Origin of the sequence: Wohlfahrtiimonas sp. G9077 (genome assembly GCF_002252155.1) — a bacterium.
Classification (GTDB): domain Bacteria; phylum Pseudomonadota; class Gammaproteobacteria; order Cardiobacteriales; family Wohlfahrtiimonadaceae; genus Wohlfahrtiimonas.
Map to the genome: position 1 here is coordinate 1 of NZ_NEFD01000005.1, position 57,671 is coordinate 57,671.

Genomic DNA, 57,671 nt, shown 5'->3' on the forward strand with positions numbered 1-57,671 from the left:
CTTCAAACTCACCGCTTTTCAGCAGCGCCTCGTTCAGAAGAGGTGCTCATTATAGATAAATTCAGAGATGTGTCAACACCCTTTTTCAATTAATTTTAAACTATTTCACAAAAATGATATTTAACAATAAGATAAAGCATAAAAATAATTGAAATTAATTGTATCAAAGCACGCTGCCCTGCCATTCACCCCTTTATTTGATGCAATTTTATGGTGAGGAAGCGCGAGTTCTAGCAGGTTCCCCATCATCATTTACGATAATTCTTAACACTTTTTATCCATTTATAACAATCATACTTACTTTATTAAACAAATAACCTGCTATGATTCTTCGCCATTGATTATAAGAATCAATGATCTACATATGTAGTCAATTGATTACAGTTGTAGACATGTGGTTACACTTGTAGTCACACGGCATTCATCATTATTTTTTTGGATATGGTTCAATATGAAACAAACACTATTATATACGGCGGTGGCCACACTTCTTTTACAAGGCGCCTACGCACAAGAGACACAACAAACAGAGGCCGTGCAAACACTCGATGACATTCAAGTGATCGCAAAAATCTCTGACCAACCAAATGTGCAAGTGATCAACCCAAAAGAAGCCATTCAGCCCGTGCCTGCCCAAGATGGTGCTGAATTATTAAAACTCATTCCAAACATGAGCATTGCCAGAAAAGGTGGCGGTGGTGGCGAACCTGTGTTTCGTGGCTTAGGTGGCTCACGTCTTCGCATTTTAAGCAATGATCACATGATCCTTGGCGGCTGCGGTGGTCGTATGGATCCGCCTACAGCTTATATTTATCCAGAATCCTATGATGAAGTGATTTTCATTAAAGGACCACAAACCGTTTTATATGGCCCAGGCAACATTGCCGGCGTGGCACGCTTTGTGCGCAATGATCGTAAATTTGATGAATTGACCACACAATTTAGTGGCTCACTCTTAGGTGGATCATTTGACCGCATCGAGTCTTATGCCGATGCCATCATTGGCACAACATGGGGCTGGGTGCATGCCAATGCCACTTATAATAAATCAAACAACTATAAAGATGGCGCAGGCAATAAAGTTCACTCTAAATATAAAAGAGAGAGCCAAACACTAGAATTGGGCTTAACACCCACGGAAAATACATTGATTGAATTGGGCTATGATCGCAGCCGCGGCCACACTTATTATGCGGATCGCAGGATGGATGGCGTCAAATTTGATCGCGACAGCTGGAGAGTGAAGGTCAAACAAGAAAACCTCACCGAATGGCTCACAAAAGTACAGTTTGAATACAGTCACAATAAAATTGACCATGTGATGGACAACTACTCCTTCCGTGAAGTGATTGGCAAAGGCAAACACAACATGAAAATGTATGCCGTCAGCAATCCTGCTCGCACCACGCAAACGGCAAAACTCTTTGCAGAATTGGCGTTCGGTGATACACACACCGTTGTGGGCATGGATTGGTTTGCCGATCGTCATAAATTACGCACGACTGACATGAAGCCTGCCTTGGGCATGGTGCAAAATTACGAGAACATGCCATATCAATTGAATCAAAAGTTCAAAAACATTGGTGTATTTGCTGAAACCACTTGGTACATCAATGATGACAATAAATTGGTGGCCGGTTACCGTCATGATCGCAATGATGCAAAATACAATCCCAATTTTGGTATGGGCGCCAAACTCCCTGCAAATTTACACAATCAGCGTTACAACTTAGATTCGGCATTCATTCGCTATGAACACGCCATCAATGACTGGACATTGCACGCAGGTTACGGCATGGCACAGCGCGCGCCGGATTTCTGGGAACGCAGCCGCGGCAATGGTGCACTGTTATCTAAAGAAACGAACCATGAATTGGATTTTGGCGTGTTGTATCAAACCGATGAACTAGCCTTCACAACCACCGCATTCATCAGCCACATCAGCGATTATATTTTGATTGATCAAGGCAATGCACGCAACATCAGCGCAGATCGCTACGGCGCAGAAGCCCAAGTTCAATGGAACTTTGCACCAAACTGGACATTAAGCAGCAGCCTTGCTTATACCCACGGTAAAAACAAAACCGATGGCAAAGCCCTGGCACAAATTGCCCCATTAGAATGGACCACAGGTTTAAATTGGAGCAATGATCAATTCAGCGCAGGTGCCGTGTGGCGCGTAGTGGATTCACAAAACCGCTTTGCCAAAAATCAAGGCAATATCTTTGGTGAAGACTCAGGGCCAAGTGCAGGATTTGGCGTGGTCTCTTTAAACGCAGGTTGGAAAATCCGCAAAGAGGTGACTTTATTGGCAGGTGTTGATAACGTCTTTAATAAAAACTACTCAGAGTTTGTGAGTCGCAGCGCACAAGACACATTAACGTATCAAACACAAAATTTCCGCGTCAATGAACCAGGGCGCCGCGCTTGGTTGCGTTTGAATGTGAATTTCTAATTTGCAATGAAATGGTTAGATGTTGCAGTGCTTGCCATCGTGGCGGGGGGACATTATTTTGTGATTCAGCATTGGTTCAATGCCAAGGATCATGTCTCCTCATCTGTGCCACTTGCGGGCACTGCACTTGAAGTTGCTTGGTTTACGCTGCCAGAAGCCTCCGCGCCTGATTTATCTGTTGATAATACAGCCCTCCCCCAGGACAACAGTCAGGCACCGGAACTTCTGGCAGTGCAAAGCTCGCTAGATGATACCTTTACTGTCGAACAAAAGCCACAAAAGTTAAAAGAAATTCAACAAATTGACGCACCAAAACCCGAGATCTCCACGCCATTATCGCAAGCAATGCCCGCAGAAAATGTACGATCTACAAAAAAACCAACCGTCAAAAAACCCAATGCAAAACCGATGGGTAAACCCACCGGCACAGGCACGCGCAATACACAAACAGTCAATGGTGGCGGCAATGGTACACAGTTTTCGCCGCCCTCTCATCAAGGCGCTGCCCTTGGCAATCGCCGCCCAAAATATCCGGAGCAATCCCTACGCAGAAAAGAGCAAGGCCGCGTCACATTGATTGCCCACGTTCTGCCTTCTGGCAAAGCAAGTCATGTTTCCATCAAACACAGTAGCGGATTTACGCGCCTAGACAATGCAGCGCAAAAAGCGGCGGAAAAATACAATTATCGCCCGGCAATGCAACATGGCCAACCGATTGCCTATGATTACATCTTTACCATCACATTTTCCATTCAACAAAAATGATTCGGTGAAAATGCAGGACATAAAAAAACCTCATCATGGATGAGGTTTTTCATTTATTTCTCGTCTTTTTGTGCCCGCTGGGCTTTTTGCTCTTCCACCGTCAGTGCGATGTTGTTACGCAAATAACTCGGTGAGATTTGATCTGCATGTAATCCCATGCCATTTTCTAAATCTTCAATGGCCAGCAGCGCCACTTCGCCGGCGCGTGGGTAAACATTTTTCTCAATCAACTCAGGGGATAATGCTTCCACCCAATTTGGTGCCACATCCCAGCCATTCCCTGCGCCAATGATGTTGCCTAAACCCACAATACCACTGAAGTTTGGAATGTCTGTAATTGGCGTCACCGCTTCAGGCAGCACCGTCACCACTTGTTTATTCTCTAAACGGTAAACACCCCAATACACTTCCTTCATTTTGGCATCTAGCATCACAAGCACGGTGCGATCAGGATGCGTATCGAGCACTTGCTGCGCCATGGCCATCAATGAAGAAACCGGCACGATCGGTAAATCCAGCGCCGCACCAATGCCTTGCATAAAGGCACAAGCCACACGCAATCCCGCAAAGCTGCCAGGACCCGCCCCAAAGGCAAGTCCCGTCAACTCTTTGATGTCAACTTCTGCTTCTTTCATCACCTCATCCACCATGGGTTTTAACAACTCAATGTGTTTACGAGGTGCCACTAAGTAGCGCTCAATCAATTCACCTTCAACGTAAAGCGCAGCAGAACAAGCTTCTGTGGAGGTATCAATGGCTAAAACTTTCACTGTTCATCATCCATCGTATAGACGTCGCCACAATATGGACAACTGACAGAACCATCCGCATTCAAAGCCAAATAAACGCGCGGATGTAAATTCCACACATCTACATTCTCTGGCGGACAACAGACAATCACTTCTCTATTCTCTACATGATGAGTCTCAGGATGAGCTTTCATTCGATATCTCCCTTAGATTAGCTGGATTAATTAACGAGAAATTGGTTTATATTTCAAACGATGAGGTTGATCCGCATCCATGCCTAAGCGACGTTTACGATCCACTTCATAATCTGCATAGTTCCCTTGGAACCATTCAACGTGTGAGTTACCTTCAAACGCCAAGATGTGTGACGCCACGCGATCTAGGAACCAACGGTCATGCGAGATCACCACAACACAGCCTGCAAAGGCTAAGATGGCATCTTCAAGGGCACGCAATGTTTCAACGTCTAAGTCATTCGTCGGTTCATCGAGGAGAATGACGTTGCCGCCAGAGCGCAATACTTTGGCTAAATGCACACGGTTGCGTTCACCACCAGATAAATCCTTGATGAATTTTTGTTGATCAGAACCTTTGAAATTAAAACGACCACAATATGCGCGAGATGGGATTTCATATGTACCCACACGAATGATGTCTTGGCCTTCTGAGATCTCTTCCCATACAGTTTTGCTGCCATCTAACGTATCACGGCTTTGATCCACGTACGCCAATTTAACAGTATCACCCACGCGGAATGTACCTTCATCTGGTTGCAATTGACCGGTCATTAATTTAAAGAGTGTGGATTTACCCGCACCATTTGGACCAATCACGCCCACGATGCCACCGCGTGGCAAGTTAAAACTTAAGTTTTCATACAACAATTTATCACCAAAGGCTTTGGCAACATCTGTGGCTTCGATCACCAATTCACCCAAACGAGGACCGGCTGGAATATAAATTTCCATCGTCTCATTACGTTTTTGGAACTCTTGGCTTTCAAGCTCTTCAAAGCGCTGAATACGTGCTTTAGATTTCGCTTGACGACCTTTGGCATTTTGACGAACCCATTCAAGCTCTTGCTTCAACGTTTTTGCAAAAGCTTCTTCTTGTTTTTGTTCCGTCTCTAAACGTTTATTCTTTTGCTCTAACCAGTTAGAGTAGTTGCCTTCCCATGGAATACCATGTCCGCGGTCAAGCTCTAAAATCCAGCCAGCAACGTTGTCTAAGAAGTAACGGTCATGCGTCACCGCCACAACAGTACCCGGATAATCGTGCAAGAAACGCTCTAACCATGCCACAGATTCCGCATCTAAGTGGTTCGTTGGTTCATCGAGCAATAACATGTCAGGCTTTGACAATAATAATTTACACAAAGCCACACGGCGTTTTTCACCACCGGATAAAACCGTCACATCGGCATCCATTGGTGGCAAGCGAAGGGCATCGGCAGCAATTTCTAATTGGCGTTCTAACGCATGGCCATCCACCGTGCTTAAAAAAGATTCCAACTCTGCTTGTTTAGAAGCCAATGCATCAAAATCCGCATCGGGTTCAGCATATGCAGCATACACTTGATCTAACGCAGCCAAGGCTTCTTTGATGGGACCAAGGGCTTGCTCTAAGTTACCGCGAACGTCTGTGGTTTCATCTAATTGTGGTTCTTGGGCCAAATAACCAATTTTAATGCCCGTTTGTGGACGCGCTTCACCTTGGAACTCTTTATCCACACCTGCCATGATCTTCAATAATGTGGATTTACCTGCACCATTGAGACCTAAAATACCGATTTTTGCACCCGGGAAGAAAGATAAAGAAATATTTTTTAAAATTTCTCTCTTCGGTGGGACAATTTTGCTTACACGATTCATCGTATAGATAAACTGCGCCATATGATTTGCTTTCCTTACTTAAAATAAAACAGTCCACATTTTACCCTATTCATTCTAAAAACGCTTGTTTTCCATCCGATCGCGTCAATTGCAGCGCCCATGCATAGATTTTAATGGTCAATCATGGCTATTTTGCGCAAAAAATGATACGTTTATAGTGTTAAAGATTCAAAAATTATCATATAAAAATCAATACACACGGAGGCGTTTTATGCGTTCATCTTTTAGTCCTAAAGCCATCTTTGGCATCATTGTTGCAATCGTGATTCTCGCGGCAACATATTGGTATTTTTCTCGCGATGATTTAGAAGGCATTGTGGTCAGCAATGGGCGCATTGAAGTGACGCCGCTCGACATCTCTACAAAATTACCAGGCCGCATCGCCACCATTTTAGCTGATGAAGGCGATTATGTAGAAAAAGGCGAAGTCGTTGCCATCATGCAGCTAGATTCATTAGAAGCACAGCTCAATGAAGCCAAAGCCCATCATCAACAAGCGATTCATCAATCAAACAGCGCTAAAGCCATCATTGCGGCAAGAGAGAGCGACAAAGCGGCTGCACAAGCGGCTGTTTCTGCCAAACAAAGCCAATTGTATGCTGCTGAACGCAAATTAAAACGCATCAAAACCTTGACGGCCAAAGGCGCCACAACGGAGCAAGATTTAGACGATCAAGAAGCGTACACCAAAGTTTTACAATCAGAAATTGACACCGCAGATGCCAAAGTACAAGCGGCTCAATCTGCCATTGAAGCGGCCAAAGCACAATATGTGGCCACAGAATCGCAAATCAAAGCGGCGCAAGCCACCATTGATCGCATTGAAGCGGACATTAAAGATGCCAAATTAATCGCCCCTGTGTTTGGGCGCATTCAATATCGCATTGCAGAACCGGGTGAAGTTTTACCGGCAGGCGGCAAAGTGCTCAATTTATTGGACCTTTCTAAAGTGAACATGACCTTCTTTTTACCCACCAAAGCCATCATGCCACTTGTGGCCGGTGATCAAGATGGGACAGAAGTGCGCATTGTGTTAGATTCTGTGCCTGAATATGTCTTACCTGCACACATCACCTTTATTTCTGCAGAAGCCCAATTTACCCCAAAAACGGTTCAAACCGATGATGAGCGCGAAAAACTCATGTACCGCGTGAAAGCCACTTTTGATCCTGAATTATTGCAAAAATATCAAAAATACATCAAAACCGGTGTGACAGGTAAAGCGTACATCAAGTTAAATGATGATCAACCTTGGCCTGAAGCCTTGAACATCCATCTATTCTAAACTTGATAAGGAGACAACATGGCTCATCCATCTGTGGTTTCGGTGAGTGATCTCACACTCAAATATGGACAAATTGTCGCCCTTGACCATTTATCCATAGAGATTCCAAGCAACATCATCATTGGGCTCATTGGCCCAGATGGCGTCGGCAAATCGAGCTTGTTGTCTCTGATTTCTGGTGCGCGTACCATTCAAACGGGCGAAGTGATGGTTTTAGGCGGCAACATGCGTGATAAAACCGTGCGCGATGAGATTGGCCCGCGCATTGCTTACATGCCGCAAGGCTTGGGGAAAAATCTTTATCCCACATTGTCTGTGGAAGAGAATCTACAATTCTTTGGCCGTCTCTTTGGGCACAATGCCAAAGAGCGCCGTGAACGCATTGATGATTTGACCAAAAGCACCGGCTTATATCCCTTCTTAACGCGCCCTGCCGGTAAGCTCTCAGGCGGGATGAAGCAAAAACTTGGCTTATGTTGCGCACTGATTCATGATCCTGATCTACTCATTTTAGATGAACCCACAACAGGCGTTGATCCTTTGGCCCGCGCACAATTTTGGGATTTGATCGATCGCATCCGTTTAGAGCGCCCACAGATGAGCGTCATTGTCGCCACCGCATACATGGATGAAGCCCAGCGCTTTGATTGGCTGATTGCCATGGATGATGGCAAAATTTTAGATACTGGTTCACCCACAGAGCTACTCACAAAAACCAACAGCGATGATCTTGAAACTGCCTTCATTCAGCTATTGCCAGAAGCAAAACGCGAAAACTATGAAGCCGTTGTGGTGCCGCCTCTGAAGATTGATGAAAGTGCGCCCGTTGCCATCAAAGCCAAAGATTTAACCATGCGCTTTGGGGATTTTACGGCGGTGGATCATGTGAATTTTGAGATCCACAAAGGGGAGATTTTTGGCTTTTTAGGCTCCAATGGTTGCGGTAAATCCACCACCATGAAAATGCTGACAGGTTTACTACCCGCCACAGAAGGCAAAGCTTGGCTCTTTGGCAAAGAAGTGGACCCTGAAGATTTAGACACCCGAAGACGCGTCGGTTACATGTCCCAAGCCTTCTCTTTATACAGCGAGTTGACGGTGCTGCAAAACTTAGAGCTGCATGCCCGCCTCTTTCATGTGCCAGAAGCTGAGATTCCCGCGCGCGTTGAGGCGATGGTCAAACGCTTTGATCTTGAATCTGTGCGCCATGCGCTTCCCGATGACATTCCCCTTGGCATGCGCCAGCGCTTATCTTTAGCCGTTGCCATGGTGCATCAACCGGAATTGCTCATTTTAGATGAACCCACTTCCGGCGTTGATCCCGTGGCGCGTGATAATTTCTGGCGCCTACTCATTGATCTATCCCGCAATGATGGCGTCACCATTTTCATCTCCACCCATTTTATGAATGAAGCATTGCGCTGTGATCGCATGTCCATGATGCATGCGGGCAAAGTGCTTGACAGCGACACACCCAAAAATCTCATTAAAAAACAAGGCACCCAAACATTGGAAGAAGCCTTCATTAAATATCTGATTGATGCAGGCGCAGGTACTGATAACAGCGAATCCAATAAACCCCTTGTGCAAGACGAGAACTTACCTGCTGAACCTCAAAAACGTTTTAGCATTCAACGCATGCTCAGTTACACATGGCGAGAAGCATTAGAGCTCAAACGCGATCCGATCCGTGCAACCCTTGCCCTGCTTGGCTCCATGATTTTGATGATCGCCATTGGCTTTGGCATCACGCTCGATGTGGAAAATCTCCCGTATGCTGTGTTTGACCGCGATCAAACCACTTTGAGCAACAATTACATCAGCAACATCGAAGGTTCGCGCTACTTTACAGAAAAAGCACCCATTCACAGCTATGAAGAATTGGATGCGCGCATGCAAAGCGGCGACATAGCTTTAGCCATCGAAATTCCCGGTAACTTTGCCCGCGATGTGGCCAAAGGCTTGCCCGTATCCATTGGCATTTGGGTCGATGGCGCGATGCCAAAACGCGCGGAAACCATCCGCGGTTATGTGCAAGGCCTACATCAAGGTTGGCTCATCAATACTGCGAAATATGAATATGGCATCGACATTCAGCCCGATTTTAATGTGGAGATGCGTTATCGCTATAATCCAGACATCAAGAGCATTCAAGCGATTGTTCCTGCCGTGATTCCGATTTTACTGCTGCTCATTCCCTCAATGCTCACAGCCCTTTCTGTGGTGCGTGAAAAAGAGATGGGCTCGATCATTAATCTCTATGTGACGCCTGTCACCAAGCTTGAATTTTTATTGGGTAAACAGCTACCGTACATTGCCATTTCCATGCTCAACTATTGTCTGATGGTGATTTTGGCCATCTATTTCTTTGGTGTGCCGCTCAAAGGCAGTTTGCTGGCCCTTACCTTTGTGACCTTTTTATTCTGCATCTTTTCCACAGGTTTTGGGCTGTTTGCCTCAACCCTTACGAAAAGTCAGATTGGCGCCATTTTCTTTACAGTGATTGGCACATTGATTCCGGCGATTCAATTCTCAGGGCTCATTAATCCTGTGTCATCGTTGAGCACTTTTGGCAATATCATGGGCAACATCTATCCGACGGCGCACATGCTCACCGCAACTCGCGGCGTGTTCAGTAAAGCACTGCACATCAATGCGCTTGGCCATGAGTTGATGGTGCTCGTCATTGCCGCTCCGGTCATCATTCTCGCGAGCGTGTTGCTGCTTAAAAAACAGGAGCGTTGATATGATTGCACGAAAAATTTCCAACATTTATCGTTTAGGCGTCAAAGAATTGTGGAGCCTCATTCGTGATCCGATCTTATTAATTTTGATCGCATTTACCTTTACGGTTTCCGTGTATACCGCCGCAACTGCAATGCCTGATGGCCTTAAAAATGCCACCATTGTGTTTGTGGATGAGGATCGCTCCACGTTATCAAACCGCATCAAAACGGCATTTTATCCACCGCAATTCATCACGCCTTACAACATCTCTTTAAGTGAGATGGATCGCGGGCTAGATAAAGGCGATTACACCTTTGTGGTGAACATTCCACCCTATTTTCAGCGCGATGTGCTCGCTGGCAAACAGCCTTCTATTCAGCTCAATATTGATGCCACACGCATGTCCCAAGCCTTTACGGGCAATATGATCGTCAATCAAATCATCAATGGTGAAGTGACAGAATATTTAGACCGCGTACGTCAGCCGGCAGAATATCCCGTGATGATTGAAGAGCGCATGCGCTTTAACCCAAATTTGACTGCATCATGGTTTGGGGCGCTGATTGAGATCATTAACCTCATCACTTTGCTTGCCATCATTTTAACGGGTGCTGCCCTCATTCGTGAGCGCGAAAAAGGTACGGTTGAACATCTCTTGGTCATGCCGCTGACGCCTTTTGAGATCATGCTCTCGAAAATTTGGTCAATGGGCATGGTGGTCCTGATTTCTGCAACCTTATCCCTCATTTTCATCGTGCAAGGGGTGCTCAATGTGCCCATCATTGGATCGATTCCGCTCTTTTTATTGGGTTCTGTGCTCCATCTTTTTGCCATGAGCGCCATTGGCATTTATTTAGCCACAGTCGCACGCAACATGCCACAATTTGGTATGCTCATGCTCCTTGTGTTGGTGCCGCTGCAAATGCTCTCTGGCGGAATGACGCCGCGCGAAAGCATGCCAGAAGCCATTCAAAACATTATGGTGATTGCACCGACCACACATTTTATTGAATTGAGCAAAGCCATCTTATTTAAAGATGCTTCGATGGCGATTGTCTGGCCACAATTTTTAATGCTATTGCTGATTGGCAGTGTGTTCTTTTATTTCGCCCACCAACGATTCAGAGCCACCATCAGTCGCATGGCCTAACATCATCAAGGAAAATCAAATGATTAAGATCGACCACCAACCGTATATTATTGGTTCGCCCTTAGATTTAGTGCGCATCATCCAACAAATTGTCAAAGATGATGATCACGCCCTCTATTATTTGGGCTTAAGTAGCCCAAGTGATGTGGAAAACTGTGCTGATCTTGCCGCCCTTGACATTGCCCGCAATCCTCTCATTGCGCTCTACTTTGCGTGCATTGATTATGGCCCAAATGATGGTGAAATTTTGGTGTACCATGTGCCGCATCATGCCGTGACCAAAGGCGATATCCATGCTGATTCCGCCTTGCAATTAACTGCACGTGGCACCTTTGTCTTTGTCAATGATCAGCAAAACAATGCCGATCGCCTTGCCCATGACAGTTTGACTAATGCCCCCATTGAAATCATTGTGGATCAAGCGGCCAAGCCTCACATCATCCGCGAGCTTGATAAGCTTGGCATATCAACACAAACCCTCTTTCCTGAGATGCTGTAATGTAAAAAGGGCTTTAATGCCCTTTTTTATTGTATTGTTGTTTGAGCGCCCAATCGATGTGTTCACGCACAAATGCTTCATCCGATTCCAATGCCTCAAGTGCCGCTACAATCCTTGGATCATAATTGGCATTGCCAAGGGCAACGGTAATGTTACGAATGAATCGAGCGTGCCCGATGCGGCGAATGGGCATCCCTTCTGTTTTCTTTAAAAAGGTGTTTTCACTCCAACGCAATAAATCAAGGAGCGCAATGTCATTGAGCGAATGGCGAGGTTTAAAGTCATCGACAATTTCATGATTGGCAAAGCGATTCCATGGGCAAAAGAGCTGGCAATCATCACAGCCAAAGATGCGATTGCCCATCATTGGGCGAAGCTCTTCATCAATCGCCCCAAAGTGCTCAATGGTCAAATAAGAGATGCAGCGGCGCGCATCCACTTCATAAGGGGAAACAATGGCGCCCGTCGGGCACTTTTGAATGCATTTGGTGCAGCGCCCGCAATGCTTATCCACAACGGTGCTTGGAATCACGATGGGCAGCGAAATAAACAGCTCACCCAAGAAAAAGTATGAGCCTTTCTCGCGATCAATGATCAACGTATTTTTACCACTAAAACCAAGGCCGGAGCGCTCAGCAAGCTCACGCTCTAAAATAGGGGCGCTGTCCGTAAAAGCACGAAATGTAACCGTTTCATCGGGAAATTGCTCTGCAATCCATTGCCCAAGTTGGGTTAATCGTTTACGAATCACATTGTGATAATCTCGCCCTAATGCATAACGGGCAATGTAGGCGCGTTGATCCTCTTTGAGGGTTGCCATCGCTTCATCATTGTTATGATAATACGGCAAACGTACCGTTAAAATGCTTTTTGTATGCTCCATCAACGCCATCGGATTAAAGCGCAAATCCCCATGTTTGGATAAATAATCCATGCCGCCATGATAACCTTTGGCCAGCCATGCCTCATAATACGCTTTGACTTCCGTTAAGGGCTTAGGTGTTTGACTGCTGATGTGCGTAAAACCAAGGGCTTCGGCCTTTTCTTTCAACGCTTGTATGAAAGCGAGATCATCACACGTCATTCGGACCCACGCAATTTACGATGCAATTCTGCTTCTACTAATGGATGGATAAAGTCACTCACTTCGCCTTTTAAGCGATAAGCCTCTTTGATCATGGTAGAAGAGATGAAAGAGTATTTTTCTGATGGCGTTAAAAACAGTGTTTCCACTTCAGGGCGCAAGCAGCGATTTAAGCTCGCCATTTGAAATTCATATTCAAAATCTGACACGGCACGTAAACCACGAATGATCACATCGGCCTTCACAGCCTGCATATAATGAACCAGTAATGAATGAAAGCCTTGCACCTCTATGTTCGGACAATCTTCAAAGATTTGACGCGCCATCTCAATGCGCTCTTCCACTGAAAACAGCGGACGCTTAGAAGGTGAAACCTCGCTCGCCACGGCCACAATCACTTTGTCAAAAATACGCGCAGCGCGTTTGGCAATGTCGATGTGCCCATTGGTGATGGGATCAAAGGTTCCCGGATAAACCGCGATTGTTTGTGTCATAATAAGCCTTTTATTTCCACAGATATAGGGTGTTATTATATCGTATGTCCGTTTCAATTCCTCGTGCATTATTGCACAAAAATCCTGACTGCTTAGCTGAGCACCTCTTTTTGCACCATGAAATTGCAGAGCGCATGCTCTCATATTTGGCAGAAAACCCAAATTTTAAACCCACGCAAATTCTTGAAATGGGGCACATCGACGATGCTCTTAAAAATTGTTGTCAGGCAACTTATCAAGATGCTGCATTTGATGTGCTCGATTATGGCGCACAATTGCCCCTTCGCGCGGATCTTGTGATCAGCAATCTATTTTTACAAGATGCCCCAAACATCGAAACGGCGATTGCGACAATGAAGGATCATTTAAATCCCAATGGTAAAATCTTCATGAGCACCGCGGGGCTTGAGAGCTTTGCAAACTGCATTATGCCAGATGGCCCTGAATTTAATGATTATCCTGACATCAAGCGCCTTGGGGATTATCTGCATTCACAAGGGTTCATTGATGTGATTGTGCATGTGGAGAAAATCACGCTGCAATACAATCGGCTCGATGCGATGCTCAAAGACCTACGCGTTGCGGGTGGCCGCGTTGCCAATCCGTTGATGAAAGGCCTACGCACGCGCGCTTGGTATGAAGCTTGGGCAAAACATATGGACAAAGCAAAAACTGATGGCATTTATGACATTGAGATCGAAATTCTCTATGCCCATGCGCAAATGCCGCCATTACGCGCCGCAAGCTTAAACAAAGACAACGAAGCCCACTTTGACATAAAGCATTTAAAACATCGTAAGCGCTTTGAGTAACATCTCATTTGCACTCCCCTTTAAAAGTACTAAAATGATACGGATTAGCGAGTGCTATACTTCAATCAGTCATTATCAGGAGTTCTCTATGTTTTCAGTCACAGATTCAGCATTTAAACAATTAGACGCGCAATTAGCCGCCGCAGCGGAAAAGTACATCAACATTGCCATCCGCAAATCTGGCTGTTCGGGCTATCGCTATTTCATTGAATTGTGTGATGATATTGAAGGCAAACTCATCATTACAGAAACCCCTGTCACCATCGTGACGGATCAAGCGAATGAACCTTACATTCAAAATGTTACGCTTGATTATGTACAAGAAGGGCTCAATCGCAGTTTTAAATTCAGCAACCCTGATGCGAAAAGCGAATGTGGTTGTGGCGAAAGCTTCATGTTTTAAGGAGAATATTCTATGTGCGGAATTGCAGGCATTTTAAGCTTCACCCATCAACGACCTGAAGCGGCGCTTCTTGAAAAAATGAGCGAGCCGTTGCGCCGCCGTGGTCCCGATGGCGGACACATTATATGTGAAGGTCCATTAGGCTTTGCCCATCGTCGCCTTGGCATCATCGATGTGAAAGCTCGCGCGGATCAACCTTTGAAAGATGCAACCACCGGCTGCATCATTGTGTTTAACGGCACCATCTATAATTATCGTGAATTGCGCAGTGTTTTAAAAGACAAAGGCCACACATTCACCACAGAAAGCGATACAGAAGTGTTGTTAAAATCCTACATCGAATGGGGCGAGCAATGTTTAACCCATTTGGTGGGCATGTTTGCCTTTGCCATTTGGGATGCGCGCATTCAAAAGCTCTTTGTGGCACGCGATCGCATTGGCATCAAACCTTTGTATTTCTCGCATGATCAAAAGAACTTCCTTTTTGCCTCTAACACACAAAGCTTATTGGCCTCTCAATTGGTGGATACAGACATCAACCCGATTGCGTTGCAATACATGTACACATTGCATGCGGTGGTTCCGGCGCCTTACACCATTTTTAAAGGCATTCATAAACTAAAACCAGCGCATTATTTATGGGTGGATTTAACCGGCAAAATTGAAGAGTTTCAATATTGGTCACTCAATGCAGAGAATCAGCACAAAGATTGGGATGATCGCGATTGGAAAGATGCCATTGAAGAAAAACTTCGCACTGCTGTGCGCCGCCGTTTGTTGGCAGCAGATGTGGATGTGGGCGTTTTATTGTCAGGCGGTTTAGATTCCTCGTTAATCGTTGCCCTTGCCCATGAAGAAGGCGTGAAAAATTTACCCACCTTCTCCATCGGCTTTGAAGATCAGCCAGAAGAGAAAGGTTCTGAATTTGAATTCTCTGATCAAGTGGTGGCACGCTATCAAACAGATCACTACAAATATTTGATCGAAAATGGCCAAGCCTTAACGCGCTTACCGGAAGCTGTGGCGCAGATGTCCGAGCCGCTCTTTGGGCAAGATGCCATTGGCTTTTATTTGTTGTCTGAAAAAGTGTCGCAACATGTGCGCGTGGTGCAAAGCGGCCAAGGTGCCGATGAAGTCTTTGGTGGTTATTTCTGGTATCCACAAATGGCACACAGCGAAGAGCGCGATCCATTGTTGCGCTTTAGCCAATTCTATTTTGACCGCGATTATCCTGAGCTTTGCAACACTTTTGCCCCGAAATTCCAAATGGATGACATCGTGGGTGAATATGTGCGCGATCAATTGACCAAGCCATTTGCTTCCAGTTATTTAGATCAAGTGTTCCGCTTTGACACCACAACGCTCATCGTGGATGATCCTGTTAAACGCGTCGATAACATGACCATGGCACATGGTTTAGAAGCGCGCGTACCATTTTTAGATCATGAATTGGTGGAATTGGCCGCTAGCATGCCAGATCATTACAAATTGATGCAAGGCGGCAAGGGCATTTTAAAAGAGATTGCCCGCGGTAAAGTGCCAGACAGCATCATTGATCGCCCAAAAGCCTATTTCCCAATGCCGGCGCTTAAATATGTGCGCGGCGAATTTTATGACATGATGCGCGATGCTTTGACAAGCTCAGCGGCGATTGAGCGCGGCATTTTCAATCCTGAATATGTTCAGCGTTTATTAGATCATCCTGAGGCGAAAGAGAACTTTACGCGCATTCAAGGCTCTAAATTGTGGCATTGTGCGTTACTTGAAATCTGGTTACAAAAAGTTTTACCGTAATCATGTTTGATGCGGCGGCATTTTTAAAAACTGTTCCCACAAAGCCTGGCATCTACATCATGCGAGATGCCAGCGATGTGATCATCTATGTGGGTAAAGCCAAAAATTTAAAAAACCGCTTATCCAGTTACTTTCGAGCGTCCGGCTTGTCCACAAAGACCCTAGCGCTCGTCAGTCACATTGCGAGCATCGAAGTCACCATCACCAACAGTGAAAATGATGCGCTGCGCTTAGAAAGTAACCTCATCAAAAAGCATCGCCCACGGTATAACGTGAGCCTGATTGATGATAAAAGTTACCCTTATATTTATCTCTCCCTTGGACAATATCCGCGCTTAGCCTATTACCGTGGCAGCAAAAAACATAAAGGGTGCTATTTTGGTCCTTATCCTTCCTCTTCTGTGGTGCGCGACACATTAGATTTAATGAAAAAACTCTTTTTGATTCGCCAATGTGAGGATTCTGTCTTTAAACACAGAACGCGCCCGTGCCTGCAATATCAAATCAAACGATGCAGCGCGCCATGCGTCAATAAAATCACACCCGAGCAATATCAAAAAGATGTGCACAATGCCGTGCTCTTTTTAGAGGGCAACGCCCAAACATTAATCAGCGAATTGGTCAGCCGCATGCAACAATGCGTGGCAGATTTAAAATTTGAAGCCGCTGCCGTGATTCGTGATCAAATCAAAGCACTGCAAGCGGTGCAATCCACCAATGACATTGAGCAAGGCAGCGCGTCTCTCGATTTGATTGCCCACGCAGACAAAGGCGGGCTTCATGCAGTGGAAGTGCTCACCATTCGTGATGGGCGCGTGTTGGGCGCGCGGGCTTATTTTCCTAAAGTGCCGAGCAATACAGAAGCGGTTGAGATTTTACAAAGTTTTATTGAACAATATTATGATGCCGCACGTTTACCGCCAAGCCACATCATCCTCAATCATGCATTGGCGCCCGAGCACAGCGCATGGCTTGAAAGCCATTTGAGTGAATTGAGCGGCCGTAAAATTATCATTGCCCACAACGTCAAAGGACAGCGCGCCCGCTGGCTCGATCTGGCCCATAAAAATGCCGTACAAGCCATTGAGATTAAATTAGCGGGTGCAAGTAACATTCACCATCGTTTACAAGAATTGGCCGATTTACTGCATTTGCCAGAGATTGAGCGCATCGAATGCTTTGACATATCCCACAGTTTTGGTGAAAAAACCGTCGCCTCAGATGTTGTGTACACCAAAGAGGGAGTGACGAAAAAATTCTATCGCCGTTTTAACATTGAAGGCATCACAGGGGGCGATGATTACGCTGCGATGCGCCAAGCCATCACGCGCCGCTTTAGCCACACTGAGGACAATCCATTGCCAGACATTTTGCTCATCGATGGCGGTAAAAACCAACTGCAAGTGGGCATTGATGTGATGCGTGAGCTTGGCATTGATTCGGTACTTTTAATTGGCGTTGCCAAAGGTGAAGGCAGAAAGGTTGGCTTAGAAACACTGTGGAAAGCTGGTGATGACACGCCCATTGACATTGAAAGCACCAGTGCTGCCTTTCATCTTATTACTCAAATTCGTGATGAAGCGCATCGCTTTGCCATTGAAGGGCATCGCTCACAGCGCGATAAACTGCGCCGGCGTTCTGTCCTAGAAGACATTAAGGGCATTGGCCCGCAGCGACGCGCCACGTTGCTCAGCCATTTTGGCGGGCTCTCTGCCCTAAAAAATGCCACAATTGAGGACATTGCTACAGTGCCGGGGATCAGCAATCATTTAGCCAAAGTGATTTATGAGGCGCTGCATGAAACGTAATTCACTATTGTCAGCGCACACATCCACGCCGACGCAAAAAGTTCGCCAGCATTAAGTGACCATAATCCGTCAAAATGGATTCAGGGTGAAATTGCACGCCTTCGACATCATAAAGTTTATGGCGAACGCCCATGATTTCACGCTTGTCCTGTGCCGTTGTGTAAGATGCACTCACCTCTAAACAATCGGGCAATGCGGCATCATCCACAATCAATGAGTGATAACGCGCCACTTTAATGGGATTGGGCACGCCGCTGAAAACGCCCATGCCATCGTGATCAATCAATGATGTTTTGCCATGCATCACACGCTCAGCATGCACAATCTTGCCGCCATAGACTTCGGCAATGCACTCGTGACCAAGGCAAATGCCTAAAATTGGGATGCGTCCTGCAAATTGGCGAATCAATTCAAGTGTAATGCCTGAATCCTGCGGCGTTCCCGGACCTGGAGATAAAATAAACGCATCGATTGGCAATTGTTCTAATTGCTCAATGGTGATCTGATCATTTTTATAAACAATCGGCGGATGCCCCAATTGCTGCAAATACGCCACAATGTTGTACGTGAAAGAGTCATAATTATCGATTAAACAGATCATGCCAATGCCTTTAATCTCACATCCACACAGCCGCGCACAGAGTTCGTTAGCACAATGCGATCTGCCATTTGAATGTCTTGGGGATACAGCAGTTTTTCCGTGCATACATTGCCCAGTGTCTGAAGCCATGCTTGACGCATCACGCCATTGACAATGCCAGTGGTTAAAGGCGGCGTATACCAATGTCCATTTTTTTCAATGAAGACATTATGAAACGAGCCTTCGGTGATTTCCCCGCGCTCATTGAGCAATAATGCATCATAGCAATCATGCTGCTTCGCGGCTTCATATGCTTTGTGATATAAAGTACGTTCTGTGGTTTTATGGGGGAAAAGCGGATGCTTTGAATCCACTTTGACATCACTGATGATGATTTCAAGCGGCGATGAATGATGGATGATGGGAGCATGTGTCAATTCAAAATTGCCTTGTTGATCCACCACCAAACGAATTTTCTGATCTTCTGTAAAGGGCTGCGTTACCAATTCATCAAGCGCGGCTTGAATGCTAGCAAGTTGAGCCTTAAATCCAAGCGCTGCCATTGAATGGGTTAAGCGCATTAAATGCGCATCTAACCGCGCAATACTTGCTGTTTGATGCATCAAGCGCATGGACTCAATGAGCTGAACATTTGCCGTCATGCCCGTTAAAAAGCGCGCCTTTAATAAACACTCTTGATACTCTTCCGTGCACACTGAATCAGCAATGATGCCACCGCCGACACCTAAGCGGGCTTGCCCATCTTCATTGATCACACATGTGCGAATGGGCACATTAAAACACATGTCATTGTCCGGCGTCATATAACCAATCGCGCCCGTATATACGCCGCGCAGTGCATCTTCAATCTGTTCGATGATCTCCATCGTGCGGATTTTCGGTGCACCTGTAATGGAGCCACAGGGGAATAAATTGGTGAAAATCTCCCTCATGCTGATGTCGGTGGGCACGCGCCCTGTCACCGTGGAAATCATTTGATGCACAGTTTCATAACTTTGAATCTCAAACAAACGATTGACGGAAACTGTCCCCGGCACTGTAATGCGGCTCATGTCATTGCGAATCAGATCCACGATCATCACATTTTCTGACAATGTTTTTTCATCCGCTCGCATGTGCTGCAAAATGGCTTGATCTTCCGCCTCATTCTGCCCGCGGGCAAACGTGCCTTTCATGGGCTTTGATTCAATCCATTGCCCTTTTTTACGGAAAAAAAGCTCAGGCGAAATGGATAAAATCGTCGATTCTGGGAATTTAAGGAGCGCGCCATATTCAACTTTTTGGCGCTGACGCAACGCTTGATACAGGGCAAATGGATGACCTTTAAGCAAAAAATCATAATGCGTCGTAAAATTGATTTGATACGTATTGCCATCGGTAATGTTTTGCTGGATCACATCAAATTTTTGGGCATATTCATCTTCACTCAATGCAAAAGTCAGCCCTTCAACTTCTGCTGAACCACATTCGAGCGCATCAAAATAACGTTGCACCTGATCTTGCGAAATGCGTTCTGCCGTTTTAAAGGCATACATGTGCAGCAAAATATCATCGTTGCGAGCGGTGCAATGATCAAATGTTTGGCGATCCACCGTATAGTAACCGGCTTCATAACTCACATAACCGGCCACATAATGGCCACTTTGACGAAGCGCATCAAGGGTTTGAAATGCCTCAGATAATTGATGACCATCGCGGCAAATCACTTCTGCTGCCGGTGAATGAAACAGCCATGCATCTTCGCCGGCTGTTTTGGTGTTTTCCAATAGGATAAAACAATCTTGATCAAGCAAATTCATAATGACTAAAACGTTTCAGTGATGTCAAAATCCGTGATTTCATAAATGAGCTCATAGAGCATCTCTTCGCCGACATCTTCATAGGATTCATCCACAAACGGGAAGCCTAAACGCTGCTCTTCGGGCAAATAATGGCCCATGTTGCCGGCCACTTGTTGCTCTGCCTCGATCCATTGGCGCGTCAGCTCCCCATTGTCATAATGCTCAAACCATAAACCTTCGGCCTCATCATTGACGGCAAAAAAGTAGAGTTTGTGCCCTGTTGATAATTTTTTTAATCTGCGGGCAAAATTCTCCTCAAAGCAGTGATCAACGGGCATACAGACAAAGGTCCATTCACCATGCGTCATGCTCACCGCTTGATTTTGCAACACAGTATCATATAGATCATGCTGCTGCGCCACCGCAGAGAAATGGTTGGCTAACTCCGAAAACTTCGGCGCGAAAACAATGGCGATGTCCATATACAATCCTATCCACAGAAAATGAAGCAAGGGCGATATTGTAGTACAACCAGCCATGAATTGCTCTGAGGAAACACGAATTTATTTCACCCATAAAAAATGCTTCCCGAAGGAAGCATTCATCTTTGCAAAATCGCCTATTTTTTCTTTGGGCGAAATGCCTGACACTGTGCAGGATCTGTCTCCATAAAAGGTGCGCCGATCAAATCTAAACAGTAAGGAATCGCTGAGAAAATCCCATGGACGATCACTTCATTGTTTTCACCGCGCACGCCGCCTAATGTTTCAGCAATCGCTTTTGGGCGACCTGGCAAATTGACAATCAAACTTTGCCCACGAATCACCGCCACTTGGCGCGATAAAATCGCCGTTGGCACATAATACAGGCTGATTTGACGCATCTGCTCACCAAAACCTGGCATCTCTTTATCAGCAACTGCTAAGGTTGCCTCAGGCGTCACATCACGAATGGCAGGACCGGTGCCGCCTGTGGTCAACACAAGCGAACACCCTTCATCATCCACCAAACGCTTTAATGTGGCTTCAATCTCTGCTTGTGTATCGGCGATCAATGCCTCCACAAACGTCATTGGCGTCGTCACCGCTTTTTCTAACCACGCTTTTAAAGCTGGCAATCCCTCATCTTGATAGATGCCGGCACTTGCGCGATCACTGACAGAAACTAAACCAATTTTCATCATACTTTTTCCTTAAATCAATAATGTGGGAACAAATCCCAACAATACTAACAAGAAAACGTTGGCAGAGAAAATCACTTGTGAGCCATAGCAAGGCGTAATGGTGATGTTTGCATTGTCATCGGCTTGGTCAAAGAACATCACTTTAATGACGCGTAAGTAGTAGAACAAGCCCACCACAGATGCCAATAAACCGATGATCACTAAGAAACCATAACCGGATTGATAGGCATTTTCTAACACAAAGAACTTCGCCACAAAGCCCACAAATGGCGGAATGCCACCCATGGATAACATGATCAATGCCATGAGGACACCTAAGTAACCATGCTGACGTCCAAAACCTTTTAAGTCAGAGATTTCAGAGATCGATTGCCCATTTTTATTGACCAATAAAATGAAACCAAATGCAGCAATTGTGGTGAAGGCATATGTGATGGCATAGAAATAACCGGTGGCAGGAATGTTCAAATCATTGCCCGCATACAAGCCTAACAACATAAAACCTGCATGTGATACGGCTGAATAACCCAACATGCGGCGAAGGTTCGTTTGACGAAGTGCCACAAAGTTACCGATCACAAAGGATAGGATGATCACAATCGCAAGCATTTGTTGCCATTGTTCCGTCACTTGATAACCGGCCACCATCAACATGGAATAACCCATCGCCATCGCAGCAATTTTAGGCGCAGCACCGATAAACATTGCAACAGGCGCAGGTGCACCTTCGTACACATCGGGCACCCATGCATGAAATGGTGCCACACCAAGTTTAAAGGCAATGCCCACAACGATGAAGACCAATGAGAAGGTCAAGAGCATGATGTTTTGATCAAAGTTTTGGCTCGCAATTGAAGAGATTGCTTGACCAATCACTTGTAGATTCAAGGATTGACCGACGCCATATAACAATGCCATACCAAAGAGTAAAATGGCAGACGCCATTGCACCCATGACAAAATATTTCATGGCCGCTTCTGTGGCTTTACCATCTTTACGATTAAAGGCCACCAATGCGTACATTGGTAAAGACATCAACTCTAATCCTAAATACACCATCAATAATGTATTGGCAGACACCAACACCAACATCCCGATGGTGGATAAGAGAATCAATACGTAATATTCAGCGTGATCTAAATTGGTTTCAGACAATTTAGGGAAGCTGTAAATTAAGCCAAGCAATACCACAAGCAACATTGCGCTTTTAAGTTGGCCATTGATGCCTGTGAGCACAATTTCACTGTTCCAGAAATACAAAGGCTCTGTGCCTGCTGGCACCACTGTCAACAACACAACGAATGCCGCTAAAATCGCAACCATACTCACAAGATGGATCGTCATGATGCGACTTTGCTTGCTGATGCACTCAAGTAAGAGAATGCCCACCACTGCAACTGTCAGAATGATCTCTGGCAAGATTGCAATAAAGTCCATTGAAGTTAATACGCTCATAATGATTTAATCCTTTCTATGGCTGTCCATTGATCATTGGAAGACTGGTTAACAGGTGATCGATGGATGCCTGCATCACATTTGCAAGTGGCGCTGGCCACACACCTAAGACAATAATGAAGATTGCCAACATGGCGAGTAAGAAGTATTCACGACCATTGAGATCCTTCAACTCTTTAACATGTTGATGCACCGCTTCCCCTAAAATCACTCGTTTGGTGAGCCATAAGTTATAGCCCGCACTTAAGATCAAGGATGTTGCCACCGCGATTGTGATGTAAATGCCATAATGGAAGCTTGCCAATAACACCCAGAATTCACCAATAAAGCCTGATGTGCCCGGTAAACCTGAATTCGCCATCGCAAAGAAGATGAAAAATGCCCCAAAGATTGGCATGGAATTGATCACGCCGCCGTAGTCAGCAATTTCACGAGAATGCACGCGGTCATACAACACACCGATGGATAAGAACATCGCTGCAGAGACAAAACCGTGAGAGATCATCTGCATCATGCCGCCTTGGATCGCCATCTGATTGGCCGCCATTGGCGCATCTAAAAACGCCACCGGCAAAACAAAGCCTAACGTCACAAAGCCCATGTGTGCAATCGATGAATAGGCGATCAATTTTTTCATGTCTTTTTGCGCAAGTGCCACAAAAGAGATGTAAATGATGGCGATGATGCTCATGGCGATGATCATTGGCGCAAAAAAGGCAATCCCTTCTGGCACGATCGGCAACATGAAACGCAAGAAGCCATAACCACCAATTTTAAGTGTAATGGCCGCTAAGATCACAGAACCGCCTGTTGGCGCTTCAACGTGCGCAGATGGCAACCATGTGTGCACAGGCCACATTGGCACTTTAACGGCAAAACCTGCTAAGAATGCCAATAACAACCATTTTTGTTGACTCAATGAGAGATCTAAGTCTGCAAAGTTGGCAATCGAAAAGGTTGTGTTGTTCGACTGCATGTATAAGTAGATGATGCCCACTAACAAGAAGATCGAACCTAAGAAGGTGTATAAGAAGAATTTCAATGCCGCTTGAACACGATTTGGGCCGCCCCAAATACCGATGATTAAGAACATCGGGATCAACATCGCTTCAAAGAAGACATAGAACAAGATGGAATCCATCGCTGCGAACACACCGTTCATTAAGCCTGCCATGATGAGGAAGGCACCCAAATATTGGTGGCGCTTATAGGTGATCACATCCCAACCGGCAATCACAACCACAACAGTCATGAAGCTCGTTAAAAGGATAAATGGCATGGATAAACCATCTACGCCTAAATGGTAGTTGATCCCTAATGTTGGAATCCATTGTTTTAATTCTACAAACTGCATGGCTGCGGTCTCTGAGTTAAAGAGACCGTAAAGCGGCAATGAAAGCACTAATGTGACAAGACTCGCAAGGAGTGCGAACATTCGCACTCGACACGCATTTTTATCACCCATCAATAGTGTCACGATGCCCGTGATAATGGGCACCCAAATCACTAAACTTAACCAAGGCATATTTTCGATACTCATCATTATGTCCTTATTTAAAAATGATTACCCAAGTCATCAATACCACCAAACCAAATGCCATTAAGTAGGCGGAATGGAAGAGATAACCGGTTTGAAGTTTTCTAAATACGCCACCTAATTTAGACATTAACGTAGCAGAACCATATACAGCTGTTTGATCGATCAAGCGATCGTCCACATTCTTCCAGAAGAAGCGGCCTAAACCCACTGCCCCATCGGCAATGTATTTCTGGTTGAAATCATCAAAGTAGTATTTATTGGTGAACACTTTGAGGACGCCAGTGCGATCTAACGCTGATAAGTATGCTGTTTCCACAGTTGGCTTTTTCAAGTAAGCATACCAAGCAAAGAAGCCGCCGATGATGGCTAACCATACAGGGACAGAAACAAAGCCATGTAAACCCATGTGCCAAACGCTGCCAAACTCTTCAGCCACTTTTGCCATTGCAGGGTGTGCATTGCTGACTGTGATCGCATCTTGTAAGAATGTGCCCATGATGAAGTCTTTGGCCACAAAGACACCCACCAATAATGATGGAATGGCCAATAGAATCAATGGAACAGTCACAACAGCTGGCGACTCATGCGGTTCATGTGCCACAAAACCTTCTTTATGATCATGCTCGCCCATCGTTGGGTCTACTTGATAACGAGGTTTACCATGGAACACTAAGAAATATAAACGCAATGAATACACCGCTGTGATGAACACACTCGCCACCACTGAGAAGTACGCAAAGCCACTGCCAAAGATGGTGCTGTTTTCAACCGCAAGGATGATGGCATCTTTTGAGAAGTAACCAGAGAAGAACGGCGTACCGATCAATGCCAATGTACCGATCAAACAAGTGAACCATGTGATTGGCATTTTCTTACGAAGGCCGCCCATAAAGCGCATGTCTTGCTGATGGTGCATGCCAATGATGACAGAACCTGCCGCTAAGAAGAGCAATGCTTTAAAGAATGCGTGTGTCATTAAATGGAACACCGCCGCTGAGTAAGCAGATGCACCTAAAGCAACGGTCATATAGCCTAATTGCGATAATGTTGAATAAGCCACCACGCGTTTGATGTCATTTTGGAAAATACCCAAAATACCCATGAACAATGCAGTGATCGCACCGATGATCATGATGAAGGATAAAGCTGCATCAGACAATTCAAAGATCGGAGATAAACGAGACACCATGAAGATACCCGCTGTGACCATCGTTGCCGCATGAATCAATGCTGAAATTGGCGTTGGGCCTTCCATGGAATCAGGCAACCAAACATGTAAAGGTACTTGTGCTGATTTACCCATTGCACCGATGAATAAGAAGATCGCTGCAAAGGTGATCACGCTCCATTCTGTGCCTAAGAACGCAAATTTTTGTGTAAGGAAACTACCTTCTTTCACGCTCTCAAAGATGTCTGCATAATGCAAGTGACCGGTTAAGTAAACCATACAAGCAATCCCGACGATAAAGCCAAAGTCACCAACGCGGTTGACGATGAAGGCTTTCATGTTTGCATAGGTTGCCGTTGGGCGCTTGAACCAGAAGCCAATCAATAAGTAAGACACCAAACCCACCGCTTCCCAACCAAAGAAGAGTTGCATGAGGTTGTTTGACATCACAAGCATCAACATTGAGAAAGTAAAGAGCGAAATATAACTGAAGAAACGGTTATAACCCGGATCACCTTTCATGTAGCCGATGGAATAGATGTGCACCATTAATGAGACAAACGTCACCACAACGAGCATCATCGCTGTTAAGTTATCCACAAGGAAACCCACCGCGACGGCTAAATTACCCACGCTCATCCATTCGTAAACGTTGCCATTAAAGGTTGGCACTTCGCCAGTGCCATGCAAATACAATGCATAACCAGACAATGCCGCAGAGACCGCCACTAAAGCGATGGTCACAGTGTGCGCCATTCTGTTTGAAATCACACGGCATAAAAGCCCTGCGAATGCCGCGCCAATGAGCGGTAAAAATGCGATTAATAGATAGATCGTTTTCATTGCATTATCCTTTTAACTCATCCATTTCATCGACATTGATGGTTTGACGTTTTCGATACACCAAGACAAGGATGGCCAAACCAATGGCAATTTCTGCCGCTGCCACCGCAAGAATGAAGAAAACGAACACCTGTCCTGCAGGGTCTTCTGTCGTTGGGACCATAAAGTTGCCAGAGAATTTAGAAAACGCGACGAATAAAATATTCGAGGCCAATAACATCAACTCAATGGACATCAATAATACAACGATGTTTTTACGATTGATGAATATCCCTGCCATCCCAAGACAGAACACTGTGCTGGCCAGCATAATATAATCGGTTACCAACAATTGCATGTTTAGCCCTCCCCTTTTTCAGTCGCAGGTGCTTCTACAGGAAGCGCTTCCCATTTGGAAGGTTCCATTTTCACCACTTGTAATCGATCTTCTGGATGCGCTTTGAGTTGTTCACTCACTGGCATGAATCTTGTGTACGCACGACGTGGACGAAGCGTTAAGCTGATGGCAGCAATCATGCCCACCAATAAAATCAATGCAACGATCTCAAAGGCATAAATGTAATGGGTGTATAGAAATAAGCCCAATTGCTTTGTGTTGCTGTAGCTTGCAGCCATTGCACCATCAATCACTTGTGCAGCGTATGGATGCGTTTCTTGGAACAAAGATTGTTTACCCACCAATACCATCGCCATTTCAACGATCATAATGAGCGTGAGCACAATGCCAAGGGGCAAATACTTCACAAATCCTTGTTTCACAAGCTCTGTGGAAATATCAATCATCATCACCACAAAGAGGAAAAGCACCATCACTGCACCCACATAAATGACGATTAAGGCGAGCCCTAAAAACTCAGCTTGAATGAGCATCCATGTCGCACTTGTGGTCACAAAGCACAAAATCAAGTGCATCACCGCTGTGACGGGATTGCGTGCTGTGATTACTCTCACCGCTGAATAGATCAAGATGAGTGCAAAAACATAAAATAGAATCTTTAATAACATCTGCAGCCTCCCTTAGCGAAATTTCGCGTCTGCTGCGCGATCCTTAGCGATTTGAGGTTCTAAACGATCCCCTAATGCTAAGAGTTTTTCTTTACACATAATGTTGTCGCCCTTCTCTTCCATGTGATAGTCAAAGGTGCGCGTCAATACGATAGAATCGACCGGACACGCTTCTTCACACAAACCACAGAAGATGCATTTAAAGAGATCAATGTCATAACGCGTGGTGCGGCGAGTGCCATCTTCACGTTCAGTTGACTCGATGTTGATCGCTTGCGCAGGGCACGCAGATTCACACAATTTACAAGCGATGCAGCGCTCTTCCCCATTTGGGTAACGGCGCAATGCATGCAAACCTCTAAAACGCGGTGATTGCGGCGTCTTCTCTTCGGGATAACTGATGGTAATTTTCGGGCGAAACATATAACGAAATGTAATCGCCAACCCTTTTCTCAACTCTAATAAAGAGAAGGTTGCATAGATTGATTTTAATTTCTTAAACATTGCTAATTCCTACTCTATTGAAACCAATAGTTAATACCGAGCGCATACAACACGATCACGAAGAAAATCCAACCAATGGTCAATGGGATGAATACCTTCCAACCTAGACGCATGATTTGGTCATAACGGTATCTTGGGAATGTCGCTCTTAACCAGATGTAAGTGAAGAGGAAAAACGACATTTTGATCACCATCCAAAAGAGGCCATTTTCACCGATCACCGGAATGCTTTCGATGCCAGGAATGCCTGCAAATGGTGACAACCAACCGCCAAAGAATAAGAGCGAGGCCAATGCTGACACTAAAATCATGTTCGCATATTCTGCTAAGAAGAAGCAGGCAAAGCCTGTGCCTGAGTATTCGATGTGGAAACCTGCCACGATTTCGGACTCACCTTCCACTAAGTCAAATGGCGCACGGTTGGTTTCCGCAACACCGGCGATGAAGTATAAAACTGCCATGGGCAACAATGGGATGAAATACCATTTCAAAACACTCATGCCCGCTTGGCCTTCAACGATCTTCGTGAGGTTCATTGAACCGGCCAACATGATGACCGTGATTAACGCAAAGCCCATCGCCAATTCATATGAGATCACCTGCGCACCGCTTCGGATGGCACTGATCATGGCGTATTTAGAGTTCGATGCCCAACCGGCTAAAATGATGGCATACACACCGAGCGACGTCATGGCTAAAACATAAAGTACGCCCGCATCAATGTTTGATGCCACCAAACCATCTGAAAATGGAATCACAGCCCATGCGGCAAATGCCGTTGTGACAATGATGATTGGCGAGAGAATGAAAAACACCTTATTTGCAGAAGAAGGAATGATCCACTCTTTAAAGACCATTTTAATCAAGTCCGCAAACGGCTGAAGTAAACCAAATGGTCCCACGCGGTTTGGCCCTAAACGCACATGCATGAAACCCAGCACGCGGCGCTCTGCATATGTCATATATGCCACCGCGATCACCACTGGCAAAATCACTGCCAAGGTTTTCAAAAAGGCCCAAACGAGCGGGTAATCAATAATCGCTTTAATCATATCCATGGCTTACCCCTCGATCGCTTCGTAATAATCAATCATCAAACCATACTCCCTTGGGATGCGTAGGCAATTGGCGGCCATTTTTGCCGTCGAGCGCACGCCAAACTCTTGCCCTTCAATCACCCATTGTGTTTGTGTGATGGACAAATCACCCGTCACGCGTTTACGTGGGGCAAGTGGCGTTGCTTGTAAGGCTTCACTGCGTCGTGCATAAGCATCCATTGAATAGATGGATTCCATTGGCACAGCCACTAACGCATCATTGCGCCAATCTTTCACACGTAAATTATTGGCATATGGCATTTGATTGCCCTGCCCTGCTGTGGACAATGCCGCTTGATGATCAGCCAATACATCAGCACACGTCACATAATCAAAGCCTGATAATTCAAACTCATTGCCAAGCACGCGTAAAATTTTCCAAAGTGGCTTAGCCTCAAACAACGGCTCAGCAGCCGCTTTGACCGTTTGCAATGTGCCTTCGACATTCATTAAACTGCCATCGGTTTCACCCCAAGCTGCTGCTGGTAAAATGATGGTGGCCAGATCTAACAATGCTTCAGAGGCAAACGGCGTCAATGCCACCACAAGCTCCGCTTGCTTAAGGGCAGTGAGTGCTACTTTTCGCTCGATGAAATCATGTTCAGGATCAATTGCGCCCACTAAAATATAAGCCTTTAAGCCATCTGTGAGCATTTGATGCGTATTGCCTTTTGCAACACCCGCTAAATAAGCGCCAGTTAAGTTTGCGCCTTCTGATAAATAACCGAATGCACCGTGTGATGCAGTTGCAATGTTTTGTGCCAATGCTCTGATCACAGAAAAATCAGGATGTGACACGGCATCTTTACCGAGCACAATCCAGTGTTTACCTTCTTGCATAAAGAGCTGAGCGGCATGTGCAACATCCACATCTGTGGTGGCATTGTTCACAATCGCGCTCAATTCTGGTGCAATGGTTGCGCCTGTGTGACCTGCAACGGTTTTTAAAATCACAGACAACACATTCACCCAATCTTTTGGCGATGTGATGAGCGCTTCCGTTGGATGCAATTGATCGGTATCGTAAGCATTGAGCATGGCAACTTTCGCGCCATCTTTCACAGCTTGACGAATGTCAATGGCCAAAACTGGCATCTCTAAACGTGGATCTGCGCCCACTAAGAAAATGCGATCTAATGCTTTTACATCCGCAATCGGCAAACCTAAACTTCTGAATTTTGGCTCCACTGCATCGCCACTGAAATCGATTTGACGCAAGCGAGCATCAATTTTTTTGATGCCCAATGCTTTGGCCAATTTCGCAGTCAATAGCTGCTCTTCCACTGTCGCGCTTGGGGAGACAAAAATGCCCACTTGATCGGCGCCAAAGTTTTTCACAGCGCCTTCAATTACCATGCGCGTGGCCTTTAAACCACTGAGCCAATCAGTTTTCACCAATTGTTGTTTTTCATTTTGAATCATCGGCGCTTGCGTGCGATCAACACTGAAGTTCGCTTCATAGCTAAAGCGATCACGATCCGCAATCCACACTTGGTTGATGGCTTCATTTTGACGCGAAACCACGCGGGCAATGTTGCCACGCAATGTGTGAATCGACGTGTTGGTGCCTAAGCCATCATGAATGCTGATTGAATCATGCTTTTTATATTCCCAAGGTCTGCCTTGGAATTTAGAAGGCTTGGCCGTCAATGCGCCCACTGGACATAAATCAATGATGTTACCGGACACTTCTGAGGTCATCGAATGCTTCACATATGTGGTGATTTCTAAACGATCACCGCGATCCACACCGCCTAATTCACGAAGCCCTGCAATCTCTTCTCCAAAACGCACACAACGCGTGCATTGAATGCAGCGGTTCATGTAAGTTTCAACAAGTGGTCCGATGTTAATTTTTTCGTAATGGCGCTTCTCTTCGATGTATGTAGAATGTTTTTGACCAAATTCCACAGAATTATCTTGTAACTCACACTCACCACCTTGATCACACACAGGGCAATCTAATGGGTGATTGATGAGTAAAAACTCCATCACCGCTTTTTGTGCGGCGCGCGCTTTTTCATTACGCGTACGGATGATCATGCCATCGGCAATTTGTGTGGCACACGCTGGCATGGGCTTTGGCATTCTTTCGATGTCCACTAAACACATGCGGCAGCTTGCTGCGATGGATAATTTGTCATGATAACAAAAGCGTGGAATCGCAATGCCCACTTCATCGGCCACATCAATGACCGAACGACCCGCTTCTGCTTCAAACTTTTTGCCATCTATTTCGATGGAGAGCATTTTTTTCTCAGTCATTATTCCGCTCCTTCAACCATAGATCTACCATGCTCGATGTAATATGCAAATTCATGGCCAAAATGTTTGATGAAACTCAATACAGGCATTGCTGCCGCATCCCCTAATGCACAAATGGTGCGTCCGCCAATGTTATTGGCAATGTGCTCTAAGCGCTCTAAATCTTCTGGCACACCTTTACCTTGCAAAATGCGATCCACAACGCGATACAACCAACCGGTGCCTTCGCGGCACGGCGTACATTGTCCGCAAGATTCACTGAAGTAAAAACGCGATAAACAACGCAATGCCTTCACCATATCCGTGGTTTCATCCATCACAATCACAGCGCCAGAACCGAGCATGGAACCGGTGACTTTTGCAATCGAATCATAATCCATGTTCGCTTGCATCATTAAATCACCCGGAACAACAGGCACAGAAGATCCGCCTGGAATCACCGCTTTTAATCGGCGACCTTTCCAAACGCCACCACATAAATCCAATAATTCAGAAAATGGCGTACCTAAAGCAATTTCATAGTTGCCAGGTTTCTCAATGTGGCCAGAGACGGCAAATAATTTTTGTCCGCCTGCGCCCGGAATCCCAAGGTTTGCAAACCATTCAGGACCGTTACGAATGATGCGGCCAACCGATGATAAAGATTCGGTATTATTGATGGTGGTCGGCTTGCCATATAAACCCACAGCGGCAGGAAATGGTGGCTTAAAGCGTGGTTGACCTTTTTTACCTTCTAAGGATTCTAAAAGTGCTGTCTCTTCACCACAAATGTAAGCACCCGCACCAATTGCCGGGTGAATGTCCACAGAAATACCGGTGCCTTTAATGTTTTCACCCAATAAACCTGCAGCATACGCTTCATCTAATGCACCTTGGAAACGAATCGCTGGTTCATCTAAGAATTCACCGCGCATGTAGTTGTATGCGTGACGTGCGCCCATGGCATAACTTGCGATCGCCATGCCTTCCACCAATGCATGTGGATTGAAGCGCAAAATATCGCGATCCTTACAAGTACCGGGCTCTGACTCATCGGAGTTACACACCACATAACGCGTGATGCCTTCACCTTTTGGCATAAAGCTCCACTTTACGCCCGTTGGGAAGCCTGCACCACCACGACCACGCAGCCCAGAGGCTTTGACCATTTCGATCACTTCTTCACGAGTCAATTCACCGTTTAAAATACGGCGCCAGGCATCATAACCCCCTAAGCTTTCATAGGTTTTGATGGACCATGGGTTATCGTGACCAAGTGTAAAATAACAAACTTGATTCATCATCAGTGTTCACCCTTTTCTGCACTTGCTGCAATTGCATCTAATATTTCATCGATCTTATCAATCGTGATGTTTTCATAATAAACATGATTGATCTGCATCGCCGGTGCATAGCTACAAGCGGCTAAGCACTCTTCTTCTTTCTTCAAGTAGAAAACGCCATCTGCCGTTGATTCACCCGCTTTAATGCCAAGCTTATTTTCAACGTGGGCCAAGATTTTCTCACCGCCGCGCAACATACAAGAGATGTTTGTGCACACTGAAATGGAGTTTTTACCACATGGTTTTGTTTCATACATGGAGTAAAAAGTTGCCACTTCATACACAGCGATCGGTGGCAAACCTAAGTAATCGGCCACGGCATCCATCAATTCAGTGGTTAAATAACCATTGTTATCATGCTGAACTTCTCTTAAAGCAGCTAAAAGCGCAGACTGTTTACGATCTTCTGGGAAATGCTTCAACCATTTGTCGATCTCTTGTCGTGAACGCTCCGTTAAAATTTCTTTTGCACTCATAATCTATGCCTTAATTCAGTTATCAATATTTAACGATCGATGTCGCCGAACACTAAGTCTAATGTCCCGATGACGGCGATCAAATCCCCAAGCATATGACCTTTCGTCAAAGTCTCTAACGCTGCTAAATGTGGGAAGCCCGCAGGTCGCACCTTCATTCGATACGGTTTATTGGCACCGTCTGAGATCAAGTAAACGCCCATTTCACCTTTCGGATGTTCAATGGCGGCATACACTTCACCTTCTGGCACACAATAACCTTCTGAATACAATTTAAACTGCTGGATCAAGTCTTCCATGGACTCTTTCATCTCAGCGCGTTTAGGTGGCGAAACAACGCTCTCTTCGAGCATGACTGGCCCTGGGTTTTCTGCCAACCACTGTGCACACTGTCTAATAATGCGGTTTGATTGATACATCTCTTCTACACGCACTAAGAAGCGGTCATAACAGTCGCCATTTTTACCCACAGGAATGTCAAAATCTAAATATTCATACGCCGCATAAGGCTGAGTTTTACGTAAGTCCCAAGCCACGCCAGAACCACGAAGCATCGGACCTGTTAAACCTAAGTTCATGGCCTCTTCAGCCGTCACTGTACCAATACCCACCACACGTTGTTTCCAAATGCGGTTTTCAAATAACAGGGTTTTATACTCTTCGATGTGTTTTTCAAAGCGGTTGGTAAAATCGATCACAAAGTCAGTAAACGATTCACGTGGCTTATTTAAGCGATCCACTTTTTTCTGATTTCTAAATTTATTGACTTCATATTTTGGCATAACATCCGGAATGTCTTTTGCCACGCCGCCCGGACGATAGAAGAACTGATGCAAACGCGCGCCGGTTGTGGCTTCACACATATCCATCAAGTCTTCACGATCACGGAAGCAATATAACAACATGCCCATTGCGCCTAAATCGATCCCGTGCGCGCCTAACCACATCAAATGGTTTTGCAGACGGTAGATTTCATCAAAGAGTGAGCGAATGTATTTTGCGCGAATTGGTGGCTCAATGCCGAGCGCCTTTTCAATGGCCAATACATACGTATGCTCATTACACATACACGATGAATAGTCCATGCGATCCATATAACCAATCGATTGGTTAAACGGTTTGGCTTCTGCCAATTTTTCTGTCCCACGATGCAACAAGCCGATGTGAGGATCGGCACGCATAATGGTTTCACCATTGAGTTCTAGAATCAAGCGCAATACACCATGCGCCGCCGGATGCTGAGGACCAAAGTTTAAAGTATAGTTTTCAATGTTTGCCATTAGTTCAGCTCCTCTTTGCGAATCACACGCGGAATGACAACACGTGACTCAATGGTCACCGGTTGATACACCACACGCTCTAACTCTGGGTCATACCAAATCTCAACGCGCCCTGTTAATGGGAAGTCTTTACGAAGTGGATGACCGATGAAACCATAATCTGTCAAAATACGGCGCAAATCAGGATGGCCGTTAAAAATAATGCCAAACAAGTCAAACGCTTCACGCTCAAACCAGTTGGCACTTTTAAAGATGTCTACAACAGAATCCACCATTGGGAAGTTGTCATCTTTCATGTATGTTTTGACACGAACGCGCGCATTGCTGTGCATTGATAACAAATGATAAACCACGGCAAAGCGGTTTGGCATTTCACGGTTTGCACGCGCTTGATCTAATGCCGCTTCACTTCTACCGACCGCGCCTTCTTCAACTGCGCGACTAAAGCCGTGATTGCTGGCCTCCACATCCCATTCGGCGATGCCGTAAGCAGCGTAATCGACGCCACAAACATCCATCAACTGCCAAAATGGCATCTTGTCATTCTCTTTGAGTAACGACAAGGTTTCGTGCAATTGGTCACTGTCCACCACGATGGTCAGTTCATCTCTGGCAATCTTGCTTGAGACAATGCGATCGCCTAATACTGACGATAATGTCGTTAAAATAGTTTCTGGTCTTAAAATAACCGACATCGTTTCCCCCTAGCTCAAACGCGCAATGGTGCTGGTGCGTTTAATTTTTTTGTGCAATTGTAAAATGCCGTAGATGAGCGCCTCAGGTGTTGGTGGACAACCTGGCACATACACATCAACTGGCACCACGCGATCAACGCCGCGCACAACTGCATAAGAATAGTGATAGTAACCGCCGCCATTGGCACACGATCCCATGGATAATACCCATTTTGGCTCAGGCATTTGATCGTAAACTTTACGAAGTGCCACGGCCATTTTATTGGTGAGGGTTCCTGCCACAATCATTAAGTCTGATTGACGCGGTGAAGGTCTAAATACGGAGTTTCCGAATCGATCTAAGTCATAACGTGCAGCTGCTGTATGCATCATCTCAACTGCGCAACATGCCAAACCAAACGTCATTGGCCATAAGGATCCTGTGCGTGCCCAGTTCATCGCGCTGTCTAGCGTCGTGGTCATGAATCCTTTATCTAAAGCACCTTCTATTCCCATTCTAATGCCCCTCTCTTCCACTCATATGCAAATCCCACAACGAGCAAAAATAGGAAAACTGAAACGGCGCTGATGCCCACCATTCCAACTTCTCGCCATACCACTGCCCATGGGATTAAAAATGCTAATTCTAAATCGAAAACAATAAATAAAATCGCCACTAGATAAAATCTAATGTCGAATTTCATGCGTGCATCTTCAAATGCTTCAAAGCCACATTCATAGGGAGATAATTTTTCAACAGTGTCTTTTTTGGGCGATAAGAAGTAACCCAAAGCAACTAAGATTATTCCAAAGATGAGGCTAAACCCAATAAAAACGAGTATCGGCAAATAATCCATCATAGCGATTATCCTCTTCTGATCAATTACAATTTGTTGGTGGCAAGCGTTACCTTGACTAGCGCCCTGCTGCAAATATGCTAGTAACGGCGTATTGCTTATTTTATTCTCACCGAAAAACCCTTCAACGATTTCTGGTTTTGACGGTACCATATAGTAACAGAAAATAACTCTTTTGGGAGATCACCAGATATGACCTTAAACTTTCTAGACGAAAATCAAGAAACAATCCAATGGTTCAAAAATCATACAAACGAATTTGTTGAACTGCGCCGCCATTTTCATGCACACCCTGAATTATCAAAAAAAGAGTTCTCAACTACCGAAAAAATCAAAGAGTTACTCGAATCTTGGGGAATCTCGACAGATTGTTCATTGTTAGAGACTGGCGTTGTTGCTCTTTTGAAAAAAGGCACAAGCACCAAAAGGGTCGCGCTGCGCGCGGATATAGATGCACTTCCAATTGACGAAAGTACCAATCTTAACTATAAGTCAAAAAGCGACGGAATCATGCACGCGTGCGGTCACGATGGGCATTTGACCATGTTATTGTTCGCCGCAAAGTACTTACAAGAAGAAGCTAATTTTGACGGGGAAATTTTGCTCATTTTTCAACCAAATGAAGAAGACAGCGCGGGCGCCCGCGATATGATCAATGCTGGGCTCTTTCAAAAATACCCTGTTGATGCGGTTTATGCAATGCATAATTTTCCGGGCGCGCCCGTTGGCCAATTGCTCATTAAAGATGGCCCACAGATGGCGGGCACGGTTGCCATTGACATTGACCTTCATGGTGTTGGCTGCCATGCGGCGCACCCTTATAAAGGCGTTGATACCATTGTGATGGCAGCACACCTCATTGTGGCACTGCAAACCATCCCTGCCCGTAACTTATCAGCGATTGACAGCGCCATCATCACCATCGGCACCATTCATGGCGGCACAGCGCACAATGTGATTCCACAAACTGTTCAACTCACCGGTACATTGCGCTACTTTGATCCTGTGGTGCGCGATACGGTCAAGCGCCGCATTGAAGAAGTGACCCATGGCATCTGCCAAACCTTTGGCGGACAGGCAGATGTGCGCTTAACCGACGGTTACATCGCCACCATTAATCACACCAAAGAGACCGAGATTGCCCTAAAGGCTGCCCAAACACTGTTTGATGCTAAAGACATTGTGACCGACAAAGTGCCATCGATGGGCGCGGAAGATTTTGGTTTTATGCTCGCCGATCAAAAAGGTGCGTATGTTTATATCGGCAATGGCCATGATTCTTCAACCAATAAACTGCACAACGCAGGTTTTGACTTTCACGACGATAACTTATTGTATGGTGGGGTTTATTGGGCGACCCTTGCCCAATACTTTTTGGATAACGCACAGTAAGAATTATATGCTAATATGATCACTATTGAATCAATACACTAAAAGACAGCGAACAACTATGAAAAAATCGTTTTATATTTGTCTATTCATCCTCTGCTCCATCAGTGCTCATGCACAGCAAATGTATCGTTGGACAGACAGTGAAGGCGTGGTGCATTACACTGAATATGCACCAGAAGAGACCCGCGAACAGATTCTAAACTTCAAAGATAAAGAAGAAAAATCGACGCCTGCCACCGTGAAAAAAGTGGACATCATGCGCACCAGCGCCGCCGTTTTAGTGGAAATGCCAAACGGCCGCAAAACCATCAGCAATGACAATGATGCACCGGTTGCCACCAACTTAAGCGCCGCTCAAAAAATGAGTGAAATGACCTTCTGCCAAACGGTACAAGCGAACATTGCCACTTTTGAAGCATTGAAAAAAGGTGAGGTGGCATCCCTAATGTGGGTGTCGCGCCAAGGTGAAACCATCCCCATGAATGACACGCAAATCGATGCGCACTACAAAGCAAACATAGATAATTTAGAACAATATTGTTTACAATAGACGCCATCGAGTTCTATAGTGATTCAGCATTTTACAAATGGAGCTTTGCAGCTCCATTTTTTCGTTAATATTTTCTGTTGAGAAAGCAACTTATGAAAACCTCACATTTTCCATTGAGCACCACTAAAGAGTTTCCGAAAGATGCGGAAATTGTCTCCCATCAATTGATGATCAAATCCGGTATGATCCGTCGTTTGACCTCAGGTTTATACACTTGGGCACCGCTCGGTTTACGCGTGTTGTCTAAAGTGGAAAACGTGGTGCGTGAAGAGATGAATAAAGCCGGCGCCCTTGAATTGTTGATGCCATTTGTTCAACCTGCTGAATTGTGGCAAGAATCGGGCCGCTGGGATAAATTCGGTAAGCAATTGTTGACCTTCAAAGATCGCCATGACAAAGACTACTGCTTAGGCCCAACTCACGAAGAAGTGGTGACCGACTATGCGCGCCAAGAGCTCAAAAGCTATCGTCAATTGCCAGTGAACTTTTATCAAATTCAATGGAAATTCCGTGATGAAATCCGCCCACGTTTTGGGGTTATGCGTTCACGCGAATTCTTGATGAAAGATGCATACTCATTCCACATTGACAGCACCTCTTTAGAAAAAGAGTACCAAAACATGTACAACGCGTACTCTGCCATTTTTGATCGCTTGCAATTGGAATACCGCGCGGTATTGGCAGATTCAGGCGCCATCGGCGGTGACCGTTCACAAGAGTTCCACGTATTGGCAGATTCAGGTGAAGATGCGATCGTGATTTCTAACGGTTCAAACTATGCGGCCAACATTGAGCGCGCAGAAACGCATCGCGGCGAGAAATATGCCGCGCCCACACAAGCCTTTGAAAAAGTGGCAACGCCCAATGCGCGCTCTGTAGAAGATGTGGCAAAACAGTTAAATGTACCCACCAGTCAAATCACTAAGACATTGATTGTACATGGTGTTGATGGCAATTTATTGGCCATTTGTTTACGTGGCGACCATTCTTTAAATGAAGTCAAAGCTGAAAACTTTAAAGACATCGCAAGCCCACTTCGCTTTGCAACAGATGCTGAGATTATTGAAACATTAGGCGTTTCTCCTGGCTCCATTGGCCCTGTGAATTTACCGATTCCTGTCTTATTTGATCATGCCCTTTATTCATCAAGCGACTTCATTTGTGGCGCGAATGAAAATGGTTTTCATTATGTGGGCGTGAACTTTGAGCGCGATCTACCTTTGGCAGAAACTTTTGACTTACGCAACATTGAAGAAGGCGATGTGTCACCGGATGGCCAAGGCACTGTGCGCTTTATCCGCGGAATTGAAGTGGGTCATATTTTCCAATTGGGCAACAAATACAGCAAAGCGATGAATGCCTCTGTCGTCAATGAAAACGGCGAACAAACCTTTATGGAAATGGGTTGTTATGGCATTGGCGTATCGCGCATTGTGGCATCTGCCATTGAGCAATCTCACGATGATAAAGGCATCATTTGGCCAGATGCGATGGCACCGTTCCAATTGTCATTGATTCCAATGAATTACCATAAATCTGAAATGGTCAAAACACTCACTGATCAATTGTATGCTGAATTTATGGCACGCGGCGTTGAAGTGTTATTGGAAGATCGCGACATTCGCCCAGGCAATGCCTTTAATGATCATGAACTTGTGGGCATTCCACATCGTTTGGTGATTGGTGAACGTGGCCTTAAAAATAATGAACTTGAATACAAAGGCCGTAAAGATGCAGAAAGCACCTTCATCTCTGTCGATGCTGCCGTTGAGTTTGTGATGGATCAATTAAAATAATTGAATGGGATTTTTCTCACCCATAAAAAAACGCCTGATCACTCAGGCGTTTTTCGCATCAAGAGATGTTTAAATTATTTATTTAAACCTGCTTGTGCCATAACTTCTGTTGCAAAATCGATGGTTTCGATTTCAACGCCTTCGCCCAATTCAAAGCGAACAAATGCAGTCACTTTAGCTGATTTAGATTTCAACAATTTGCCAACGCTCATGTCTGGATCTTTAATGAATGATTGACCTTCTAAAGTAACTTCTTCTAAGTACTTACGAATGCGGCCTTCAACCATTTTTTCTACGATGTCAGCAGGTTTACCTGATTCAGCTGCTTGTGCTGAATAGATTTCACGCTCTTTTTCTAACAATTCAGCAGGCACTTCTGATGCATCGATGCATACAGGATTTGCAGCTGCAATGTGCATCGCAACGTCTTTTGCCAATTCATCATCGCCGCCTTCAACTTCAACGATTGCCGCAATACGACCACCGTGAACGTAGCCACCGATTGTGCCCGTTGCGTTTAATACTGTTAAACGACGTACGTTCATATTTTCGCCGATTTTAGCGATCAAACCTTTACGAACTTCATCCACAGTTGAACCATTTAATGGTTGTGCTGCCAATTCTTCTACTGTTGTTACATCGCTGTTTAATGCAATGTCAGCAGCGTCGTTTGCAAATTTCAAGAAGTCTTCGTTTTTAGTGACGAAGTCTGTTTCACAGTTCACTTCTAAGATTAATGCTTTTGTACCGTTTTGACGAACTAACAATAAACCTTCAGCCGCAGCACGATCAGATTTTTTATCTGCTTTTGCTAAACCGTTTTTACGCATCAAATCGATCGCCGCTTCCATGTCGCCGTTCGTTTCAGTCAATGCTTTTTTACAATCCATCATTGCAGAACCAGTACGTTCACGGAGTTCTTTAACCATTGCAGCAGTAATATTTGCCATTTTAAAACCTCATTAAATTAATGAATATCACTAAAACAAAAGCGCCCAATCAACCATCTGTTTGCTCGGGCGACTTTCATTTAACGCTTTGAAACAATCTACGTTTGATTATGCTTCTGTCGCAACTTCTGTCGCTTCTACATAACCGTCTTTTTCAACGATTTCAGAAACTAATTTTGCGTTAGAACCACGACCTTCGATCACTGCATCAGCTGCTGCTTGTGCATACAATTGAATTGCACGGATCGCATCATCGTTACCTGGGATTACATAATCAACACCTTCAGGTGAGTTGTTTGTATCCACAACAGCGATGACAGGAATACCCATTTTACGAGCTTCTGCAACGGCATTTTTTTCGTAGCCAACATCGATTACGAATAATGCATCAGGAATAGATGGCATGTCTTTGATACCGCCAAGGCTGCGCTCTAATTTTTCTAATTCGCGAGTCAATAAGATGCCTTCTTTCTTAGTTAAACGCTCGATTGAACCGTCTGCTTTCATCGCTTCAATTTCACGTAAACGTTTGATAGAGTTCTTAACAGTTTTGAAGTTTGTCAACATACCGCCTAACCAACGGTGATCAACGTATGGTTGACCTGCGCGAGTTGCTTCAGCCGCAACGATTTCTTGCGCTGCACGCTTAGTACCAACAAATAAAACGCGACCATTTTTTGCAGCGATGCTAGAAATTACATTCATGGCATCTTCAAATAAAGGCATTGTTTTTTCTAAGTTGATGATATGAATTTTTTGACGTTCACCAAAGATGTAAGTTTTCATCTGTGGATTCCAGTAACGAGTTTGGTGACCGAAGTGAACGCCAGCTTCAAGCATATCGCGCATTGTAACGTTTGACATATTGATTTCCTTTGAAATTTAGGGTTGAGCCTCCAAGCATATTTAAGCGGACTTTACAGCACCCAGCACTTAAACAGTTCAGCTTGTGAGTCGTTGAATAAAAAATACTTCTAGTTTTTGCCAAAATGAGCAAAAGATAGAAGCACGGCTTTATACCATGTGAGGTAAAAAAAATCAATTTCTTTCAAACAATAAGGGGTAATTAAACACCGTGTGACTGACTACAAGATTGGCACTTTTCATGCTAGACTACACACATCAATATTTAAGGAATGTGAGTATGAATTATAAAAATGATTGCTTCATTAAAGCACTTTTGCGTGAGCCAACCCATCGCACCCCATGTTGGATGATGCGCCAAGCGGGCCGTTATTTACCTGAATATCGCGCAACGCGTGCGAAAGCTGGCAACTTTATGAATTTGTGCATGTCGCCTGAATTGGCCACAGAAGTCACATTGCAACCGATTGACCGTTTTGGTTTTGATGCGGCCATTTTATTTTCTGACATTTTAACCATTCCAGATGCCATGGGCATGGATTTAACCTTTGTGGAAGGCAAAGGCCCAATCTTCCAAAAACCATTGACCACAGAGGCTCAAATCAAACAGTTGCCAAAAGTGGGCATGGAAGAAGAATTGGGTTATGTGATGGATGCTGTGCGCATGATCACCAAAGAGCTCGATGGCAGAGTGCCATTAATCGGTTTCTCAGGCAGCCCATGGACGCTTGCAACATACATGCTTGAAGGCTCAAGCAGTAAAGAATACACCAAAATCCGTGGTTTAATGTACTCAAATCCTGCCCTTTTACACACATTGCTTGATCAATTGAGCGATGTGATCATCGATTACTTAAATGCACAGATCGTCAATGGTTGTGCGGCTGTACAAATCTTTGATACATGGGGCGGTTTACTCAGTAAAGAGTGCTACAACGAATTCTCTCTTCGCTACATGAAGAAAATTTTAGCCGGCCTCATTAAAAACTACAAAGAACAAGAAATCCCATCGATCATCTTCACTAAAAATGGTGGTGCATGGATCTCTGAGCAAGCAAACAGCGGCGCAAACGCCATTGGTTTAGATTGGATGACAGATTTATCCCATGCTCGTGCATTGGTGGGCGATAAAGTTGTTCTTCAAGGCAATATGGATCCTGCGGTGTTGCTCAGCAATCCTGATATTGTGCGTGCTGAAGTGAAAAAAGTCCTCGATAAATTTGGCGTGGGCGGCGGTCACATCTTTAACTTAGGTCACGGTATTTTCCCTGGCATTGACCCTGAAAACGTCAAAGCAATGGTGGATGCAGTGCGCGAATTCAGTCCTGCCTATCACTAAAGAGAGTCACGATGCAACATGACAAACATTGGAGCGATGATGTAGAAATCTTCTCTTCAGGTGCCATCGTGGTTCGCATAGAACATAAAAGCTTTCGGTATTTACTGCTGAAAGCTTATAACTTTTGGGATTTCCCAAAAGGTCAGGTGGAATCTGGTGAAAGTGCCATAGAAGCAACCATTCGTGAAGTGGAAGAAGAGACCACCATTACGGATCTGAACTTTCGTTGGGGACAAGAATTTTATCAAACCCCCGCTTATTTTAAAGGTAAGAAAATTGCGCGCTATTATTTAGCCGAAACCCATCGTCATGAGATCTCGCTCCCCGTCAATCCGGAGCTCGGTCATCCTGAGCACAATGATTGGATCTGGGCAACGCGATCACAAGCCCTAAAATTGGTCACCCCACGCGTGCGTGAAGCGATTTATTGGTCTGATCTTTTTTTAGCCCATGATCCTAGAATTGTATAAATGCGATAATTATCATGCAATACACAAATTTATTTTACATTTATCCTAGTGTATAGTATGAAAACAGTAGCTCTATTACGAATGAACGGAGAATTACGAGATGGCAGCACCACTCACAAAAATCGTATGTATAGATGATGATCAGGACATCCTGAGCATCATCGAATTTTCTTTGTCTGAGGTTGGTGGTTTTGAGGTCTTAGCTTGCAATTCTGGCGCTGAAGCATTGGCTAAAGTGGATGCATTTGGGCCCCAACTCTTCCTTATTGATGTGATGATGCCTAATATGAGCGGCCCTGAATTGTTAGTGGAATTGCATAAGCAACCACAATATGCCGCAACCCCCGCCATATTTCTCACCGCCAATGCCAACTTTGCCGCCTATTCAGAGGCTAAACCCCCCAAACTTTTAGGCGTATTGACAAAGCCTTTTGATCCGATGCAGTTGCCTGAACGCATTCAAAAACTTTGGGATGAATTCATGTAATGAGGAATCAAACAATACTCTCAGTATTGCGTGATGCAGGACAATATTTCCACACCTATTCAGGCAGCACATTTGTTGTCTTGCTAGATCACGTCGAGCATTCTGATGCCGCCTCCATCGCAGAAGACTTAGCGTTTTTATGCGCCCTTAACATCAAAATCATTCTCCTTGTGCCACCAATGCCCATTGGCAATGCTGTGGTCATCGAGTCTGAAGCGGATCTCGAAGCCTTGGTGATCCAAAGCCAAATTGCCCAGCGCAAAATGGAAACATTGCTCACACAAGCATTTCACCAATACCGTATCACCACAAGCATCGTCTCTTGCAATGCGGTAACCGCTCGTCCATATGGCATTCACAATGGCGTGGATTTTGGTTATTTTGGTAAACCACGGAGCATCAAAACGGATGCGCTGCACAATTTACTTGGCCATGCTCAATGCATGATGGTGCCAACGTTTGGCTACGCCTCAACGGGCGACACTTTCATCATGGATGGCTTAGAGATGGCCGAACGCATCGCCAGCCATTTGCAATGTGAAAAATTATTGGTATTGACGGAAAAAGCGCCCATTCTCCCACGAGAAATGAATGCCAATCTTGCCAAAGTCTTGATGCATGATGACGCCTTGTCCGATAAGCACAAAGCGATTTTGCGTTTAAGCATTCCGGCCATTGAAAGCGGCGTGGAACGCGTGCACATTTTAAATGCCGCCACAGAAGGCGTGCTCATCTATGAATTATTGACCCGTGATGGCGTCGGCGCCATGATCACCAATGAACCTTATGATGAGATCAAACCTGCTGAAATGGGCGACATTCAAGCCCTCAAGCATTTAATGCAGCCTTGGGAAGACAATGGCACCCTGAAAAAACGCAGCATCAGCGAGCTTGAAAAGGACATCGAGCACTTTTTCCTCATGTTCCGTGATCACTCATTGATTGGCGCGGTGGCTTATTATCCGCATGCGGAATCTAAAACCGCAGAGCTCGCTTCACTGTTGGTGCATCCTGATTATCGCAAAGCAAAAAAAGCCAATGCCCTGCTCCATTTCATTGAGCAAAAAGCATTGGCCGATGGTTTAGATTCACTCTTTTTATTGACCACGCAAACAGCATTGTGGTTCATGGAAAATGGCTTTCAAGTGGCGGGCATTGATCATTTGCCTCCGAAAAAGCTTGCCGAGTATGACTATACTCGCAATTCAAAAGTGCTGATCAAACCGCTACGCGCGCACCCATAACGATAGATTGGACTCTTTGGTGTTCATTTGACGATGAACACTGAAGCCTTCAATCGCCTCAAGTTTCATGGCAAGGCTGCGTTCAATCACCAAATATCGCACCGATGCAAAATGGGGCGATGCTTGCAATGCATTGAGCGCATCAGTTAACAGCGTTGGCAATGCAAAAGGTGGATCTAAAAAGATCACGCCATATGCTTGGGTCAACGCGGCTACTTGCACAGCGTCTTTGTTCAACAACTGATAACGATCGCTCTCTTGACAAATGCTGGTGACATTTTGCTTGAGTACTGTAAAAGCCTCCCGATCCTTTTCCACAAACGTCACAGATTTGGCCCCGCGCGACAAAGCTTCCATGCCAAGGGCGCCGCTGCCGGCAAAAAGATCTAAACAGGTTTGCCCGATGATGATCGGTTGTAACCAGTTAAAGAGCGTTTCACGCATGCGGTTGCCCGTTGGACGCAAGCCCTCTTTATCCATAACGGTTAATAAACGGGAGCGATAATCACCGCCGATGATGCGAATGGTATGAGATTGCGTTTTTTTCATTAAGGTGCCAATGTCTGTTTTTTATGAGATTCGATCCAAGCAAATGTGGCATCATTGAGCTCTTGCACACTTTTGCCTTCGCTTTCAATCAATGGGCCAATGGTCACTTCAATGGTGCCTGGTTTCTTTAAAAGCTTACCGCGCGGCCATGCACAACCTGAATTGTGGCTCACCGGCAACACAGGTGCTTTTAATTTAGAAGCCACTAAAAATGCACCATTTTTATAAGGGATCGATTGATCCGGCGCAACGCGCGTTCCTTCTGGAAAAATAATGAGCGGAATGTGATCGGCCAATCGTGTTTTTGCGCTGTCAATCATCATCTTAAGGGCTTTTTTACCTTCAGATCGATCAATGGCCACAGGATTTAATCGTTTCAATCCTTGCCCAAAAATTGGAATGCGCAGCAACTCTTTTTTCAATACAAAACAGTACACCGGAAAAATCACCGGATACAAAAACGTTTCAAAAGTAGATTGATGATTAGAGATAATGATCGCAGGACGATCCTTGAGCAGCGCAATGTTTTCAAGCCCATTGACCTTATATTTAACGCCCGCAATGATGCGAAGCAGCGTTAATGCCAAACCACACCATGCGCGAATCAATGGATAATATTGACGCTCAGGCATAAAGTAGGAGAGTAAAATCATAAAGGGAATGAAGATGACAGCGATCAAAATCAATGTAATGAAATAGAGTAACGATCGAATCCATTGGATCATATCAATTTTCCTAATAATGCTTGAACAAAAGCAGCCAAATCGGGATACACCGCAATATTTCGGTCATGTGCTAAGACTTGTTGTTGCTCACTTTTCCCATAACCTGTTGTGACTAAAATGGGCGTCACTTGAGCATTGAGCGCAGCCTTAACATCACTGAATTTATCACCCACAAAATAGGTGCACTCACCGTCTTGAATGCCAAACTCCGCTTTTAATGCATTAAGCATGCCGGGGTTTGGCTTATGATCAGGATGCGTGCGCTCTAAAGCTGGGCAATAGTAAAAAGCATCAATGTGCGCACCGACCGATGCGCACGCTTGATGCATTTTCTCTGTGATGCGCGCGAGCATTGCTTCATCGTACAATCCGCGACCAATGCCGCGCTGATTACTGGCAACGCCCACTTTAATGCCCGCTTGATTCAATGCAGCAATGGCGCGCAATGATGAAGGAATGGGCTCCCATTCCTCCGGGCACTTGATGTAATCGGGGCTATCATAATTGATCACCCCATCACGATCGAGCATCACTAAGCGTGGCAACATGTTAAACGTCTTGCAACAAGGATAAATCCGCCATGTTTTTAAAGTATTGGCGAATCAAGTTGAGCAAATGTAGACGATTTTCACGCACCGCTAAATCATCACACATCACCATTGTTTCTGTGAAAAATTGATCTAATGGTGCTGCTAATGTGGATAAATGGGACAACGTTGCCACATAATCATGCGCTTGCATGGCCGTTTTCAATTCAGGTTCAATGGCTGTGATCGCTGCAAACAATGCTTTTTCAGCATCTTCTTGCAACAAGGCAACATCGACTGTCATGGCATCTTGATCTTTTAAGTTTTTCGTTAAAATGTTCGAGATGCGCTTATTCGATTGAATCAAACTGTGGGCAGCATCGGTTGTTCTAAATGCTGTGATCGCACGAAGACGACGCAAAATATCCAACGGATTGTTTAAATCAAGGGCAGAAATTGATTCAAACGTATCGTGTGCAATGCCAAGCTCTGCGGTATAGGCTTTCATGCGCTCTAAAATATAGTTGAGCACTTTGTCTTTTACATCACCTTTTTGCAACGCTTGCGGCAAGTTCATGAATGCCACATTGATGAGATCTTTTAAGTCTAAATCAATCTCTTTTTCAATCGAGATGCGCAAAATGCCCAAAGCCGCACGGCGCAAACTGTACGGATCGCGTGAGCCGGTTGGAATTTGGCCAATGGCAAAAATGCCCACAATGGTGTCTAAACGTTCAGCAATTGCCAACGCTTGGGCTTCTTTTGATTCCGGTAAACGATCGCCGGCAAATTTTGGCCAATACACTTGTTCTAATGCATGTGCAGTGCGAGCATCTAAACCCTGTTCAAGGGCATAATAACGCCCCATTGTGCCCTGTAACTCTGGGAACTCTTGTACCATGTTACTCAATAAATCAGATTTATATAAGCTCGCCGCTTGTGCTGTAATCTCAGTATCTGCACCGATGGATTTGGCAATCACAGCGCTCAATGCACCCACGCGATCGGTTTTATCTTTTTGTGAACCCAATTGCGTTTGGAAAATTGTGGTGGCCAAACGTGGTAAATAATCGGCCAATGGGATTTTTTTATCAGAATTCCAGAAGAAATCCGCATCACTAAAGCGCGGACGAATCACGCGTTCATTCCCGCTGATCACTTCTTGTGGGTTTTCACTTTCAATGTTGCTCACAAAGCAGAAATAGCGCGTCAATTTGCCATCTTTATCCACAATTGGGAAATATTTTTGGTTGTCTTGCATTGTGGAGATCAACGCTTCTTGCGGCACATCTAAAAAGTGTGCTTCAAATTGCCCCACCAACACAACCGGCCATTCCACAAGCGCCGTCACTTCATCTAACAACGCTGGCAACATAATTGCTTGACCATATTGCGCTGTGGCTTTTTCCACTTGTGCCACAATCGCCGCTTTACGGTCATTAAAATTCGCCATCACTTTGCCATCGTTTAACAACAAGGCTTCATAATCACTCGGTGCATCAATGGTTAACGTGCCTTCTGAATGGAAACGGTGACCGCGCGTGGTGCGGCCAGATTTCACGCCCATGATTTCAGTTTCGATCACATCATTGCCATAGAGCAACACAATCCAACGCACAGGACGCACAAATTCAAATTCATTCGATTCCCAACGCATTCTTTTGGCAATGGGTAATTTATTGAGGGCATGGAGCAACATTTGTGGCACCAAATCCACCGTTTTTTGTCCGCAGATGGTTTCTGTGTACGCAAACCATTCACCTTTATCGGTGGCAACGGTTTGCAATTCGCTCACATCCACGCCACAACCGCGCGCAAAACCCAACAATGCTTTGGTGGGCTCGCCATCTTTCATGCCCGCTGAGACCGCAGGACCGCGTTTTTCATTGACATAATCGGCTTGCTGATCCATCAAACCTTTAATCAATAAGCCAAAACGGCGTGGCGCTGCGAACACTTCACAAGCATCAAATGATAATTTCGCTTGTTGTAATTCTGCTTCGATCAATCCTTTGAAATCATTGGACAATGTGTTTAAAAACTTTGGTGGGAGCTCTTCGGTCCCAATTTCAATCAATAAGTCTGCTGTGCTCATGCGATCTCATCCATAAAAAGAAAAAACTATAATCCCTTAAGATTATAGTTTTTTAGTTGATTCGGTCAAAATTTTAACCAATTTTTGCAATTGCGGTCTCTAAACGCGCAAGCGTTCTCTCTTTACCCACGAGCATTAAGGTCTCATCTAGGTTTGGAGACTGCGCGCGGCCAACAATCGCGGTGCGAAGTGGCATGCCAATTTGGCCCATTTTGATGTTCATGGTTTTTGTTAAGGCTTTCATCACGCCTTTTAATTCTGCAGATTCCCAAACATCAAGTGCCGCTAAATCATCTTTAAGCGCCATCAATACAGGTTTACTCTCTGCCGTTAAATGGTGCGCTACGGATTCTTCATCATATGTCAATTCAGTCACATACAAATACTGAATCATGGCCGCTAATTCCACCATGGTTTGACAACGCGCCACATGGGCTTTCACCGCTTCAGCTAAATAGGCCATGTCTGTTGGCTCAATGCCCAATGCATTTAAATAAGGCACCAACAATGTTGCTAAATCGGCAGGATCTTTTTCAATCATGTAATGCTGATTGAGCCACAATAATTTACTGGTGTTAAAGGCGCTTGCAGCTTTGTTCACATCTTTGAGGTCAAACAATTCAACCATTTCATCCCATGAGAAGATCTCTTGATCGCCATGTGACCAACCTAAACGGATTAAGTAGTTCAATACTGCTTCTGGTAAATAACCTTCATCACGGTATTGTGTCACGCTCACCGCACCATGGCGTTTAGACAATTTTTGTCCATCATCCCCTAAAATCATCGCAACGTGTGCATATTGTGGCACTGGCGCATTTAAGGCTTTGAGGATGTTGATTTGTCTTGGCGTGTTGTTGATGTGATCATCCCCGCGCACAACGTGTGTGATGCCCATATCCATATCATCGATCACCACACAGAAGTTATACGTTGGCGTGCCATCTGGACGCGCAATGATCAAATCATCTAATTCGCTGTTTTGGAATGTGATGGTGCCGTGTACTAAGTCATCAAAGCTTGTGGCGCCATCCATTGGGTTACGAAAACGCACCACAGGTTTGACATCTTCAGGAATGGCTGGCAATACTTTGCCTTCTTCAGGACGCCATTTACCGTTATAACGTGGCTTTTCTTTGTTCGCTTCTGCTCGGTCACGCATCTCTTGTAATTCTTCTTGCGTACAGTAGCAGTAATAAGCGGTGCCCGCTTCCAACATTTCAGCGATCACTTCTTTATAACGATCAAAACGTTTGGTTTGATAAAAAGGACCTTCATCAAAATTTAAGCCGAGCCAGTTTAAACCATCAATGATAGCGGCCACTGCTTCAGGGGTTGAACGCTCTAAATCCGTATCTTCAATGCGAAGCACTGTTTCGCCCTTGTTATGGTGCGCATATAAACAGGAATAAAGGGCAGTTCTCGCACCACCGATGTGTAAATAGCCCGTTGGAGAGGGTGCAAATCGCGTTCTAACTTTCATACTCATTTACTTTCTCGATTAAAATTGAACCTGCACAGCCACCATCTAGCAATGGGCGCGCAGGTATGCATTAAAAAACAAACATCCTTCATTATACGCTTGTGAGACAATATTTCATTATTCCGAGCGTTTTAAGCGGCTTGCGATCCACAAACCTAATTCAAACAATAAGATGGTGACGCCCGCAAAGGCCACTTGGGATAAAACATCCGGCGGCGTGACAACGGCAGCCACCACAAATGCCCCAATGATGATGTAAGGGCGTTTTGCTTTGATGTCTTTTGCACTGATCACATCCATCAACACCAATAAGATGATGGCAACGGGCACTTCAAACGCCACGCCAAAGATGAAAAATAGGCGAAGCACCACAGATAAATATTGCCCGATGTCGGTGGCCATCTCAACGCCATCTGGCGTTGTGCCCACTAAGAATTTCACCATCAACGGCATCACAGCATAATAGGAAAACAACATGCCCGTATAAAAGAGCAAAATGCTTGAGGCCAATAATGGAAACACCAATCGTTTCTCTTTTTGATAAAGCCCCGGCGCAATGAAGCGCCAAATTTGATACACAACCCATGGCACTGCTAAGAAAAACGAGAGCCATAACGTCAATTTAATCGGCACAATAAAAGGTGAGATGAGTTCCGTTGCGATCAATTTACTGCCCGCAGGCAATGCATTGATGAGCGGCTGAGCAATGAAGGTATAGATGTCATTTCTAAACCAAATCAAGCAAAAGAAGATGACGAAAACACCCAATAATGCACGCAAAATGCAAGTTCTCAACTCCATCAAATGTTGGATGAGGGATTGTTGATTGAGGTTGTTATCTGTTGTGTTCTGATCTGTCATAACGCTAGGTTCTATTTAAAAGCAGTTCTTGAACCATTCTTGAGCCGGACACACCGACTAAAAGAACGATGAAGGCAATGAGCGCACACTTCGCTGCAGGTTTACCGCGCAATCCTCTAAAATGATGCAGCGCAAGCAATGTCACAAAGAGCACTAAAGAGACGATGGATAAAATCGAGCGATGGATGAACTGACGGTCAAACCAAAGATCGGAAAATGGCAAGGCCGTCAATAAACTCAATGACAACAATACCGCGCCAATGGCCATCAATTGAAACAGCCATTTTTCCATGCTCATCAACGGTGGCAAATGGCTAAAAAAGTAGCCTGTCGGATTTTTCAAATAACTGTGACGCAGCACAATGATGGCAGCTTGAATGCCCACCACCATCAACACCGCATACGCAATGATGGATAAAATGATGTGCAAACTTAAAATGGGACGTGCGCCGCTCAAAGTGAGCTGCGAGTGATAACTTTCTGACACCACAAGCGAAATGATGGCCAACACCATCGCCACGATGGTCAAATCAGGATGTTTGCGCGCATTTGGAAGCATGATCATCAACATTGCTAAAATCGTCAGAGAAAATGCATTCGCTGCCCCGATGTTAATGGCGCCACTGCCAATGGTCAATGCATGACTGAGCATCCAAGCATGAGAGATCACGCCAATCCAAGCAAAGGCAAGCGTGACATTGATGCTCTTTTTGGGCAATTTGCCCTTCACCCAGCACACCATACCCAATATTGCGATGAGGTAGCAGGCAATATTCACGATGAAAAGTAGCGTATTCATAACTTTATCTGTATCAACATTGTTGAAGAATGACTTTCAAGGAATGCCTAATTAAAGTAAACTAGGCGGCTAATAGACTATAATACACTAATTTATTTCATTTCTGAGGCATTATGTTTGAAAATTTAAGTGATCGTTTGCGCCAAACGATGAAATCGCTTCGCGGACAAGCAAGATTAACGGAAGACAACATTAAAGATGCTTTGCGTGAAGTGCGCATGGCGCTTTTAGAGGCGGACGTTGCTTTGCCGGTGGTGAAATCTTTCATCACTCGCGTTAAAGAGCGCGCCGTTGGTCGTGAAGTTCAAGGCAGTTTGAATCCCGGGCAAGTGCTCGTTAAAGTGGTGCATGAAGAACTCATCGAAGTGATGGGTGCAGAAAATGCAGAACTTGACCTACGCACGCAGCCGCCCGCTGTCATTTTAATGGCAGGTTTACAAGGTGCTGGTAAAACCACAACCACTGGTAAATTGGCCGCCTTCTTAAAAGAGAAGAAAAATAAGAAAGTGATGGTGGTCAGTGCTGACGTTTATCGCCCTGCGGCGATCGAACAGCTCAAAACCGTTGCCGGTAAAGTGGGGGCTGAATGGATTCCATCTGATGCATCTGAAAAACCTGTTGACATCGTACTGCGTGCGAAAGATTGGGCGAAAAAAAGTGGTGCGGACATCCTCATTGTGGATACGGCTGGCCGCTTACACATTGACGAAGTATTGATGGATGAGATCAAAAGCATTCATGCGGCGGTTGAACCCATTGAAACCCTATTTGTGGTGGATGCAATGACAGGTCAAGATGCCGTCAATACCGCTAAAGCCTTTGATCAAGCGTTACCTTTAACGGGCGTTATTTTAACCAAAGTAGATGGTGATGCGCGCGGCGGTGCGGCATTATCTGTGCGCCAAGTGACAGGTAAACCCATCAAATTCATCGGTATGGGCGAAAAATTAGACGCCCTCGATCCATTCCATCCTGACCGCATGGCGTCGCGCATTTTAGACATGGGCGATGTGTTGAGTTTAGTCGAAGAGATTCAATCAAAAGTTGATCAAGACAAAGCGGCACAATTAACTGAGAAATTCAAAAAGAATCAACAATTTGATTTAGATGATTTCAAAACCCAAATGGAGCAAATGCTCAACATGGGCGGCATCAATACCTTCTTAGACAAATTGCCGGGCATGGGCGACATTTCACAAAAAGTGAAAGATAAAGCCGATGATTCTGTCTTCCAAAAGAAAATTGCCATCATCAACTCAATGACACCAAAAGAGCGCAAGGATTACAAATTGCTCAAAGGGCCTCGCCGCATGCGCATTGCCAAAGGTTCCGGTTGTGACATCCAAGACGTGCACCGCTTAGTCAAAGAATTCGAACAGATGCAACGCATGATGAAAGAGCTCAAAAAAGGTGGCATTGGTAAAGTGATGCGCACATTCCAAGGCTTAAAACAATTCATGCCAAAATAAGGAGAACCGGCAAACATGAACGAGATGAAGGATTCTGCCCTCAATCAACAACTGTATTCCGTGCTCGAAAAAACGCTCCAAGCGGGCGTCATTGAGCAACGCAGAAAACGCCGTTGGGGCATTTTCTTTAAACTTTTGTTTGCCGTCTATTTTCTTTTTGTGATTGCATTGATCACAGCCGGGCCCATGCTCGCCGATCAGCAAAAATATTTAGATGACAACGGCGAGCCTTTAACAGCATACACCGCTGTGATTCGCATTGAAGGGGAAATTGCTGCCTCAACAGATGCAAGCGCTGACAAAATCATCACTGCGCTGAAAAAAGCCTTCGATGATCCTAAAGCAAAAGCGATTGTCCTACGCATTAACTCAGGCGGTGGATCGCCGGTGCAAAGTGGTTATGTGTACGATGAAATCAACCGTTTAAAAGCATTACATTCTAAAAAAGTGTATGCCGTCATCATGGACATTGGTGCATCGGGCGCGTATTACATTGCCTCAGCTGCCGATGAAATCTATGCTGATCGAGCAAGTTTAGTGGGATCAATTGGTGTGACTGCCGCTTCCTTTGGATTTGTGGATGCAATGCATAAACTTGGCATTGAGCGCCGTTTATATACATCTGGTGAGCACAAAGCCTTTTTAGATCCATTTTCCCCACAAAATGCCTCTGAAACCGATTTCTGGAAAAATGTGCTCAATACTGTGCACCTTCAATTCATCGATGCGGTGAAAAAAGGACGCGGCGAGCGCTTACACAACAATCCTGAACTCTTTAGCGGCTTAATTTGGAGCGGTGAACAAGCCCTGCCTTTAGGTTTAATTGATGGTTTAGGTTCCACAAGCAGCTTAGCGCGCGATGTCATCAAAGCGCCTGCTTTGGTAGATTTTACCGTAGAAGAGACTGGCCTTAGTCGCTTTATCAAGCGCATCGGCACACAAGCCTTTGCGGGATTGTTCAGTACTGCAAGCACTGTGCAATTGCGATAATCTCCCTAAAAATGCGACTAATGCCCGATGTGTACTACACTAACTGCATTCAGCTCATTTTAGGTCAAACAAAAACTATGGAAAAATTTTTCATGCGCTGCATCCATCAAACCGATGGTGAAGCCCTTGCTAAAAAACTCGCAAAAGTCTACGTCATGGTGCATTTAAAACTCAACCATACTCATTATGTGCGTGAGGAAAATGACGCCACATTGACAGAATTGACCCATCACCTTGTGAGCAAGGTGGAAAGCAAAGCCGCCCAAACCAATGGGCGACATGCAGCCATTTTATCTGCGCTCTATTTAACCGATGACCCGATGATCTGATGCATAATCGGCGCGCGTACGCGTCATGGATAACCCCACATAATCGGTAAAATCAATGGCATTGGGCTTTTTGAGCTCTAAATACAATGATTGTGTTTGATACGTGGTCAATACATGCTCGGCAATCGTTTCTGCCAAGGTTTCCACCAATTGAAACGATGATGATTCAATCAATGCTTTAACACTTTTTGAGACTTTCTCATAATCTAATGCATCCTCAATGTTCTCCGTGGCGGCCGGTTTCTTGTTATCCCATGCCATTTCAAGAGAAACGATCACAGGTTGCTTCGCTGTGCGCTCAAAATCATAAATGCCAATGATGGCTTCTGCCTTTAAATTGCGGATGATGACTGTATCCATGTTTTAACCTTTTTCAACTGAATCAATAACGAGCTTTTGGGTATGATCCCAAAATTTTCAGCAATGATGCCCGATTTTCAATTTCATTCAAGGCTTTTTGCACTTTAATGTCCGCTTGATGCCCTAAAATATCAATATAAAAGAGGTAGCCCCACATGGTATGTTTCGCAGGGCGCGATTCGATGCGCGTCATTGTTACACTGTGAGCGGACAAAGGCTCGATCAATTGATTGAGCAAACCTGGGCGATCATTTGCGGAGACGATGAACGTGGTTTTATCATCGCCACTTTCTGGCACTTTTTTGTGACCAATGACCAAAAAGCGCGTGGTGTTTGACGTATCATCCTCAATGTAACGGGCTAAAATCGGAATCTCATAAAATTGCGCGGCCTCTTCGCTGGCAAGTGCAGCTGATGACTCAGGCGCTAATTGCGATTGCTTTAACGCTTCCACATTTGAGTGACATGCGATGCGCTCGGCATTCGGTAAATGCTTATCCAACCAACCGCGGCATTGGGCTAAAGATTGTGGATGAGCAAAGACTTTTTGCACATCTTGCACCGTTTTGGCGCTGGAAATTAAGTTTTGATGAATGCGCAGCGTTGTCTCACCACAAATGGAGAGCGACGTTTGAGCAAAGCAATCTAACGTTAAATTCACCGCACCTTCGGTTGAGTTTTCCACAGGCACCACCCCAAAATCCACCTGCCCTGTTTCAACGGCTCTAAATACATCGGGGATCGTCGCTTGTGGCACCAAATCGGCCGATCCGCCAAATTGCTTTTTCGCCGCCAATTCAGAAAACGTCTTCTCTGGCCCTAAAAAAGCGATTTGCAACGGTTTTTCTAAGGACAAACAAGTGGACATGATTTCACGAAACAGGCGCGCAATTTCAGCATTTGGAATGGGTCCTTCATTTTTCTCCATATAATTGGATAAAACTTGTGCCTCACGCTCCGGGCGATACATCTCTGTATCACCGCTGGCAATCTTAATGGCGCCAATGGCCATAGCGTGCGTTGCGCGTTCATTCAATAATTTCAAAAGCTGTTGATCGATGCGATCAATCTCTGTGCGATGTGTTGCGATGGTGGACATGTGATTCTCTAATAATTGTAATGGGTGAATTCTCAACATTTACAAATTCCACAGATAAAGTCAATCACTGAGAAGATAAGCTATAAAAACTCTTTTTTTCTTGTATAATGTTTAATGGTGGCAGGTAACTTAAAAAGGGTGTATTCGTGGCTAAAATACTAATTGCGGATGATTCAAAATTACAAAAATTAGAAATTGCAAGATTCTTAAAAAAGTTAGGACATATCGTGCTTGAAGCTCAAGATGGCTTTGAAGCCATTGAACTTGCAAATGTACACCTTCCTGACTTGATCCTACTCGATGTGGTCATGCCTTCTTGCAATGGTTTTAGTGCGTTGCGCAAAATTAAAAGCAATGATAAAACACAACATATCCCCATCATGATGGTGAGCACCAAGAGCGAAGACATCGATAAAATCTGGGCGAGCAAACAAGGTGCGGTCGGATATATCACCAAACCGATTGATTTTGTGCTGTTAGAAGCAGAAATCAACAAGAACTTGTAATCATTGGAAAATTTTTATTATGGAATTAATCGTACAAAGAGAGCAGCTGTTACAACCGTTGCAAGCGTTAATTGGCGTGACCGAAAAAGGTCAAACGCTGCCTGTTTTAGCAAATGTTAAACTTCAGGTGAAAGAAGAGGAGATCATTCTCACCACGACTAACCTTGAGATTGAGCTGTCCTGTGCGCTGCCTTATCACTCAACTGAAACCGGTGGCACAACGATTCCTGCCAAAAAATTGCTCGATATTTTAAAAGCATTGCCTCACGGCATCGACATCCACATGACTCTTGAGCCCACAAAAGTGGCGATCAAAGCGGGTCGTTCTAAATTCTCTTTAGCGTGTTTACCGCTTGAAGAGTTCCCTGTGTTAGATCACATCGACTTTAACAACACCTTAACCTTGCCAAAAGATCGCTTTAGAAGCCTTTTGCAAAATGTTGCGTATGCCATGGCAACGGCCGATGTGCGCTATTTCTTAAACGGAATGTTGCTTGATGTGCAAGACACAATGATCACTGCTGTGGCCACCGATGGCCACCGTTTAGCGTGCAGCCGTTATCCTTTTGAAGATGCCACTCATCTGACCAATCAATTCATCGTGCCACGCAAAGCCGTCGAAGAGTTGTTAAAACTCATCGAAAATGAAGCGGCGCCTTTGCATTTACAATTAAGTGACAACCATTTACGCGTTGAGCTTGGCAGCATGATGTTCACCACCAAATTGATCGAAGGGAAATTCCCCGATTATAAACGCGTGATTCCACCGATTGGTGAGAAAATCATCATGGCCGATCGCTCTGAGATGATCGACTCTTT

At 45.0% G+C, this 57,671-nt stretch carries 56 protein-coding genes (1 of these 56 running past the window's edge); 22 read left to right on the plus strand and 34 right to left on the minus strand.

The window, feature by feature from the left end:
- The first annotated feature begins 451 nt into the window (after nt 1–451).
- Together B9T20_RS07250 and B9T20_RS07255 are read left to right on the plus strand one after the other, a co-directional pair.
- Nucleotides 452–2,455 (plus strand): TonB-dependent copper receptor, encoded by a 2,004-nt coding sequence (locus B9T20_RS07250; RefSeq protein ID WP_094490444.1) that lies wholly within the window; start codon nt 452–454, stop codon nt 2,453–2,455.
- Between the two features lie 6 nt (nt 2,456–2,461).
- Nucleotides 2,462–3,220, plus strand: coding sequence for an energy transducer TonB (locus tag B9T20_RS07255; protein WP_094490445.1), 759 nt, complete (start codon nt 2,462–2,464; stop codon nt 3,218–3,220).
- Between the two features lie 53 nt (nt 3,221–3,273).
- Here B9T20_RS07255 and tsaB read toward each other — a convergent pair whose 3' ends face one another.
- Genes tsaB through ettA form a run of 3 tightly spaced genes read right to left on the minus strand, consistent with a single transcriptional unit; the run spans nt 3,274 to nt 5,861 of the window.
- Nucleotides 3,274–3,990 (minus strand): tRNA (adenosine(37)-N6)-threonylcarbamoyltransferase complex dimerization subunit type 1 TsaB, encoded by a 717-nt coding sequence (gene tsaB / locus B9T20_RS07260; RefSeq protein WP_094490446.1) that lies wholly within the window; start codon nt 3,988–3,990, stop codon nt 3,274–3,276.
- Nucleotides 3,987–4,163, minus strand: coding sequence for a zinc-finger domain-containing protein (locus B9T20_RS07265; protein WP_008316128.1), 177 nt, complete (start codon nt 4,161–4,163; stop codon nt 3,987–3,989). The genes tsaB and B9T20_RS07265 overlap by 4 nt, the downstream gene beginning before the upstream one ends.
- Before the next feature lie 30 nt (nt 4,164–4,193).
- Nucleotides 4,194–5,861, minus strand: coding sequence for an energy-dependent translational throttle protein EttA (gene ettA, locus B9T20_RS07270; protein ID WP_094490447.1), 1,668 nt, complete (start codon nt 5,859–5,861; stop codon nt 4,194–4,196).
- Nucleotides 5,862–6,072: 211 nt separating this feature from the next.
- Between ettA and B9T20_RS07275 the strand changes: the two genes are divergently transcribed.
- Genes B9T20_RS07275 through B9T20_RS07290 form a run of 4 tightly spaced genes read left to right on the plus strand, consistent with a single transcriptional unit; the run spans nt 6,073 to nt 11,522 of the window.
- Nucleotides 6,073–7,146 (plus strand): HlyD family secretion protein, encoded by a 1,074-nt coding sequence (locus B9T20_RS07275; RefSeq protein ID WP_094490448.1) that lies wholly within the window; start codon nt 6,073–6,075, stop codon nt 7,144–7,146.
- Between the two features lie 18 nt (nt 7,147–7,164).
- Nucleotides 7,165–9,891, plus strand: coding sequence for a ribosome-associated ATPase/putative transporter RbbA (gene rbbA / locus B9T20_RS07280; RefSeq protein ID WP_094490449.1), 2,727 nt, complete (start codon nt 7,165–7,167; stop codon nt 9,889–9,891).
- Nucleotide 9,892: 1 nt separating this feature from the next.
- Nucleotides 9,893–11,023: an ABC transporter permease gene (locus B9T20_RS07285; protein ID WP_094490450.1), complete on the plus strand. Its 1,131-nt coding sequence runs from the start codon at nt 9,893–9,895 to the stop codon at nt 11,021–11,023.
- 19 nt (nt 11,024–11,042) lie between these two features.
- Nucleotides 11,043–11,522 (plus strand): hypothetical protein, encoded by a 480-nt coding sequence (locus tag B9T20_RS07290; RefSeq protein WP_094490451.1) that lies wholly within the window; start codon nt 11,043–11,045, stop codon nt 11,520–11,522.
- Nucleotides 11,523–11,535: 13 nt separating this feature from the next.
- On the opposite strand, the gene queG is transcribed toward B9T20_RS07290, so the two are convergent.
- On the minus strand, nt 11,536–12,606 hold the full coding sequence (gene queG, locus B9T20_RS07295) for a tRNA epoxyqueuosine(34) reductase QueG (RefSeq protein ID WP_094490452.1): 1,071 nt from the start codon (nt 12,604–12,606) through the stop codon (nt 11,536–11,538).
- A complete protein-coding gene (gene coaD / locus B9T20_RS07300; RefSeq protein ID WP_094490453.1) occupies nt 12,603–13,100 on the minus strand; it encodes a pantetheine-phosphate adenylyltransferase in 498 nt (165 codons plus the stop codon). The genes queG and coaD overlap by 4 nt, the downstream gene beginning before the upstream one ends.
- A gap of 44 nt (nt 13,101–13,144) precedes the next feature.
- Between coaD and B9T20_RS07305 the strand changes: the two genes are divergently transcribed.
- From B9T20_RS07305 to uvrC, 4 genes are all read left to right on the plus strand, one after another.
- Entirely contained in the window at nt 13,145–13,912 is a 768-nt protein-coding gene (locus B9T20_RS07305; protein WP_094490454.1) for a hypothetical protein, read from the plus strand.
- Nucleotides 13,913–14,000: 88 nt separating this feature from the next.
- Nucleotides 14,001–14,315 carry an iron-sulfur cluster assembly accessory protein gene (locus B9T20_RS07310; protein ID WP_008316118.1) on the plus strand — a complete coding sequence of 105 codons (315 nt, stop codon included), beginning with the start codon at nt 14,001–14,003 and terminating at the stop codon, nt 14,313–14,315.
- Between the two features lie 12 nt (nt 14,316–14,327).
- Nucleotides 14,328–16,109, plus strand: coding sequence for an N-acetylglutaminylglutamine amidotransferase (locus B9T20_RS07315; RefSeq protein ID WP_094490455.1), 1,782 nt, complete (start codon nt 14,328–14,330; stop codon nt 16,107–16,109).
- 2 nt (nt 16,110–16,111) lie between these two features.
- Entirely contained in the window at nt 16,112–17,917 is a 1,806-nt protein-coding gene (uvrC, locus tag B9T20_RS07320) for an excinuclease ABC subunit UvrC (RefSeq protein ID WP_094490456.1), read from the plus strand.
- Between the two features lie 10 nt (nt 17,918–17,927).
- Here the strand turns inward: uvrC and B9T20_RS07325 are convergent, their stop codons facing one another.
- The 18 genes from B9T20_RS07325 to ndhC all read right to left on the minus strand — a co-directional run bounded on the left by B9T20_RS07325 (nt 17,928) and on the right by ndhC (nt 35,980).
- Nucleotides 17,928–18,518, minus strand: coding sequence for an aminodeoxychorismate/anthranilate synthase component II (locus tag B9T20_RS07325; protein WP_094490457.1), 591 nt, complete (start codon nt 18,516–18,518; stop codon nt 17,928–17,930).
- Entirely contained in the window at nt 18,515–20,317 is a 1,803-nt protein-coding gene (gene pabB, locus B9T20_RS07330; protein ID WP_094490458.1) for an aminodeoxychorismate synthase component I, read from the minus strand. The genes B9T20_RS07325 and pabB overlap by 4 nt, the downstream gene beginning before the upstream one ends.
- A 5-nt stretch (nt 20,318–20,322) precedes the next feature.
- Nucleotides 20,323–20,781, minus strand: a complete 459-nt coding sequence (locus B9T20_RS07335; protein ID WP_094490459.1) for a hypothetical protein — start codon at nt 20,779–20,781, stop codon at nt 20,323–20,325.
- A gap of 137 nt (nt 20,782–20,918) precedes the next feature.
- Nucleotides 20,919–21,482: a molybdopterin adenylyltransferase gene (gene mog / locus B9T20_RS07340; protein ID WP_094490460.1), complete on the minus strand. Its 564-nt coding sequence runs from the start codon at nt 21,480–21,482 to the stop codon at nt 20,919–20,921.
- A 9-nt stretch (nt 21,483–21,491) separates the two neighbouring features.
- Nucleotides 21,492–22,937 carry an NADH-quinone oxidoreductase subunit N gene (locus tag B9T20_RS07345; RefSeq protein ID WP_094490461.1) on the minus strand — a complete coding sequence of 482 codons (1,446 nt, stop codon included), beginning with the start codon at nt 22,935–22,937 and terminating at the stop codon, nt 21,492–21,494.
- Between the two features lie 16 nt (nt 22,938–22,953).
- Complete coding sequence (locus B9T20_RS07350) at nt 22,954–24,477, minus strand: NADH-quinone oxidoreductase subunit M (protein WP_094490462.1); 1,524 nt, start codon at nt 24,475–24,477, stop codon at nt 22,954–22,956.
- 10 nt (nt 24,478–24,487) lie between these two features.
- Nucleotides 24,488–26,488, minus strand: coding sequence for an NADH-quinone oxidoreductase subunit L (nuoL, locus tag B9T20_RS07355; RefSeq protein WP_094490463.1), 2,001 nt, complete (start codon nt 26,486–26,488; stop codon nt 24,488–24,490).
- A gap of 4 nt (nt 26,489–26,492) precedes the next feature.
- A complete protein-coding gene (gene nuoK, locus B9T20_RS07360; protein WP_094490464.1) occupies nt 26,493–26,825 on the minus strand; it encodes an NADH-quinone oxidoreductase subunit NuoK in 333 nt (110 codons plus the stop codon).
- Between the two features lie 2 nt (nt 26,826–26,827).
- On the minus strand, nt 26,828–27,493 hold the full coding sequence (locus tag B9T20_RS07365) for an NADH-quinone oxidoreductase subunit J (protein ID WP_094490465.1): 666 nt from the start codon (nt 27,491–27,493) through the stop codon (nt 26,828–26,830).
- 12 nt (nt 27,494–27,505) lie between these two features.
- The gene (gene nuoI / locus B9T20_RS07370; RefSeq protein ID WP_008316099.1) at nt 27,506–27,997 is read right to left on the minus strand and encodes an NADH-quinone oxidoreductase subunit NuoI; all 492 of its coding nucleotides are present in this window, start codon (nt 27,995–27,997) and stop codon (nt 27,506–27,508) included.
- A gap of 14 nt (nt 27,998–28,011) precedes the next feature.
- Nucleotides 28,012–29,055 carry an NADH-quinone oxidoreductase subunit NuoH gene (nuoH, locus tag B9T20_RS07375; protein WP_094490466.1) on the minus strand — a complete coding sequence of 348 codons (1,044 nt, stop codon included), beginning with the start codon at nt 29,053–29,055 and terminating at the stop codon, nt 28,012–28,014.
- Nucleotides 29,056–29,058: 3 nt separating this feature from the next.
- A complete protein-coding gene (gene nuoG, locus B9T20_RS07380) occupies nt 29,059–31,359 on the minus strand; it encodes an NADH-quinone oxidoreductase subunit NuoG (protein WP_094490467.1) in 2,301 nt (766 codons plus the stop codon).
- Nucleotides 31,359–32,642 (minus strand): NADH-quinone oxidoreductase subunit NuoF, encoded by a 1,284-nt coding sequence (gene nuoF, locus B9T20_RS07385; RefSeq protein WP_094490468.1) that lies wholly within the window; start codon nt 32,640–32,642, stop codon nt 31,359–31,361. The genes nuoG and nuoF overlap by 1 nt, the downstream gene beginning before the upstream one ends.
- Nucleotides 32,642–33,157 (minus strand): NAD(P)H-dependent oxidoreductase subunit E, encoded by a 516-nt coding sequence (gene nuoE, locus B9T20_RS07390; protein ID WP_008316093.1) that lies wholly within the window; start codon nt 33,155–33,157, stop codon nt 32,642–32,644. Before nuoE ends, nuoF begins: the two co-directional genes overlap by 1 nt.
- 29 nt (nt 33,158–33,186) lie before the next feature.
- A complete protein-coding gene (locus tag B9T20_RS07395; protein ID WP_094490469.1) occupies nt 33,187–34,437 on the minus strand; it encodes an NADH-quinone oxidoreductase subunit D in 1,251 nt (416 codons plus the stop codon).
- Nucleotides 34,437–35,132, minus strand: coding sequence for an NADH-quinone oxidoreductase subunit C (locus B9T20_RS07400; RefSeq protein ID WP_094490470.1), 696 nt, complete (start codon nt 35,130–35,132; stop codon nt 34,437–34,439). The genes B9T20_RS07395 and B9T20_RS07400 overlap by 1 nt, the downstream gene beginning before the upstream one ends.
- A gap of 9 nt (nt 35,133–35,141) precedes the next feature.
- Nucleotides 35,142–35,627, minus strand: a complete 486-nt coding sequence (locus tag B9T20_RS07405; protein ID WP_008316088.1) for an NADH-quinone oxidoreductase subunit B family protein — start codon at nt 35,625–35,627, stop codon at nt 35,142–35,144.
- On the minus strand, nt 35,618–35,980 hold the full coding sequence (ndhC, locus tag B9T20_RS07410; protein WP_026165777.1) for an NADH-quinone oxidoreductase subunit A: 363 nt from the start codon (nt 35,978–35,980) through the stop codon (nt 35,618–35,620). Before ndhC ends, B9T20_RS07405 begins: the two co-directional genes overlap by 10 nt.
- Before the next feature lie 180 nt (nt 35,981–36,160).
- Between ndhC and B9T20_RS07415 the strand changes: the two genes are divergently transcribed.
- The 3 genes from B9T20_RS07415 (at nt 36,161) to B9T20_RS07425 (ending at nt 39,706) form a co-directional block, all read left to right on the plus strand.
- Nucleotides 36,161–37,360 carry an amidohydrolase gene (locus B9T20_RS07415; RefSeq protein WP_094490471.1) on the plus strand — a complete coding sequence of 400 codons (1,200 nt, stop codon included), beginning with the start codon at nt 36,161–36,163 and terminating at the stop codon, nt 37,358–37,360.
- 58 nt (nt 37,361–37,418) lie between these two features.
- The gene (locus B9T20_RS07420; protein ID WP_094490472.1) at nt 37,419–37,910 is read left to right on the plus strand and encodes a DUF4124 domain-containing protein; all 492 of its coding nucleotides are present in this window, start codon (nt 37,419–37,421) and stop codon (nt 37,908–37,910) included.
- 92 nt (nt 37,911–38,002) lie between these two features.
- Nucleotides 38,003–39,706, plus strand: coding sequence for a proline--tRNA ligase (locus tag B9T20_RS07425; RefSeq protein ID WP_094490473.1), 1,704 nt, complete (start codon nt 38,003–38,005; stop codon nt 39,704–39,706).
- 74 nt (nt 39,707–39,780) lie between these two features.
- Here B9T20_RS07425 and tsf read toward each other — a convergent pair whose 3' ends face one another.
- Complete coding sequence (tsf, locus tag B9T20_RS07430; protein WP_094490474.1) at nt 39,781–40,656, minus strand: translation elongation factor Ts; 876 nt, start codon at nt 40,654–40,656, stop codon at nt 39,781–39,783.
- A 108-nt stretch (nt 40,657–40,764) separates the two neighbouring features.
- Nucleotides 40,765–41,520, minus strand: coding sequence for a 30S ribosomal protein S2 (gene rpsB / locus B9T20_RS07435; protein ID WP_008316079.1), 756 nt, complete (start codon nt 41,518–41,520; stop codon nt 40,765–40,767).
- A gap of 280 nt (nt 41,521–41,800) precedes the next feature.
- Here rpsB and hemE point away from each other — a divergent pair, with 280 nt between their 5' ends.
- The 4 genes from hemE to argA all read left to right on the plus strand — a co-directional run bounded on the left by hemE (nt 41,801) and on the right by argA (nt 45,060).
- Entirely contained in the window at nt 41,801–42,859 is a 1,059-nt protein-coding gene (gene hemE, locus B9T20_RS07440; RefSeq protein WP_094490475.1) for a uroporphyrinogen decarboxylase, read from the plus strand.
- An 11-nt stretch (nt 42,860–42,870) separates the two neighbouring features.
- The gene (locus B9T20_RS07445; protein WP_008316077.1) at nt 42,871–43,329 is read left to right on the plus strand and encodes an NUDIX domain-containing protein; all 459 of its coding nucleotides are present in this window, start codon (nt 42,871–42,873) and stop codon (nt 43,327–43,329) included.
- Nucleotides 43,330–43,429: 100 nt separating this feature from the next.
- Nucleotides 43,430–43,816, plus strand: coding sequence for a response regulator (locus B9T20_RS07450; RefSeq protein WP_094490476.1), 387 nt, complete (start codon nt 43,430–43,432; stop codon nt 43,814–43,816).
- Complete coding sequence (gene argA, locus B9T20_RS07455; RefSeq protein ID WP_233491633.1) at nt 43,816–45,060, plus strand: amino-acid N-acetyltransferase; 1,245 nt, start codon at nt 43,816–43,818, stop codon at nt 45,058–45,060. Before B9T20_RS07450 ends, argA begins: the two co-directional genes overlap by 1 nt.
- Here argA and rsmD read toward each other — a convergent pair.
- From rsmD to B9T20_RS07490, 7 genes are all read right to left on the minus strand, one after another.
- The gene (gene rsmD, locus B9T20_RS07460) at nt 45,043–45,609 is read right to left on the minus strand and encodes a 16S rRNA (guanine(966)-N(2))-methyltransferase RsmD (protein WP_094490478.1); all 567 of its coding nucleotides are present in this window, start codon (nt 45,607–45,609) and stop codon (nt 45,043–45,045) included. The genes argA and rsmD overlap by 18 nt on opposite strands.
- On the minus strand, nt 45,609–46,334 hold the full coding sequence (locus B9T20_RS07465; RefSeq protein WP_094490479.1) for a 1-acyl-sn-glycerol-3-phosphate acyltransferase: 726 nt from the start codon (nt 46,332–46,334) through the stop codon (nt 45,609–45,611). Before B9T20_RS07465 ends, rsmD begins: the two co-directional genes overlap by 1 nt.
- The gene (locus B9T20_RS07470) at nt 46,331–46,882 is read right to left on the minus strand and encodes an HAD-IIIA family hydrolase (protein ID WP_094490480.1); all 552 of its coding nucleotides are present in this window, start codon (nt 46,880–46,882) and stop codon (nt 46,331–46,333) included. Before B9T20_RS07470 ends, B9T20_RS07465 begins: the two co-directional genes overlap by 4 nt.
- 1 nt (nt 46,883) lies before the next feature.
- Nucleotides 46,884–48,956, minus strand: a complete 2,073-nt coding sequence (gene glyS / locus B9T20_RS07475) for a glycine--tRNA ligase subunit beta (RefSeq protein ID WP_094490481.1) — start codon at nt 48,954–48,956, stop codon at nt 46,884–46,886.
- Nucleotides 48,957–49,029: 73 nt separating this feature from the next.
- A complete protein-coding gene (gltX, locus tag B9T20_RS07480; RefSeq protein ID WP_094490482.1) occupies nt 49,030–50,439 on the minus strand; it encodes a glutamate--tRNA ligase in 1,410 nt (469 codons plus the stop codon).
- A 117-nt stretch (nt 50,440–50,556) separates the two neighbouring features.
- Complete coding sequence (gene tatC / locus B9T20_RS07485) at nt 50,557–51,300, minus strand: twin-arginine translocase subunit TatC (protein WP_008316067.1); 744 nt, start codon at nt 51,298–51,300, stop codon at nt 50,557–50,559.
- A gap of 4 nt (nt 51,301–51,304) precedes the next feature.
- Entirely contained in the window at nt 51,305–52,099 is a 795-nt protein-coding gene (locus B9T20_RS07490) for an inner membrane protein YpjD (protein WP_233491635.1), read from the minus strand.
- Between the two features lie 113 nt (nt 52,100–52,212).
- Between B9T20_RS07490 and ffh the strand changes: the two genes are divergently transcribed.
- From ffh to B9T20_RS07505, 3 genes are all read left to right on the plus strand, one after another.
- Nucleotides 52,213–53,568, plus strand: a complete 1,356-nt coding sequence (gene ffh / locus B9T20_RS07495) for a signal recognition particle protein (RefSeq protein WP_094490483.1) — start codon at nt 52,213–52,215, stop codon at nt 53,566–53,568.
- A gap of 15 nt (nt 53,569–53,583) precedes the next feature.
- On the plus strand, nt 53,584–54,558 hold the full coding sequence (locus B9T20_RS07500) for a S49 family peptidase (protein ID WP_094490484.1): 975 nt from the start codon (nt 53,584–53,586) through the stop codon (nt 54,556–54,558).
- Nucleotides 54,559–54,635: 77 nt separating this feature from the next.
- Complete coding sequence (locus tag B9T20_RS07505) at nt 54,636–54,887, plus strand: hypothetical protein (RefSeq protein WP_094490568.1); 252 nt, start codon at nt 54,636–54,638, stop codon at nt 54,885–54,887.
- Here the strand turns inward: B9T20_RS07505 and folB are convergent.
- Nucleotides 54,864–55,247: a dihydroneopterin aldolase gene (folB, locus tag B9T20_RS07510; protein ID WP_094490485.1), complete on the minus strand. Its 384-nt coding sequence runs from the start codon at nt 55,245–55,247 to the stop codon at nt 54,864–54,866. The genes B9T20_RS07505 and folB overlap by 24 nt on opposite strands.
- Before the next feature lie 22 nt (nt 55,248–55,269).
- Nucleotides 55,270–56,346 carry a prephenate dehydratase gene (gene pheA, locus B9T20_RS07515; protein ID WP_094490569.1) on the minus strand — a complete coding sequence of 359 codons (1,077 nt, stop codon included), beginning with the start codon at nt 56,344–56,346 and terminating at the stop codon, nt 55,270–55,272.
- 146 nt (nt 56,347–56,492) lie between these two features.
- Here pheA and B9T20_RS07520 point away from each other — a divergent pair, with 146 nt between their 5' ends.
- Nucleotides 56,493–56,852 (plus strand): PleD family two-component system response regulator, encoded by a 360-nt coding sequence (locus B9T20_RS07520; protein WP_094490486.1) that lies wholly within the window; start codon nt 56,493–56,495, stop codon nt 56,850–56,852.
- Between the two features lie 19 nt (nt 56,853–56,871).
- Nucleotides 56,872–57,671: the 5' portion of a DNA polymerase III subunit beta gene (dnaN, locus tag B9T20_RS07525; protein WP_094490487.1), read on the plus strand. 301 nt of this gene lie beyond the right edge of the window; only the first 800 of its 1,101 coding nucleotides appear in the window; its start codon is at nt 56,872–56,874; the stop codon falls past the right edge of the window.

Coding starts and splice junctions, on each gene's coding strand:
- B9T20_RS07405 (WP_008316088.1), bottom strand. CDS start 35,627: ATGGGAATAGAAGGTGCTTTAGATAAAGGATTCATGACCACGACGCTA.
- ettA (WP_094490447.1), bottom strand. CDS start 5,861: ATGGCGCAGTTTATCTATACGATGAATCGTGTAAGCAAAATTGTCCCA.
- B9T20_RS07250 (WP_094490444.1), top strand. CDS start 452: ATGAAACAAACACTATTATATACGGCGGTGGCCACACTTCTTTTACAA.
- B9T20_RS07305 (WP_094490454.1), top strand. CDS start 13,145: ATGTCCGTTTCAATTCCTCGTGCATTATTGCACAAAAATCCTGACTGC.
- B9T20_RS07350 (WP_094490462.1), bottom strand. CDS start 24,477: ATGAGTATCGAAAATATGCCTTGGTTAAGTTTAGTGATTTGGGTGCCC.
- B9T20_RS07345 (WP_094490461.1), bottom strand. CDS start 22,937: ATGAGCGTATTAACTTCAATGGACTTTATTGCAATCTTGCCAGAGATC.
- nuoH (WP_094490466.1), bottom strand. CDS start 29,055: ATGGATATGATTAAAGCGATTATTGATTACCCGCTCGTTTGGGCCTTT.
- B9T20_RS07275 (WP_094490448.1), top strand. CDS start 6,073: ATGCGTTCATCTTTTAGTCCTAAAGCCATCTTTGGCATCATTGTTGCA.
- B9T20_RS07420 (WP_094490472.1), top strand. CDS start 37,419: ATGAAAAAATCGTTTTATATTTGTCTATTCATCCTCTGCTCCATCAGT.
- nuoK (WP_094490464.1), bottom strand. CDS start 26,825: ATGCAATTGTTGGTAACCGATTATATTATGCTGGCCAGCACAGTGTTC.
- folB (WP_094490485.1), bottom strand. CDS start 55,247: ATGGATACAGTCATCATCCGCAATTTAAAGGCAGAAGCCATCATTGGC.
- B9T20_RS07290 (WP_094490451.1), top strand. CDS start 11,043: ATGATTAAGATCGACCACCAACCGTATATTATTGGTTCGCCCTTAGAT.
- B9T20_RS07315 (WP_094490455.1), top strand. CDS start 14,328: ATGTGCGGAATTGCAGGCATTTTAAGCTTCACCCATCAACGACCTGAA.
- rpsB (WP_008316079.1), bottom strand. CDS start 41,520: ATGTCAAACGTTACAATGCGCGATATGCTTGAAGCTGGCGTTCACTTC.
- coaD (WP_094490453.1), bottom strand. CDS start 13,100: ATGACACAAACAATCGCGGTTTATCCGGGAACCTTTGATCCCATCACC.
- B9T20_RS07285 (WP_094490450.1), top strand. CDS start 9,893: ATGATTGCACGAAAAATTTCCAACATTTATCGTTTAGGCGTCAAAGAA.
- rbbA (WP_094490449.1), top strand. CDS start 7,165: ATGGCTCATCCATCTGTGGTTTCGGTGAGTGATCTCACACTCAAATAT.
- B9T20_RS07505 (WP_094490568.1), top strand. CDS start 54,636: ATGGAAAAATTTTTCATGCGCTGCATCCATCAAACCGATGGTGAAGCC.
- B9T20_RS07310 (WP_008316118.1), top strand. CDS start 14,001: ATGTTTTCAGTCACAGATTCAGCATTTAAACAATTAGACGCGCAATTA.
- B9T20_RS07415 (WP_094490471.1), top strand. CDS start 36,161: ATGACCTTAAACTTTCTAGACGAAAATCAAGAAACAATCCAATGGTTC.
- B9T20_RS07335 (WP_094490459.1), bottom strand. CDS start 20,781: ATGGACATCGCCATTGTTTTCGCGCCGAAGTTTTCGGAGTTAGCCAAC.
- nuoI (WP_008316099.1), bottom strand. CDS start 27,997: ATGTTTAAGAAATTAAAATCAATCTATGCAACCTTCTCTTTATTAGAG.
- tsf (WP_094490474.1), bottom strand. CDS start 40,656: ATGGCAAATATTACTGCTGCAATGGTTAAAGAACTCCGTGAACGTACT.
- B9T20_RS07500 (WP_094490484.1), top strand. CDS start 53,584: ATGAACGAGATGAAGGATTCTGCCCTCAATCAACAACTGTATTCCGTG.
- nuoE (WP_008316093.1), bottom strand. CDS start 33,157: ATGAGTGCAAAAGAAATTTTAACGGAGCGTTCACGACAAGAGATCGAC.
- hemE (WP_094490475.1), top strand. CDS start 41,801: ATGAATTATAAAAATGATTGCTTCATTAAAGCACTTTTGCGTGAGCCA.
- B9T20_RS07465 (WP_094490479.1), bottom strand. CDS start 46,334: ATGATCCAATGGATTCGATCGTTACTCTATTTCATTACATTGATTTTG.
- B9T20_RS07265 (WP_008316128.1), bottom strand. CDS start 4,163: ATGAAAGCTCATCCTGAGACTCATCATGTAGAGAATAGAGAAGTGATT.
- B9T20_RS07400 (WP_094490470.1), bottom strand. CDS start 35,132: ATGTCGGTTATTTTAAGACCAGAAACTATTTTAACGACATTATCGTCA.
- mog (WP_094490460.1), bottom strand. CDS start 21,482: ATGATGAAAATTGGTTTAGTTTCTGTCAGTGATCGCGCAAGTGCCGGC.
- gltX (WP_094490482.1), bottom strand. CDS start 50,439: ATGAAAGTTAGAACGCGATTTGCACCCTCTCCAACGGGCTATTTACAC.
- B9T20_RS07325 (WP_094490457.1), bottom strand. CDS start 18,518: ATGATCTGTTTAATCGATAATTATGACTCTTTCACGTACAACATTGTG.
- B9T20_RS07470 (WP_094490480.1), bottom strand. CDS start 46,882: ATGTTGCCACGCTTAGTGATGCTCGATCGTGATGGGGTGATCAATTAT.
- rsmD (WP_094490478.1), bottom strand. CDS start 45,609: ATGAAAAAAACGCAATCTCATACCATTCGCATCATCGGCGGTGATTAT.
- B9T20_RS07425 (WP_094490473.1), top strand. CDS start 38,003: ATGAAAACCTCACATTTTCCATTGAGCACCACTAAAGAGTTTCCGAAA.
- queG (WP_094490452.1), bottom strand. CDS start 12,606: ATGACGTGTGATGATCTCGCTTTCATACAAGCGTTGAAAGAAAAGGCC.
- argA (WP_233491633.1), top strand. CDS start 43,816: ATGAGGAATCAAACAATACTCTCAGTATTGCGTGATGCAGGACAATAT.
- nuoF (WP_094490468.1), bottom strand. CDS start 32,642: ATGATGAATCAAGTTTGTTATTTTACACTTGGTCACGATAACCCATGG.
- pheA (WP_094490569.1), bottom strand. CDS start 56,346: ATGTCCACCATCGCAACACATCGCACAGAGATTGATCGCATCGATCAA.
- nuoL (WP_094490463.1), bottom strand. CDS start 26,488: ATGAAAACGATCTATCTATTAATCGCATTTTTACCGCTCATTGGCGCG.
- tatC (WP_008316067.1), bottom strand. CDS start 51,300: ATGACAGATCAGAACACAACAGATAACAACCTCAATCAACAATCCCTC.
- B9T20_RS07445 (WP_008316077.1), top strand. CDS start 42,871: ATGCAACATGACAAACATTGGAGCGATGATGTAGAAATCTTCTCTTCA.
- ffh (WP_094490483.1), top strand. CDS start 52,213: ATGTTTGAAAATTTAAGTGATCGTTTGCGCCAAACGATGAAATCGCTT.
- B9T20_RS07365 (WP_094490465.1), bottom strand. CDS start 27,493: ATGTTATTAAAGATTCTATTTTATGTTTTTGCACTCATCTTGATCTAT.
- uvrC (WP_094490456.1), top strand. CDS start 16,112: ATGTTTGATGCGGCGGCATTTTTAAAAACTGTTCCCACAAAGCCTGGC.
- B9T20_RS07395 (WP_094490469.1), bottom strand. CDS start 34,437: ATGGCAAACATTGAAAACTATACTTTAAACTTTGGTCCTCAGCATCCG.
- B9T20_RS07450 (WP_094490476.1), top strand. CDS start 43,430: ATGGCAGCACCACTCACAAAAATCGTATGTATAGATGATGATCAGGAC.
- B9T20_RS07490 (WP_233491635.1), bottom strand. CDS start 52,099: ATGAATACGCTACTTTTCATCGTGAATATTGCCTGCTACCTCATCGCA.
- nuoG (WP_094490467.1), bottom strand. CDS start 31,359: ATGACTGAGAAAAAAATGCTCTCCATCGAAATAGATGGCAAAAAGTTT.
- pabB (WP_094490458.1), bottom strand. CDS start 20,317: ATGAATTTGCTTGATCAAGATTGTTTTATCCTATTGGAAAACACCAAA.
- B9T20_RS07255 (WP_094490445.1), top strand. CDS start 2,462: ATGAAATGGTTAGATGTTGCAGTGCTTGCCATCGTGGCGGGGGGACAT.
- glyS (WP_094490481.1), bottom strand. CDS start 48,956: ATGAGCACAGCAGACTTATTGATTGAAATTGGGACCGAAGAGCTCCCA.